The sequence below is a fragment of the Lentibacter sp. XHP0401 genome, from assembly GCF_025751535.1.
Taxonomy (GTDB): domain Bacteria; phylum Pseudomonadota; class Alphaproteobacteria; order Rhodobacterales; family Rhodobacteraceae; genus Lentibacter.
Window position 1 is genome coordinate 1 of sequence record NZ_JAOWLC010000002.1, and the last position, 54926, is coordinate 54926.

At 58.9% G+C, this 54926-nt stretch carries 56 protein-coding genes and 3 riboswitches (1 of these 59 running past the window's edge); of the genes, 43 read left to right on the forward strand and 13 right to left on the reverse strand.

All coding sequences use genetic code 11. The features are described 5' to 3' along the window. Positions 1 to 298 precede the first annotated feature (298 nt). The 3 genes from OE750_RS02875 to cobO all read right to left on the reverse strand — a co-directional run bounded on the left by OE750_RS02875 (position 299) and on the right by cobO (position 4239). A complete protein-coding gene (locus OE750_RS02875; RefSeq protein WP_263761216.1) occupies positions 299 to 1687 on the reverse strand; it encodes a site-specific integrase in 1389 nt (462 codons plus the stop codon). 482 nt (positions 1688 to 2169) lie between these two features. Further along, complete coding sequence (locus OE750_RS02880; RefSeq protein ID WP_263761217.1) at positions 2170 to 3609, reverse strand: cobyric acid synthase; 1440 nt, start codon at positions 3607 to 3609, stop codon at positions 2170 to 2172. An 18-nt stretch (positions 3610 to 3627) separates the two neighbouring features. Next, positions 3628 to 4239: a cob(I)yrinic acid a,c-diamide adenosyltransferase gene (gene cobO / locus OE750_RS02885; RefSeq protein WP_263761218.1), complete on the reverse strand. Its 612-nt coding sequence runs from the start codon at positions 4237 to 4239 to the stop codon at positions 3628 to 3630. 37 nt (positions 4240 to 4276) lie between these two features. After that, a riboswitch (cobalamin riboswitch) is annotated at positions 4277 to 4489 on the forward strand. A 92-nt stretch (positions 4490 to 4581) separates the two neighbouring features. Between cobO and OE750_RS02890 the strand changes: the two genes are divergently transcribed. Genes OE750_RS02890 through cobJ form a run of 7 tightly spaced genes read left to right on the forward strand, consistent with a single transcriptional unit; the run spans position 4582 to position 12604 of the window. Next, a complete protein-coding gene (locus OE750_RS02890) occupies positions 4582 to 5004 on the forward strand; it encodes a DUF1636 domain-containing protein (protein WP_263761219.1) in 423 nt (140 codons plus the stop codon). Further along, positions 4997 to 6055 (forward strand): cobalamin biosynthesis protein CobW, encoded by a 1059-nt coding sequence (gene cobW, locus OE750_RS02895; RefSeq protein WP_263761220.1) that lies wholly within the window; start codon positions 4997 to 4999, stop codon positions 6053 to 6055. Before OE750_RS02890 ends, cobW begins: the two co-directional genes overlap by 8 nt. A 6-nt stretch (positions 6056 to 6061) precedes the next feature. Continuing rightward, positions 6062 to 9370, forward strand: a complete 3309-nt coding sequence (gene cobN, locus OE750_RS02900; RefSeq protein WP_263761221.1) for a cobaltochelatase subunit CobN — start codon at positions 6062 to 6064, stop codon at positions 9368 to 9370. After that, positions 9367 to 10494 carry a cobalamin biosynthesis protein CobG gene (locus OE750_RS02905; protein WP_263761222.1) on the forward strand — a complete coding sequence of 376 codons (1128 nt, stop codon included), beginning with the start codon at positions 9367 to 9369 and terminating at the stop codon, positions 10492 to 10494. The genes cobN and OE750_RS02905 overlap by 4 nt, the downstream gene beginning before the upstream one ends. A 6-nt stretch (positions 10495 to 10500) precedes the next feature. Then, the gene (locus OE750_RS02910; RefSeq protein ID WP_263761223.1) at positions 10501 to 11130 is read left to right on the forward strand and encodes a precorrin-8X methylmutase; all 630 of its coding nucleotides are present in this window, start codon (positions 10501 to 10503) and stop codon (positions 11128 to 11130) included. Continuing rightward, positions 11127 to 11855, forward strand: a complete 729-nt coding sequence (gene cobI, locus OE750_RS02915; RefSeq protein WP_263761224.1) for a precorrin-2 C(20)-methyltransferase — start codon at positions 11127 to 11129, stop codon at positions 11853 to 11855. The genes OE750_RS02910 and cobI overlap by 4 nt, the downstream gene beginning before the upstream one ends. Continuing rightward, positions 11852 to 12604 carry a precorrin-3B C(17)-methyltransferase gene (cobJ, locus tag OE750_RS02920; RefSeq protein WP_263761225.1) on the forward strand — a complete coding sequence of 251 codons (753 nt, stop codon included), beginning with the start codon at positions 11852 to 11854 and terminating at the stop codon, positions 12602 to 12604. The genes cobI and cobJ overlap by 4 nt, the downstream gene beginning before the upstream one ends. Here cobJ and OE750_RS02925 read toward each other — a convergent pair. Continuing rightward, positions 12577 to 13332, reverse strand: coding sequence for a cobalt-precorrin-6A reductase (locus tag OE750_RS02925; protein WP_263761226.1), 756 nt, complete (start codon positions 13330 to 13332; stop codon positions 12577 to 12579). The genes cobJ and OE750_RS02925 overlap by 28 nt on opposite strands. Between OE750_RS02925 and cbiE the strand changes: the two genes are divergently transcribed. The 11 genes from cbiE (at position 13331) to OE750_RS02980 (ending at position 22325) form a co-directional block, all read left to right on the forward strand. After that, positions 13331 to 14530 carry a precorrin-6y C5,15-methyltransferase (decarboxylating) subunit CbiE gene (gene cbiE, locus OE750_RS02930; protein ID WP_263761227.1) on the forward strand — a complete coding sequence of 400 codons (1200 nt, stop codon included), beginning with the start codon at positions 13331 to 13333 and terminating at the stop codon, positions 14528 to 14530. The two genes, OE750_RS02925 and cbiE, sit on opposite strands and share 2 nt — an antisense overlap. Further along, positions 14527 to 14877, forward strand: a complete 351-nt coding sequence (locus OE750_RS02935; RefSeq protein ID WP_263761228.1) for a cobalamin biosynthesis protein — start codon at positions 14527 to 14529, stop codon at positions 14875 to 14877. Before cbiE ends, OE750_RS02935 begins: the two co-directional genes overlap by 4 nt. Next, complete coding sequence (cobM, locus tag OE750_RS02940) at positions 14874 to 15668, forward strand: precorrin-4 C(11)-methyltransferase (RefSeq protein ID WP_263761229.1); 795 nt, start codon at positions 14874 to 14876, stop codon at positions 15666 to 15668. Before OE750_RS02935 ends, cobM begins: the two co-directional genes overlap by 4 nt. Further along, positions 15661 to 17007, forward strand: coding sequence for a cobyrinate a,c-diamide synthase (locus OE750_RS02945; RefSeq protein ID WP_263761230.1), 1347 nt, complete (start codon positions 15661 to 15663; stop codon positions 17005 to 17007). Before cobM ends, OE750_RS02945 begins: the two co-directional genes overlap by 8 nt. Further along, entirely contained in the window at positions 17004 to 17750 is a 747-nt protein-coding gene (cobA, locus tag OE750_RS02950; RefSeq protein ID WP_263761232.1) for a uroporphyrinogen-III C-methyltransferase, read from the forward strand. Before OE750_RS02945 ends, cobA begins: the two co-directional genes overlap by 4 nt. Beyond that, the gene (gene cobF, locus OE750_RS02955; protein ID WP_263761234.1) at positions 17740 to 18507 is read left to right on the forward strand and encodes a precorrin-6A synthase (deacetylating); all 768 of its coding nucleotides are present in this window, start codon (positions 17740 to 17742) and stop codon (positions 18505 to 18507) included. Before cobA ends, cobF begins: the two co-directional genes overlap by 11 nt. 52 nt (positions 18508 to 18559) lie before the next feature. Beyond that, a riboswitch (cobalamin riboswitch) is annotated at positions 18560 to 18755 on the forward strand. A gap of 142 nt (positions 18756 to 18897) precedes the next feature. Further along, positions 18898 to 19683 (forward strand): DUF4198 domain-containing protein, encoded by a 786-nt coding sequence (locus tag OE750_RS02960; RefSeq protein WP_263761236.1) that lies wholly within the window; start codon positions 18898 to 18900, stop codon positions 19681 to 19683. 7 nt (positions 19684 to 19690) lie between these two features. Beyond that, positions 19691 to 20308, forward strand: a complete 618-nt coding sequence (gene cbiM / locus OE750_RS02965) for a cobalt transporter CbiM (RefSeq protein WP_263761238.1) — start codon at positions 19691 to 19693, stop codon at positions 20306 to 20308. After that, on the forward strand, positions 20305 to 20883 hold the full coding sequence (locus OE750_RS02970; protein WP_263761240.1) for a cobalt ABC transporter permease: 579 nt from the start codon (positions 20305 to 20307) through the stop codon (positions 20881 to 20883). Before cbiM ends, OE750_RS02970 begins: the two co-directional genes overlap by 4 nt. A 3-nt stretch (positions 20884 to 20886) precedes the next feature. Next, positions 20887 to 21675 (forward strand): cobalt ECF transporter T component CbiQ, encoded by a 789-nt coding sequence (cbiQ, locus tag OE750_RS02975; RefSeq protein ID WP_263761242.1) that lies wholly within the window; start codon positions 20887 to 20889, stop codon positions 21673 to 21675. Beyond that, entirely contained in the window at positions 21666 to 22325 is a 660-nt protein-coding gene (locus OE750_RS02980; protein ID WP_263761244.1) for an energy-coupling factor ABC transporter ATP-binding protein, read from the forward strand. Before cbiQ ends, OE750_RS02980 begins: the two co-directional genes overlap by 10 nt. A 19-nt stretch (positions 22326 to 22344) precedes the next feature. On the opposite strand, the gene cobS is transcribed toward OE750_RS02980, so the two are convergent. Genes cobS through cobU form a run of 3 tightly spaced genes read right to left on the reverse strand, consistent with a single transcriptional unit; the run spans position 22345 to position 24603 of the window. Further along, a complete protein-coding gene (gene cobS / locus OE750_RS02985; protein ID WP_318527966.1) occupies positions 22345 to 23136 on the reverse strand; it encodes an adenosylcobinamide-GDP ribazoletransferase in 792 nt (263 codons plus the stop codon). Beyond that, positions 23085 to 24095 carry a nicotinate-nucleotide--dimethylbenzimidazole phosphoribosyltransferase gene (gene cobT, locus OE750_RS02990; protein ID WP_263761248.1) on the reverse strand — a complete coding sequence of 337 codons (1011 nt, stop codon included), beginning with the start codon at positions 24093 to 24095 and terminating at the stop codon, positions 23085 to 23087. The genes cobS and cobT overlap by 52 nt, the downstream gene beginning before the upstream one ends. Next, positions 24064 to 24603, reverse strand: coding sequence for a bifunctional adenosylcobinamide kinase/adenosylcobinamide-phosphate guanylyltransferase (gene cobU, locus OE750_RS02995; RefSeq protein WP_263761250.1), 540 nt, complete (start codon positions 24601 to 24603; stop codon positions 24064 to 24066). The genes cobT and cobU overlap by 32 nt, the downstream gene beginning before the upstream one ends. A gap of 51 nt (positions 24604 to 24654) precedes the next feature. Here cobU and OE750_RS03000 point away from each other — a divergent pair, with 51 nt between their 5' ends. The 8 genes from OE750_RS03000 (at position 24655) to OE750_RS03035 (ending at position 31569) form a co-directional block, all read left to right on the forward strand. Then, entirely contained in the window at positions 24655 to 25251 is a 597-nt protein-coding gene (locus OE750_RS03000; RefSeq protein ID WP_263761252.1) for a histidine phosphatase family protein, read from the forward strand. A gap of 311 nt (positions 25252 to 25562) precedes the next feature. Further along, complete coding sequence (locus tag OE750_RS03005) at positions 25563 to 26048, forward strand: hypothetical protein (protein ID WP_263761254.1); 486 nt, start codon at positions 25563 to 25565, stop codon at positions 26046 to 26048. Next, the gene (cbiB, locus tag OE750_RS03010) at positions 26045 to 26983 is read left to right on the forward strand and encodes an adenosylcobinamide-phosphate synthase CbiB (RefSeq protein ID WP_263761257.1); all 939 of its coding nucleotides are present in this window, start codon (positions 26045 to 26047) and stop codon (positions 26981 to 26983) included. Before OE750_RS03005 ends, cbiB begins: the two co-directional genes overlap by 4 nt. 7 nt (positions 26984 to 26990) lie before the next feature. After that, entirely contained in the window at positions 26991 to 27992 is a 1002-nt protein-coding gene (gene cobD, locus OE750_RS03015) for a threonine-phosphate decarboxylase CobD (RefSeq protein ID WP_263761259.1), read from the forward strand. Between the two features lie 80 nt (positions 27993 to 28072). Further along, positions 28073 to 28270: riboswitch (cobalamin riboswitch) on the forward strand. Positions 28271 to 28451: 181 nt separating this feature from the next. Continuing rightward, positions 28452 to 29462, forward strand: coding sequence for an ABC transporter substrate-binding protein (locus OE750_RS03020; protein WP_263761261.1), 1011 nt, complete (start codon positions 28452 to 28454; stop codon positions 29460 to 29462). A 41-nt stretch (positions 29463 to 29503) separates the two neighbouring features. Beyond that, positions 29504 to 30526 carry a FecCD family ABC transporter permease gene (locus tag OE750_RS03025; RefSeq protein ID WP_263761998.1) on the forward strand — a complete coding sequence of 341 codons (1023 nt, stop codon included), beginning with the start codon at positions 29504 to 29506 and terminating at the stop codon, positions 30524 to 30526. Next, positions 30523 to 31290 (forward strand): ABC transporter ATP-binding protein, encoded by a 768-nt coding sequence (locus tag OE750_RS03030; RefSeq protein ID WP_263761263.1) that lies wholly within the window; start codon positions 30523 to 30525, stop codon positions 31288 to 31290. Before OE750_RS03025 ends, OE750_RS03030 begins: the two co-directional genes overlap by 4 nt. Positions 31291 to 31293: 3 nt before the next feature. After that, positions 31294 to 31569, forward strand: coding sequence for a plastocyanin/azurin family copper-binding protein (locus tag OE750_RS03035; RefSeq protein ID WP_263761265.1), 276 nt, complete (start codon positions 31294 to 31296; stop codon positions 31567 to 31569). A 1010-nt stretch (positions 31570 to 32579) separates the two neighbouring features. On the opposite strand, the gene OE750_RS03040 is transcribed toward OE750_RS03035, so the two are convergent. The 5 genes from OE750_RS03040 to OE750_RS03060 form a co-directional block, all read right to left on the reverse strand. Continuing rightward, complete coding sequence (locus OE750_RS03040; RefSeq protein WP_263761266.1) at positions 32580 to 33188, reverse strand: GNAT family N-acetyltransferase; 609 nt, start codon at positions 33186 to 33188, stop codon at positions 32580 to 32582. A 161-nt stretch (positions 33189 to 33349) separates the two neighbouring features. Further along, entirely contained in the window at positions 33350 to 33505 is a 156-nt protein-coding gene (locus OE750_RS03045) for a hypothetical protein (RefSeq protein ID WP_263761268.1), read from the reverse strand. A gap of 108 nt (positions 33506 to 33613) precedes the next feature. Beyond that, positions 33614 to 34741, reverse strand: a complete 1128-nt coding sequence (locus OE750_RS03050; RefSeq protein ID WP_263761270.1) for an ABC transporter permease — start codon at positions 34739 to 34741, stop codon at positions 33614 to 33616. Between the two features lies 1 nt (position 34742). After that, complete coding sequence (rbbA, locus tag OE750_RS03055; protein ID WP_263761272.1) at positions 34743 to 37469, reverse strand: ribosome-associated ATPase/putative transporter RbbA; 2727 nt, start codon at positions 37467 to 37469, stop codon at positions 34743 to 34745. Further along, positions 37466 to 38449, reverse strand: coding sequence for an HlyD family secretion protein (locus OE750_RS03060; RefSeq protein WP_263761275.1), 984 nt, complete (start codon positions 38447 to 38449; stop codon positions 37466 to 37468). The genes rbbA and OE750_RS03060 overlap by 4 nt, the downstream gene beginning before the upstream one ends. Before the next feature lie 226 nt (positions 38450 to 38675). Between OE750_RS03060 and OE750_RS03065 the strand changes: the two genes are divergently transcribed. The 8 genes from OE750_RS03065 (at position 38676) to OE750_RS03100 (ending at position 46343) form a co-directional block, all read left to right on the forward strand. Next, a complete protein-coding gene (locus OE750_RS03065; protein WP_263761277.1) occupies positions 38676 to 40553 on the forward strand; it encodes a PHA/PHB synthase family protein in 1878 nt (625 codons plus the stop codon). 29 nt (positions 40554 to 40582) lie between these two features. Continuing rightward, a complete protein-coding gene (gene fabI / locus OE750_RS03070) occupies positions 40583 to 41347 on the forward strand; it encodes an enoyl-ACP reductase FabI (protein ID WP_318527967.1) in 765 nt (254 codons plus the stop codon). 16 nt (positions 41348 to 41363) lie between these two features. Further along, a complete protein-coding gene (locus OE750_RS03075) occupies positions 41364 to 41630 on the forward strand; it encodes a hypothetical protein (RefSeq protein WP_263761279.1) in 267 nt (88 codons plus the stop codon). A 40-nt stretch (positions 41631 to 41670) separates the two neighbouring features. Next, positions 41671 to 43065 (forward strand): bifunctional enoyl-CoA hydratase/phosphate acetyltransferase, encoded by a 1395-nt coding sequence (locus OE750_RS03080; protein WP_263761281.1) that lies wholly within the window; start codon positions 41671 to 41673, stop codon positions 43063 to 43065. Further along, positions 43062 to 44240: an acetate/propionate family kinase gene (locus tag OE750_RS03085; RefSeq protein WP_263761283.1), complete on the forward strand. Its 1179-nt coding sequence runs from the start codon at positions 43062 to 43064 to the stop codon at positions 44238 to 44240. Before OE750_RS03080 ends, OE750_RS03085 begins: the two co-directional genes overlap by 4 nt. A gap of 113 nt (positions 44241 to 44353) precedes the next feature. Next, on the forward strand, positions 44354 to 44923 hold the full coding sequence (locus tag OE750_RS03090; RefSeq protein WP_263761285.1) for a hypothetical protein: 570 nt from the start codon (positions 44354 to 44356) through the stop codon (positions 44921 to 44923). 31 nt (positions 44924 to 44954) lie between these two features. Beyond that, positions 44955 to 45437: a bacterioferritin gene (locus OE750_RS03095; RefSeq protein WP_263761287.1), complete on the forward strand. Its 483-nt coding sequence runs from the start codon at positions 44955 to 44957 to the stop codon at positions 45435 to 45437. A gap of 510 nt (positions 45438 to 45947) precedes the next feature. Then, positions 45948 to 46343 carry a CBS domain-containing protein gene (locus tag OE750_RS03100; protein ID WP_263761289.1) on the forward strand — a complete coding sequence of 132 codons (396 nt, stop codon included), beginning with the start codon at positions 45948 to 45950 and terminating at the stop codon, positions 46341 to 46343. A gap of 2 nt (positions 46344 to 46345) precedes the next feature. On the opposite strand, the gene OE750_RS03105 is transcribed toward OE750_RS03100, so the two are convergent. Next, positions 46346 to 47095 (reverse strand): Crp/Fnr family transcriptional regulator, encoded by a 750-nt coding sequence (locus OE750_RS03105; RefSeq protein ID WP_263761291.1) that lies wholly within the window; start codon positions 47093 to 47095, stop codon positions 46346 to 46348. A 273-nt stretch (positions 47096 to 47368) separates the two neighbouring features. On the opposite strand from OE750_RS03105, the gene OE750_RS03110 reads away from it, so the two are divergent. The 9 genes from OE750_RS03110 to atpD all read left to right on the forward strand — a co-directional run. After that, positions 47369 to 47800, forward strand: coding sequence for a hypothetical protein (locus OE750_RS03110; protein WP_263761293.1), 432 nt, complete (start codon positions 47369 to 47371; stop codon positions 47798 to 47800). Between the two features lie 47 nt (positions 47801 to 47847). Beyond that, on the forward strand, positions 47848 to 47988 hold the full coding sequence (locus tag OE750_RS03115) for a hypothetical protein (protein ID WP_263761295.1): 141 nt from the start codon (positions 47848 to 47850) through the stop codon (positions 47986 to 47988). Further along, complete coding sequence (locus OE750_RS03120; protein WP_263761297.1) at positions 47981 to 48910, forward strand: DnaJ C-terminal domain-containing protein; 930 nt, start codon at positions 47981 to 47983, stop codon at positions 48908 to 48910. The genes OE750_RS03115 and OE750_RS03120 overlap by 8 nt, the downstream gene beginning before the upstream one ends. Next, positions 48907 to 49368 carry a chaperone modulator CbpM gene (locus OE750_RS03125; RefSeq protein ID WP_263761299.1) on the forward strand — a complete coding sequence of 154 codons (462 nt, stop codon included), beginning with the start codon at positions 48907 to 48909 and terminating at the stop codon, positions 49366 to 49368. Before OE750_RS03120 ends, OE750_RS03125 begins: the two co-directional genes overlap by 4 nt. Before the next feature lie 125 nt (positions 49369 to 49493). Further along, the gene (locus tag OE750_RS03130) at positions 49494 to 50948 is read left to right on the forward strand and encodes a YfcC family protein (protein ID WP_263761301.1); all 1455 of its coding nucleotides are present in this window, start codon (positions 49494 to 49496) and stop codon (positions 50946 to 50948) included. A gap of 20 nt (positions 50949 to 50968) precedes the next feature. After that, positions 50969 to 52198: an arginine deiminase gene (locus OE750_RS03135; protein ID WP_263761303.1), complete on the forward strand. Its 1230-nt coding sequence runs from the start codon at positions 50969 to 50971 to the stop codon at positions 52196 to 52198. A gap of 18 nt (positions 52199 to 52216) precedes the next feature. Next, entirely contained in the window at positions 52217 to 53218 is a 1002-nt protein-coding gene (locus OE750_RS03140; RefSeq protein WP_263761305.1) for an ornithine carbamoyltransferase, read from the forward strand. Between the two features lies 1 nt (position 53219). Next, on the forward strand, positions 53220 to 54131 hold the full coding sequence (gene arcC / locus OE750_RS03145; protein WP_263761308.1) for a carbamate kinase: 912 nt from the start codon (positions 53220 to 53222) through the stop codon (positions 54129 to 54131). Positions 54132 to 54140: 9 nt separating this feature from the next. Further along, positions 54141 to 54926, forward strand: the 5' portion of a protein-coding gene (gene atpD / locus OE750_RS03150; protein ID WP_263761310.1) for a F0F1 ATP synthase subunit beta. The gene runs 609 nt beyond the window's last position; 786 of the gene's 1395 nt are visible here — the first part of the coding sequence; it begins with the start codon at positions 54141 to 54143; its stop codon lies beyond the right edge, outside the window.

Here is a 54926-nt window from a genome sequence, read left to right on the forward strand (position 1 = left end):
CTCAAGCCGATCCAAAGGCCGGATACATATCAGCGACTTCCTGAAGACGTGCAATTGAACACTTGCGAACAGCAGCCGGTACATACATCTGGGCTCTAACATTTCCCCGGATTTTCAGCTGGGAAAGCTACCCACAACAACAGACTGTAGGTAGCTAAAGCTACCCCATCTGCCCCTTACGCCGGGGAGGCGCTCCGTCGGACAGATAAAAATTATCTGTCCGACTGCGCGGCTGGCTACGCCAGCCTTGCATGGCCTCCGCCAAGGCGGAGAGGAAAGGCCGGCCCGGAAGCCCGGACTAGTCGACTGTCCGGGCCGGCACCCATGGCAGCTTCCGGATCCCTTGGAGCTTCACTGCGAGTGGGGTTGTCTCGCTGTAACGCTCTGCTGTGATGGTGCCCCCGGAATGGCCGAGAATGTCCTTCCGGACGGCCTCCGGAATGTCGGTCATCCGGCCCAGCTGGGTGGCCACGTAATGCCGGAAACTGTGGAACACCTTGCCGCCCGGATTGCCGTTCAATTGGGTCCGGATCAACTTCCGGAAGCGGTAATCCAGTTGATCGCCAAACCCGGTGCCCTTGCGAGGGCGCAAGTCCGGGAACAGGTCCGCCTCTGGCCCGTGGTGGGCAATCTGGCGGGCGGCGTGCTCACGCAGTCCGAGGGCGATCAGTTGCGGATGCAGCGGCAGATCGCGTTCTGCTGCTAGCGTTTTGAGGCCCCGGTTTGCATTGGGCGCGATGATGAGAGCGGGCAGGGCGTCGATCAGGGTGATCTCTGCCGCTTTCAGGCCTGCGATCTCTTCCCGCCGCGCGCCGGTCAGAGCCGCGATCAGCGGCACCCAGTAGAGCCCGTCCTGAACCAGCGTCGTGCCTGCTTCCTGCCAATGTCTCTTGCTCTGCCAACCGTGCCAGACGGGATGGCTGAACACCGCTTGGAGATCGTCAACAGTGAAGGCGGGGCGCTCGTCGCGTTCGCGCACCGCCTTGCGCTGGCGCAGCGCGCCGAGGTCCAGGTTGTTCACCGAGGACACACCCTCAGCCCGCGCCTTGGTAAACAGCTGGCCCAGATAGTCGAGGTTGCGGTTGATCGTTGTCGACGACAAACTTTTGACCTCACGTCCTCTATTCTCCGCAATGATCTGCCGGATCGGCTTGGCCCGATCCTTTGGAGATTTGCGATAACTCTGTGGCAATTGTTCCAAAGCCTCAACAAATGCGGCTAAATGGGGCTGGCGTAGCAGGCGCATGTCCTGCACACCCGTGATTTCGCGGAATAGATCATACACTTTGGTCATTTGCGAAATCATCGCTTCCGACATGCCCGCCTTGCGCTTTTGGGCCATCAGGCGGGCGGCGATAGCCTTGGTCGAGGTTGAATAAGCCTCGACGCTTGGCTGAGTTGTTGTTTTACGCTGTGGCGGTTTCCGGACGGGTAGGGCGTCGCCCAACTCGTCCTGGATGACACCACGCAATCGCGTGACGACCCCGGCATAATCGGTGCGGCCATCAGCCATCTCCTGGAACGCCCGTGCGCTCTCTGCCGTGACAAGCGCAGCGAGGTGGCGGGCCTCGTTCGGATTCGGGGTTTGCAAGCTGATGAGAAGGGTTTTACCGCCAAGGGCGGTGGGAAGTCGTCTGCGCCAGTAGTAAATTGCGGTTCGGCGCACGGTGTGGGCAGCAAGGGCCATGGGTCACTCCTGTAAGAGTGCCTGTATAGTCGTGCAAAAACAATCGCTTGTGCATCATGCATGTGTATCAACCGTGGTTGATATGCCATTTTCATATGCATGTCAGATACTTGCTGGAAAATGGCTCCGGCGGTAGGGATCGGAGTTAAACTTTGTTAAGTCATTGATATCGCTTTCGTTCTCGTTGAAGCGGCTCGGCGATCAAAACTTGCGATATGCCTCAAATGTATGACGCGTGTTGTCGGAGACCGCAAGAGGTGTTGCCAGTCATCCTATTTTACGTGTCAAATCGCTGACCTCTGTCCGTCGTCAAATACAGTTGGACTTCAGATCGTTTTGCGCACTGTAGGCTCTGGCTAGTTTGTGCATTCTGTCTTCAATGTCGGATACATCTTAGCACGCTGTCCAGTTTTGCCGGACCACTTCACTAATGCGCGACAGGTCCAATTCCACGAGATATCGAAAAACTCTCTGACACTTACTCATGAAGTGAGAGAGTGTGAGAGAAGACCGGCTACGTCGAGGTGTGTTTCAAGATGTGCCGCAAGCGCATCGAGGGTGCTTTCTACAGACCCTTGATATGAGTGCGCGCCACCTGCGGCCCCTGACTTGCCCAGCCATGCTTTACGAAAGATGTCATCGCTGAACATGCCGTGCAGATAGCTGCCACAGACACGCCCATCGGGGGAAATCGCGCCCTCTGTGCGTCCATTGACGTGGGCAAAAGGGCGCGATCTGTCTGCGCCGTCGCTGGTGCCAATGTGGATTTCATAACCCGAGAAGGGCAGGTTCAGCCCGGCGTGATGGGCTGTCACTTCAGTCAGGTGTTTGTCACCGCCCATTGTTGTTTTGATGTCCAGAAGGCCGAGGCCCGGTGTTGTGCCGGGCGCTCCTTCAATGCCGTGCGGGTCGGCGACACTATGCCCAAGCATCTGATATCCGCCGCAAATCCCCAAGATGCGCCCGCCGCGCCGGTGGTGTGCCAGAATATCGATATCCCAGCCTTGAGCCCGCAGAAAAGCCAGCTCGCCGCGTGTTGATTTCGTGCCGGGCAGAATGACCAGATCAGCGTCGCAGGGGATCGGCCGGCCGGGCGGCAGTATGGTCACGCGACAGCCGGGTTCGGCAACGAGCGGGTCAAGGTCGTCAAAATTTGCGATGCGTGAAAACTGCAGGCAAACGATATGAAAACCATCAGTCTGAGGGGCCTCCGCGATGTCCAGCGCATCTTCGGCGGGCAGGCGCCATGCCTCGGCGAACCACGGTGCGACGCCGAAACCGCGCCAGCCGGTCTGGTTTTCTATCAACGCATAGCCGTCATCAAACAACCTTGGATCACCGCGAAACTTGTTGATGATGAACCCCGCTATGCGCGCGCCATCAGCGGGGGAAAGCACCGCTTGCGTGCCGACGATCTGCGCGATGACGCCGCCACGGTCGATGTCCCCACACAGGATGACGGGCACATCGGCCGCCTCGGCAAAGCCCATGTTGGCGATATCGCCATGACGGAGATTGATTTCGGCCGGACTGCCCGCACCTTCGACGATCACCAGATCATGGGCGTTGCGCAACCGCTCGAAGCTTTCGAGCACTGCGGGCATCAACGTTGGTTTGAGCTTGTAGTATTCTCCCGCTTTGGCGGTCGCAAAACGCCGCCCTTGCACGATGACTTGCGCGCCAATATCGCTCTCGGGTTTGAGCAGGACAGGGTTCATGTCGGTATGAAGCGGCACACCGCAAGCCAGGGCCTGAAGCGCTTGTGCGCGGCCTATTTCTCCACCATCAGATGTAACAGCGGCGTTGTTTGACATGTTCTGCGGCTTGAAGGGCGCCACAGAAAACCCGCGAAGGCGTGCGGCGCGGCACAGCCCAGCCACCAACATCGATTTCCCGACGTTGGAGCCCGTGCCCTGAAGCATCAGCGCATTGGTCAAAGCTTACATTTCCACGCCATTCTGGGCTTTGATGCCATCGCGGAACGGGTGTTTGACAAGTGTCATTTCTGTAACAAGATCAGCGGCTTCGATAAGCTCGGGCTTGGCGTTTCGCCCGGTCAGGCAGACATGCGTCATCTCAGGCTTCTCGTGCAGGAGGAAGTCAACAACCTCATCTATATCAAGATAGTCGTTGCGCAGGGCAATGTTTATTTCGTCCAGTAAAACGAACTGAATTTCAGGATCAAGGATTTGTTCCTTGGCTATCTTCCAACCGTTTTGTGCGGCGGCAATATCGCGCTCACGATCCTGGGTTTCCCAAGTGAAGCCCTCGCCCGATACGAAGAATCGGCACTCATCCTGAAAGTGTTCGCGCAGCAATATCTTCTCGCCAGTGGCCCAGTCGCCTTTGATAAACTGCACCACAGCGCAGGGCATTTTATGGGCGATACAGCGCATGATCATGCCGAAACCGGAGGAAGATTTGCCCTTGCCTTTGCCAGTATGCACTATGATCAGGCCCTTTTCTTCGGTCTTTGACTGCATCATCTTGTCGCGCGCTTGTTTGATTTTGCGCATTTTCTCGGCGTGGCGCGCATTAATGTCTTCGATCATGGGGTTTCCTCGTTCTTGACAAGTTTCATACTTTGGGGCTTTGTGCCCGAGTGTTGGTGCCTGTGTAAACAGGTGAAAAGGGAATGTGCATCCGGAAGTCTTCCGGTCAAGCACAGCCGCCCCCGCGACCGTGAACGGAAAACAAGGTGTCTCATCGCCACTGGCCAAAAGCTGGGAAGGCAGAGACATCGTAGGGTATCCGCCCTAGTTTCCGTGAGCCGGGAGACCTGCCAGCGCAAATGCTAAGACCGGACGGGGTGTTCCGGTGTCGAGGTATGTGCTGGCTTCCAGTCGCGACCCCGTCATCAGACCCACGTCTCATTGAAAATGGGACCGAGGACAATGACCACCGAAATACAAAACGAAAACGTAAGCCCGAAGGGAGCAACACAGCTTTTAGTCTGTGTTAAATGCCGTCGCGGCCAGGACATGCCCGAGGATGAACGCCGCCCGGGACAGACCTTGTTTGATCAGATCAGCACTTTGGATTTGCCAACCGGCGTCGAGGTGTCTCCTGTCGAATGCCTGCAAAACTGCGATCACGGCTGCACCGTAGCATTGCGCGGCGGCGACAATCGGTGGACGTATGTGTTCGCCAATGTCGATCAAACGGATCATCCCGAGATGATCCTCGATGGTGCGGCGCGCTATCACGCAACTGATGACGGGTTGATCCCCTGGCGCACCCGCCCCGAGCATTTCAAGCGCAACTGTGTCGCGCGTATCCCCCCTGTAAACATGCCTCTGGAGGTCAAAAATGTCTGATCTTGCAAAACTGCCTGTAACCGTGATTACCGGATTTCTGGGCTCCGGCAAAACAACGCTCATCCGCAGTTTGATGCAAAACCCCGGAGGCAAGCGCCTTGCGGTGATCGTCAACGAATTTGGCGATGTTGGTGTCGACGGCGAAATCCTGAAAAGCTGCGCAATTCCTGATTGTCCGGCTGAAAACATTCTTGAGCTGGCCAATGGGTGCATTTGCTGCACCGTGGCTGATGACTTCATTCCAACCATCGAAGCGCTCATGGCATTGGATCCCCGGCCTGATCATATCCTGATTGAAACCTCTGGTCTGGCACTGCCCAAACCACTGCTCAAGGCGTTTGATTGGCCTGATATCCGCTCGAAGATCACGGTTGACGGGGTGATCGCTCTGGCAGATGCCGAGGCTGTAGCTGCGGGGCGTTTCGCGCCGAATGTGGCCGCAGTTGATGCGCAGCGTCTGGCCGATGACAGCATTGATCACGAAACGCCGCTGTCCGAGGTATTCGAAGACCAGATCGCTTGCGCGGATATCATCCTGCTGACCAAGCCTGATCTGGCTGGCCCTGACGGCGTTGCCAAAGCCAAGGCCATGATCGAAGCTGAAACACCACGCCCGTTGCCGGTAATCGAAGTGGCCGAGGGTGCGATTGATCCGCGTATTATTCTGGGCCTTGAGGCCGCCGCAGAGGATGACATCGATGCGCGTCCCAGTCATCACGACGATCACGACGACCATGAGCATGAAGATTTTGAATCCATCGTGGTCGACATCCCCGAGCTGGACGATCCTGCTGCCCTTGTCGCGGCTATCGAGGGGCTGGCGCGCGATCACAATATCTTGCGCATCAAGGGCTATGCAGCAGTCACAGGCAAGCCCATGCGCCTGTTGGTGCAGGCCGTCGGTGCGCGCGTGCGTCACCAATATGACCGCCCTTGGAGCGCGTCCGAACCCCGCCAGGGGCGCTTGGTGGTTATTGCCGAGCATGACGACATCAACCCTGATGTTATTCGCGCGGCCTTGGGCAATGCCCAAAGCCAAGCAGCCGAGTAAGCGCGCATGCATGTCATCTTTCGTGAAAGCCACGGGTTGGACGAGGCCGAGACGCCGACAGATCTGGGGCAGGATGCCGCCGATCTGGTTGTGCTGTCCTTGTCTGACTCCGACTTGGGAGCTTTTGCGGAAGGCTGGCATCGCGGCGGCGGACAAGAGGGGCTTTTGCCATCCTTGCGGTTGGCGAATATTGCTGCGCTGAAACATCCGCTGTCGGTTGATACCTATGTGGAGCAAACGCTCTCCGGTGCGCGTGGTATATTGATCCGGCTCATCGGTGGCGTCCCTTATTGGCCCTATGGTTTGCAACAAATCCGTGCGCTGGCTGAGGCGCACGGTATTGCGCTGGCCGTGTTGCCTGCGGATGGCCGCGCTGACAGCAGGCTTGACGAGATATCGACCTTGCCGGTGTCGACTTTGCGCCGGCTGACACATCTTTGCGATACCGGTGGCGTAGTTGCAGCGCAGGCCGTTTTGGCCCAATTGGCATTGGCGGCGGGGCTTTATGCAGGGCCGGTTCCGGGTGACAAGGGCTTGCCGCCAGTGGGTGCATGGACGCCCGAGTCCGGCCCTGTTCGCGCGCTTTGCGCGCTTGAGGGTTCTTCTGCGGCTCAGGCGGGAGTGCCGCGCATTGTGATCGTGTTTTACAGATCGTATCTTGTTGCTGCCGATCTTGCACCGATCACAGCCTTGTTCACAGAGTTTCGAGCGCGCGATTGCGCCGTTGTCGCCTTGTTCGCGCCTTCGCTCAAAGCGCCGGACGCGGCCAGCTGGCTGCGCGAGCAGATCGCTAACTATCGCCCTGACGCGATCGTGAATGCGACGGCGTTTTCGGGGATAGGAGCGAATGGCAGTTCTCCCCTAGATGCTGCAGACGTTCCGGTTTTTCAGGTGGCATTGGCCACATCGACCCGTGAGGCTTGGGCGAGTTCCGAGCGCGGCCTGTCTCCTGCTGACCTCGCCATGCATGTTGTTTTGCCCGAGGTGGACGGGCGCATTCTGGCGGGTGTTGCCTCTTTCAAAGCCATGGCTGCGCGGGATGATTACCTGCAATTCTCGCGTTCAATCCATGCGTCCGATGACGAGCGGATCAGCGCGATTTGCGGGCGGGTTCTGGGCTGGTTGGATTTGGCGGCGTGCCCCCGCGAAACGCGTCGTGTCATGCTGGTGTTGTCGACCTATCCCGGCAAGAACTGGAATATGGGCCATGCTGTGGGGCTGGATGCGCTGCAATCCACCGCCGCGATTCTGGAGGACCTTGCCGGAGCGGGTTATGACACTGGCTGGGCAGGTGCGTGCGATCCCAGCACTTTTGCGATGCAGCATATCAGCTGGCCTTTGGCCGCGTATACAGCGGCGCTGACAAAGCTGCCCTTGGCCCTGCGCGAAGAAATCAGTGCGGCGTGGGGCGCGCCGGAAGATGACCCCGACCTGCGCGATGGAGCGTTCCATTTTGCGGCAACGACGCATGGCAAGGTGACTGTGGCCCTACAGCCCGAACGTGGCACGCCTGAGGGGCGGGAGGATAGCTATCACGATCTGTCCCGAACCCCGCGCCATGCCTATGTGGCGTTTTACCTTTGGACGCAGGAGCGCAGTGATGCTCTGGTTCACATCGGGGCCCATGGCACGCTTGAATGGTTGCCGGGCAAATCGGTCGCCCTGTCGGGAGCATGCTGGCCCGAAGCGCTGAGCGGCAGCTTGCCGGTGATCTACCCGTTTATCGTCAACGATCCGGGAGAGGCGGCACAGGCCAAACGGCGCATCGGTGCTGTGACTTTGGGCCATATCCCCCCGCCGATGCGTCAAAGCGAAACGCCTGACAGGCTGGGGCATCTTGAGGCTTTGCTGGACGAGTTCTCCAACGCTGACGGGCTGGATCCGCGCCGCCGCGACAGGCTGCAGGGCGATATCCGCACCGAGGCGCAGGCGCAGGGTGTTGAGCATGATCTGGGTCTGGATGATGCCAGTTGCAGTGCCGAAGCGATCGCAAGCATCGACCGTTTTGTCTGCGACATCAAGGAAAGCCGCTTTGGCGAAGGCCTGCACATCTGGGGCAGAGCACCTGCCGCAGGCGCGCCTTTTGCAACCGCCGCCTCTGTGCAAAGCGAGCAGCGCGCGCTGTTGGATGCGCTTGACGGGCGGCGCATTGCGGCGGGGCCATCGGGCTCTCCTTATCGGGGGCGCTCGGATGTGCTGCCAACTGGGCGCAATCTTTTCACAACAGACCCTCGGGGCGTGCCGACCCGCGCGGCCTATGCGCAGGGGGTGGTGCTGGCCCAAGAGCTGCTGCGCCGTCATTTGCAAGACGAGGGCGACTGGCCGCGCAACGTGATTGTTGACTTATGGGGGTCGGCCACCATGCGCACGGCGGGCGAAGAATTCGCGATGGCGCTATGCCTGCTGGGCGTGCGCCCGGTCTGGGATGCTGCGTCCGAGCGGGTCTCGGGCATCGAGGTGTTGCCGATTGCCGAGCTGGAGCACCCGCGCATTGATGTGACATTGCGGGTGTCGGGCCTGTTTCGCGATGTGTTCCCGACGCTGTCTGCGCTTTATGCGCGAGCTATTCGTGCTTTGGCAGATCGTCAAGAAGCGCCAGACTGGAACCCCTTCGTTGGCCGCGAGGGCCTTGCGCGGGTCTATGGCCCAGCACCGGGGCAGTTTGGCCTTGGTATGGGGGCAGCATTGGACAGCTACGACGAAGACAGCAGGCACGCGGCGGGCGAAGCTTGGCTGAAAGCCAGCAGTTGGGCGTTGGACGGGGACAATGCCGCGCAAGACAGCGCAGGGATCGCGGCGCGCGTGGCCGCAGCAGACAGCTTTGTCCATTTGCAGGATTTGCCGGAAACCGATCTGTTGCTGGCGAGTGACTATGCTGCACATGAAGGCGGGTTTGCTGCCGCCCAGCAGGTCACTGGCGGCAAGGCGAAGCTCTTTCATGTCGACAATACCGACCCCACGCGCCCGCGCGCCCGTGCGCTTAACGAAGAGATCGGGCGCGTTGTTCATGCGCGCGCGGCACAACCCACGTGGATTGCTGGGATGAAGCAGCACGGGTTTCGCGGCGCCGCCGAAATTGCCGCTACGCTGGACCATATGGCAAGTTTTGCGCATCTGGCCGGGGCGGTGTCGCCGCATCTGTTCGATCTCTACCACGAGGCGACTTTGGGCGACCCTGAAACAGACGTTTTTTTGCGCGACGCTAACCCTGAGGCCCATGCGGCGATGCAGGCGCGCTTTGAAGCTCTGTTGAAAGCAGGGTTGTGGCAGACGCGGCGCAATTCGGTTTTTGCAAATCTGGAGCGGTCAGAATGACGCGCGCGCCAGTTGTCAAAGGGTGGTGTCCCGGCGCCTATCGGCCAATGATGGCAGAGGACGGGTTCGTGGTGCGCATACGTCCGCGTATGGGGCGCGTGAGTGCTGCGGAGGCGGCGGGACTTTGCACTGCCTCGCTGGAGTATGGGTCGGGTTGCATTGATCTGACCAACCGCGCCAATCTGCAAATACGCGGCATAAGCGAGTCAGATCACGAGGCCGTTCTGGCGCGTTTAGGCGAGCTTGATCTGTTGGATAAAGACCCCGCAATGGAAAGCCGCCGCAACCTGTTGGTCGCCCCGTTTTGGACGCAGGGGGATACTGTAAGCACACTGAGCGAAAGGCTCTTGGCGCATCTTGGTGATTTGCCGGCGCTGCCTGCAAAGGTGGGTTTTGCCCTTGATTGCAGTGATGCGGGGCCACTTTTGACGCAAGACCCTGCCGACATCCGGATTGAGAAAGGCGAGGCCGGTCTGATCTTGCGGGCGGATGGCTGCACCAAGGGGCGGGCCGTGACGCAGGAGACAGCAATTCCCGCCTTGATCGAAATGGCGCACTGGCTGGCGGATCATATCACTCCGCAGGCCCGTCGCATGGCCGCGGTTGTTGCGCAGGAGCATTTGCCAGACCAATGGGCCACGGAAAAGATGCGCGCACCGGCCCGCCGCCCGACTGTGGGTATGGTGCCGCTTGGGGCGCTGGTCGGTTTGCCATTCGGGCAGATTGACGCGAAAGCGCTTCTGGAAAGTCTTTCCGACGGAGTTCAGAGTTTGCGGCTGACGCCTTGGCGCGCCTTGGTGCTGGAAGGGGGGGCGATGTCCGGTGATGCATCCTTTATCACAGACCCGCATGACCCATTGCTGCGGGTTGATGCCTGTGTCGGTGCGCCTTTGTGCGCCTCGGCTACTTCAGAAACTCGCGCGTTGGCGCGGCAACTAGCGCCCTTGATGCGCGGCAGTTTGCATGTGTCGGGCTGTGCCAAAGGCTGCGCCCGAGCACGGCCTGCCGATGTTGTGCTTATCGCGCAAGAAGGGACTTTTTCACTCGTGAAAGACGGCTGTGCAAACGACACGCCCGTTAGAACTGGGCTAAGCCCGACAGACCTTTTGACCGGAGAATTCTAGAGCCTGATGCCTTATAGTTATGTCATGGATGGTGCGGCCATCTACAAGCAATCTTTCTCGATCATCCGCAGCGAAGCGGCGCTGGACGGTTTCACAGCCGAGGAGGAGCCGATTGTCGTGCGGATGATCCACGCCGCAGGTATGGTCGGGCTTGAGAAACATGTTCGAATGTCGCCTGATTTTGCGCCAGCTGCGCGTGCTGCATTAGCGGCTGGCGCGCCGATACTATGTGATGCGCATATGGTGTCCGAAGGTGTTACGCGCACACGCCTGCCTGCCGATAACGACGTCATCTGCACGCTGCGGGATGACGCCGTGCGCAAACTGGCCGCGCAGACGGGCAACACACGCTCGGCCGCCGCGCTGGAGCTGTGGCGTCCGAATTTGGATGGGGCGCTCGTGGCCATTGGCAATGCGCCGACAGCCTTGTTTCATCTGCTCAACATGCTGGAAGACCCCGACTGCCCGCGTCCTGCAGCGATCATCGGCTGCCCTGTCGGCTTTGTCGGCGCGCGTGAGAGCAAAGACGCGCTTTGGGCGGACCAACCGGTGCCATGCTGCATCGTCGAGGGGCGGCTTGGTGGTAGTGCAATAACGGTCGCGGCGGTAAATGCCATCGCGAGTTACGCAGAATGAGCGTGGGCACGATCCATGGCGTTGGCCTTGGCCCGGGGGACCCTGATCTGATGACCGTGCGCGCCCACCGCCTGCTGAGAGAGGCGCGGTATGTGGCCTATTTCCGCAAGGCCGGACGCACGGGCCAAGCGCGCAAAATCATCAAAGGGCTGCTGCGCGATGACGTTGTCGAATACCCGATGGAGTATCCTGTGACCACCGAGATCGCGCTGACGGACCCCGAGTATAACCGGCGATTGTCAGGGTTTTACGCTGACTGTGCCGCGCATTTGCTCAAGCTGGCCCAAAGCGGCAAGGATGTTGTTGTTGTCAGTGAGGGCGATCCGTTTTTTTACGGCTCTTTCATGCATATCTACGAGCGGGTGCGCGACCAAGTGCCTGTGCAGGTGGTGCCTGCGGTGACAGGGATGTCGGCGGCGTGGAGTGCAACGGGCGAGCCCATAACATGGGGGGATGACATCCTCACCGTGCTGATGGCGACATTGAGTGAAGCAGAGCTGAGCAAACGGATGAAAAGCACGGATGCGCTTGTGGTTATGAAGATCGGCCGCAACATCGGCAAGGTTTGCGCGGCCCTTAAGGCAGCTGGCAAGTTTGACGATGCGTGGTTGGTCGAATATGCCAGCATGCCCGAGCAAACCGTGCAAAAGCTGTCGGCAGCTCAGGGCCGCGCGGTGCCGTATTTCTCGATCATTATTGTTCATGGACAGGGGCGCAGGCCATGACGGGGTGGGTTCGCATTGTTGGTCTTGGGCCGGGTGCGCAGGACATGGTCACAGCACAGGTGCAGGATGCGCTGGCGCAGGCGAGTGACGTGATTGGCTACATTCCCTATGTTGCGCGTGTTGCGCCCCGCGCGGGGCTTACATTGCACCCCAGCGACAACCGGGTTGAGCTTGACCGCGCGCGCCACGCGCTTGCACTGGCGGCGCAAGGGCGGCAGGTTGTGGTTGTCTCCTCCGGTGATCCGGGCGTTTTTGCAATGGCCTCGGCCGTGTTCGAGGCGCTTGAGGCAGGGCCGGAAAGCTGGCTTGCTCTGGATATCGAAGTGCAGCCGGGGATCACGGCTATGCTTGCGGCGGCGGCGCGGGCCGGTGCGCCGCTGGGCCATGATTTCTGCGCCATCAACCTCAGTGACAATCTCAAACCGTGGAGTCTGATCGAAAAGCGGTTGCGGCTTGCTGTCGAGGCTGATTTCGCCATGGCCTTTTACAACCCGCGCTCGCGTTCACGCCCCGAGGGGTTCGTGCGGACATTGGAGATATTGCAACAGGCCTGTAATGATGAACGGCCGGTTATATTTGCCCGCGCGGTGTCAACGCCTGACGAAGACATTCAGGTTGTGCCCTTGCCGCATGCAACCCCTGAAATGGCTGACATGCGCACGGTTGTCATCGTCGGCGCGTCCAACACGCGGGTTATCCCGCGCGCGCTCGGGCCGATCGTCTATACGCCCCGCTCGGTGCTGTCATGACCCAGCCACTCCAGAACAGCGGCAACATCGAAAACCTCATGGCGCGGGGGCATGGCGGGCCTGTCGATCATCACAACAGGCAAACGCAGTTTGCGCGCCGCAAGCAGCTTGGCTTGCGCGCCCGTGCCGCCGGAGTTTTTGGAAACGACGCGAGTGATCTCATGCGTGCGCATCAACTCCAGATCGCCATCAACGGTAAAAGGCCCACGGTCTGTCACCACGGCATAATCCGCGAATGGCAAGGCGGCAGCCGGAGCATCAACAAGGCGCAGCAGATAGAAATGCTGGGGGTTCGGTGCGAACTCCTGAAGGTGCATGCGCCCGACAGCCAGCATGATCCGCTCGGCCGGGCCATCCAGCGCGCTGACGGCCGAGGCAATGTCTCGCACGGTTATCCAGTTATCGCCTGCGTTGGCACGCCAGGGCGCGCGCGTCAGGGCGATCAGCGGAATATTGGCCGCCTTGCTCGCCTGCGTTGCGTTCAAGCTCATTTGGGCGGCAAAGGGGTGCGTGGCGTCGATCAGATGTGTGATCTTGTGCTCGGTGATGTATCGGGCAAGCCCTTTGGCACCGCCAAAACCGCCGATGCGCCTGGCAAGCGGTTGCCTGATCGGGCGTGCCACGCGGCCCGCCAGCGAAAGCGTGCCTTCAAGGCCTGCCGCATCAAGCGCTTTGCACAAGGCCGTGGCCTCGGTTGTACCACCAAGGATCAAGGGGTTCGGGCGCATGGATAAATCTCCTTGGTTGAGCATCGTCGGTCTGAGCGAAAATGGCGCGGATGGATTGTGCTCTGCAAGCCTTAAAGCCTTGGAGCGCGCACAAATCGTTATGGGGGCTGCGCGCCATCTGGCTTTGTTGCCAAAGGTGGATGCCGAGAAAGTCGCGTGGCCTGTTCCGTTTTCCGATGGGATAGAGCAGCTACTGTCGTTTCGCGGCCAGCGCGTTGTCATGCTGGCCTCGGGGGATCCCTTCTGGTTTGGTGCGGGCACCAGCGTGTCGCGCCACCTGTCGCGCCATGAGTGGGTCGCGCTGCCAAATGTCTCAACCTTTGCGATGGCGGCCAACGCGATGGGCTGGCCTCTTGAAAAGACGCATTGTTTTGGCCTGCATGCTGCGCCTTTCACACGGCTGCGGCCGGTTTTGGCACGTGGTGCCCGCTTGATCGTGCTGTTGCGGGACGGGGCGGCGGTTGCCGGTATTGCGCAGTATCTGGCAGAGCAGGGCTGGGGCCAATCACATATTTCGGTTCTAGAGGCCTTGGGTGGCCCCCGGGCGCGGCGCAGTAACTTGCTTGCCGGCGATGACATCACCCAAGAGTTTACACACCCTGTTTGTGTTGCGATTGAAGTGGCGGGGCAGGGCGATGCAGTGCCACTCGCCGCAGGCCGACCAGACGCATTGTTTACCAGTGATGGCACCATGACAAAACGCCCGGTGCGCGCACTTACCCTTTCGGCACTGGCCCCGCGCCCGTTTCAACACCTTTGGGATATCGGCGGCGGCTCGGGTTCTATCGCGATCGAATGGCTGCTGAGTGATCCGAGCCTGAGCGCCACGACGATTGAGCCAAACCCCGAACGAGCGGCGCGGATTGTCGCGAATGCGGCGGACCTCGGGGTTGATCGGCTGAAACTGGTGCAAGGCCATGCGCCGCAAGCGCTGGAGCAACTGGCTTTGCCTGACACTGTGTTTATTGGTGGCGGCTTGTCGGCAGACCTGCTCGCCTGGCTTGAAGACGCCCTGCCAAAAGGCACGCGGCTGGTGGCCAATGCGGTGACATTGGAAAGCGAAGTTCTGCTGGTTCAGGCACAAGCGCGCTGCGGCGGCGATCTGATGCGCATTGAATTGTCGAGCGCATCCCCGCTGGGCTCGAAACACGGCTGGAAGGCGGGCTACCCGATCGTGCAATGGAGTGTGACGTTATGATTGTTGCAGGCTTCGGATTTCGCAAGGACGCGGCTGTTGATAGCCTGCGAGACGCGCTCGCCCGGTTTGATGTGACGCCCGACAAGGTGGCGACGGTGGCCGCCAAAGCGGATGCCACCCCGTTTGTTGAACTGGGCCTGCCTATTGTTTCGGTATCAGCTTGCGCGTTGAAAGCCGCTGCTGTGCTGACGGGTTCGCCGGCCTCACTCAAACAATACGGAACCGGCAGTGTTGCGGAGGCTGCGGCCCTTGCCGCCGCTGGCCCCGGTGCGCGGCTCTTGGGCGCGCGCCAGATTTCCCACGACAGAATGGCAACATGCGCCATCGCAATTGGAGAGAAAAAATGACCATCCATTTTATTGGTGCGGGCCCCGGTGCCGCGGACCTTCTGACATTGCGCGGGCGCGATATTATCGCAGCTTGCCCTGTTTGCCTTTATGCGGGGTCACTGGTTCCCGAGGCTATTCTGGAGCATTGCCCTAAGGGCGCGCAGGTGATCAACACCGCCGCACTGAGCCTTGATGGCATCATCGGCCATATGCAGAACGCGCATGAGGCAGGGCAGGATGTCGCGCGGCTTCATTCGGGTGATCTCTCTGTCTGGTCGGCGATGGGGGAACAGATGCGCCGCCTGCGGGGGCTAGATATTCCTGTATCGGTCACGCCGGGGGTGCCGTCCTTTGCTGCTGCCGCCGCCGCCTTGGGAGCCGAGCTGACGCTGCCGGGCTTGGCGCAATCGGTCGTGCTGACGCGCACGCCGGGGCGCGCGTCAAGCATGCCCGAGGGGGAAACGCTGGCAAACTTTGCCGCCACGGGTGCCACCCTCGCCATTCATTTGTCGGTGCAAAATATTTCGACTGTCACGGCGGCTCTGATGCCCGCCTACGGGGTGGAGTGTCCGGTGGCTGTCGTCTATCGCGCCAGCTGGCCTGATCAACAGATCATTCGCGGCACGCTGTCAGATATCGAGGCGCGTGTGGGCGCTGATATCACCCGAACTGCGCTGATCCTTGTAGGCCCGGCACTTGCAGGCGAGGGGTTTGACGAAAGCTGCCTCTATTCAGAAAACTACGACCGGCGCTATCGTCCGCAAAGCGCCGATAGCCCTTGGGCAGGATGGAGCCATAACGATGATTGACTTCAAGCATACACCGCCGGGCTTGCTGGTTTCGGCACCGTCCTCGGGCACGGGCAAAACCACGGTTATGCTGGGTTTGCTTCGAGCGCTATCCGAAGACGGCCTGGCAGTTCAGCCCTACAAATCAGGGCCGGACTATATTGATCCGGCCTTTCACCGCGCCGCCTGCGGGCGATCTTCGTTCAACCTCGATACATGGGCGATGGGGCCAAAACTGCTTGGTGAAGTTGCCGCAAAGTCTCAGGGTGCTGATATCTGTATCGCTGAAGGCTCGATGGGGCTTTATGACGGGGTGGCAACGGCCGGACAAAGCGGTTTCGGCAGCAGTGCCGAGGCTGCGATGCGGATGGGCTGGCCTGTCGTGCTTGTCGTAGATGTGAGCGGGCAGGCGCAATCTGCCGCCGCGGCGGCGCTAGGGTTCCGGATGTATAACCCCGACGTGCCTTTTGCGGGAGTGATCCTCAATCGCGTCGCGTCACCGCGCCATGAGCGGCTTGCGAGCCTTGGAATGGAAAAGGCTGGCCTGACCGTCTTGGGGGTGTTGCCCCGGCGGGGTGATCTGACCCTGCCCGAGCGTCATCTGGGTTTAATTCAGGCAGTAGAACACCCTGATCTGGAGGCGGCGATTGTCGGTTATGCCGAGTTTCTACGCGCGCATGTCGATCTCGACGCCATCCGCGCTGCCGCGGCGTCCAAGCCGCAAGGGCCGCCTTCGGCAGCCGCAGCACCCCATCTGCCCAAACCACCAGCCCAGCGTATTGCCCTTGCGCAGGATGCGGCGTTTTCTTTTGCCTATCCGCATGTGGTGGAAGGCTGGCGCGCTGCCGGTGCTGAAATTATGCCGTTTTCCCCCCTTGGAGATGAAGCGCCTGATGAGCGCGCTGATCTTGTCTGGTTGCCGGGGGGGTACCCTGAATTGCACGCAGGCCGGATAGCATCCGCCGAGAGGTTTCGCGCGGGCCTTCTGAAACATGCGCAAACCCGCCCTGTGCATGGGGAGTGCGGCGGCTATATGGCGCTTGGCGCGGCACTGATTGACAAGGAAGGTAAATCGCACCGCATGGCGGGGCTGCTGGGCCTTGTGACCAGTTATGAAAAGCGCAAACTGCACTTGGGCTATCGCCGTGTCAGCCTGACGGCAGGCATGCCCGGTTTTGATGCAGGTGCGCGTCTGTTCGGGCACGAGTTTCATTACTCGACCATCCTTGAGCAGCCCGACGCGCCGCTGGCAGAAGTGACTGACGCTGATGGCAATCCTGTTGTCGAAACCGGCTCTCGTCGGGGCAAGACAACTGGCACGTTCTTTCACTTGATCACCGCAGAAGAAGCCAGCGCATGACCGGATTTGTCAGTTTTGTCGGCTCCGGCCCCGGTGATCCGGAGCTTTTGACGCTAAAGGCGGTTGACCGACTGAAACACGCCGATGCCGTCTTGTTTGACGACCTCAGCGCAGGGCCGATTTTGGAATATGCGCGCGAGGGGGCAGACCTGATTGGCGTTGGCAAGCGGGCAGGGCGGGCCTCGCCGCGTCAGGATCATGTCAGCCGGCTATTGGTGGATTACGCAAAAATCGACCAGCGCGTTGTCAGGCTGAAATCGGGCGACAGCGGCATGTTTGGCCGGCTTGAGGAGGAGCTAGGCGCGCTGCGTGATGCGGGGATTCCTTATGAGATCATCCCCGGTGTTCCGTCTGCCGTTGCGGCCGCCGCGGCCATTGGTATTCCGCTGACCCGCCGCAATACGGCGCGACGGGTGCAGTTTGTCACCGGGCATGACGTGACAGGCAAATTGCCCGGAGATGTGAACTTGATTGCACTCTCTGACCCGACGGCCTCGACTGCGATCTTCATGGGCAAACGCACATTCCCCGAGCTGCTGGGCAAATTGCTGGCGCATGGATTGCCGGGCGATACACCCGCCATTCTGGCCGAGGATGTCAGCCGCCCCGAACAAAAGATCACCCGAGCGACTGTCAGCGTTCTGGCCGATAAGTTGTCTCGGGAGGTTGGCAATAGTGCCGGTCTTATCCTGTATGGCCCACTCGCAGAGGCGGAGGGGAGGCTTGAGCCTGATGCCAACTGACACGAGTGCCATCTCAGATCTCTGGCTTGTGGGGATCGGAACAGGCAGCCCCGCCCATGTGACGCTGGAGGGCAGGCAGGCCCTGCGGGACGCGGCTGTGATTTTGGTGCCAAACAAGGGCGCAGGCAAGGATGATCTGGCGGCAATGCGCCATCGCATTCTCGCGGAGAGCGGCACAAAAGCGCAAGCTATCAGCTTTGATTACCCCCTGCGTGATGCGCGCCTGCCATATCAGGAGCGTGTCATGCTTTGGCACGACGAAATTGCCGCGCGCTGGCAAGCGGCTCTGGCAAGGGCGCACCGGAAAGGCCCTGTTGCGCTGCTGGTCTGGGGTGACCCGTCGCTCTATGACAGCACCCTGCGCATCGCCAAGCGGTTGATGCCCGCGCCGCAGCTTCGTGTGGTGCCGGGGATCACAGCGATTCAGGCTTTGACGGCGGCACATGCGCTGCCGCTCAACACCATCAACGGCGCGGTGACAATCACCACGGGGCGGCGATTGCGGGATCACGGCTGGCCGGATGGGGCTGAAACACTGATTGTCATGCTGGATGCGAACAGTGAATTTCAGAGCATGCCAGCGAACACGCAAATATGGTGGGGCGCTTTTCTCGGAATGCCCGAACAGATTTTGGCCAAGGGCCGTGTTGGGGATGTCGCCGCGCAGATCGTCTCGATGCGCGAGAGCGCGCGCGCACGACACGGCTGGATCATGGACAGCTATCTGATGCGCGCGCCATTTATTGACAATTCATGACAGGCCGCCCCGTGAACAGCGATTTTGCTATTGACGATTTGCGAGGCACTCTGTCAAACAGGCCTCACTTGGTCCCGATCTATCGGGTGAAAAAGGGAATGTAGTGAGGCGCATATCGCGCCAAATCTGTAGCTGCCCCCGCAACTGTAAGCGACGAGCAAAGCCGATATGCCACTGGAGAAATCTGGGAAGGCAGGCCACGCAAAGACACGCAAGCCAGGAGACCTGCCAAGCAAGCGCCCCGCGGAAACGGGGTGTATCCACTGGACGCCGGGGTGCGCGTTTGGCCGTGGTATTGCGCACCTCGCTCTGGTGTAACTCCCCGGTCTGATCTGTTCCCCGTCGTTCGAACGAAACGGCACGGGTGTTGTGCCTGAATAGGAACGATCAATGAAAAAGACTCTTCTCGCGAGCGCGATTGCACTGACTTTGCCTGCCATGGCATCGGCCCATTTTTTGCTTGAATACACAACGGAAACGATGATCGAACAGCCCGGTGACGTGCCGGTAAAGCTGATCTTCTGGCATCCGATGGACAACGGCCACGTGATGGATATGGACGTGCCGCTAGAATTCTACATGGTTCACAAAGGCGAAAAAACCGACTTGAAAGGCACGCTTGAGCCTGTGCAGTTCACAGGCGGAGAAAACACCGGAGCGGCCTTTAAGGGGACCGTTCCCGTCAAGCGCTCGGGCGACTATGTTTTGGTGACGGTGCCAACGCCCTATTATGAAGAGTCTGAAGATATCTATATCCAGCAGATCACCAAGGCGTTCTTGAACCGAAATGAGCTGCCAACCGACTGGATGGAGCCCGTCGGCCTGCCGACGGAAATTCTGCCGCTCAATAAGCCTTATAACATCCTCGCCGGGTCTACCTTTACAGGTCAGGTTCTGGCCGAAGGACAGCCGGTTGCCGGTGCCGAGATCGAAATCGAATATATGGCAGCCATGCCTGACATGGAAAGCGCGGCATCGACCACGCCTGTTGTCAGCCCGATGCCGGGCGGTGCGATTGTCGCGATTTCTGACGCAAACGGATATTTCTCGTTTGGCGTGCCAAAGGCGGGCTACTGGGGGTTTGCGGCACTCGGGTCTGGCTCCGCTACAGAGCATGAGGGCAAGGAACTCAGCCAGGATGCGGTTATCTGGATACGCGCCTGGGATATGGAGTAACCCTGACATGCATATCGTAGATGGCGCATTGTCAAACCCGGTGGTGATAGCCGGGGCGGTTGCGGCCGCTGGTGGCATTGCCTTTGGCCTTCGCAGCCTGACGCTTGAGCGGATCCCCGCGGCTGGCGTCTTGTCGGCAAGCTTTTTTGTGGCATCGCTGGTTCATGTGCCAATCGGGCCGTCTTCGGTGCATTTGATCATGAATGGTCTTGCCGGGCTTTTGCTCGGCTGGGCCGCCTTTCCGGCGCTGTTTGTCGGCCTGTTGTTACAGGCGGTTTTCTTCGGCTTTGGCGGGCTGACCGTGCTTGGCATCAACACGCTCAACATTGCGTTGCCGGCGGTGATCGCATGGCTGCTCTTCGGGCGGCTTGTAGCGTCGGGCACGCCTTTGACGGGGGCAATATGGGCCGGGATCGGCGGCGCCTTTGCTATAGCCGCGACCACAGCCGCAGTTGCGGTCTCGCTGGCAGCATCGGGCGACGAATTCCTGCCGGCGGCCAAGCTCGTGTTTTTTGCGCATATCCCTGTCATGGTGATCGAGGGGATATTGACCGGCTTTGCTGTCTTGCTTGCCCGCAAGGTGAAGCCGGATTTGTTCTTGGCCGTGAAAGGCGCGGGCGTATGAAGAACCTTGCCCTGATTATCATGTTGTGCGCAGCACCTTTGCCGGCCTTGGCGCACAAGGTTCTGGCGTCTGTGTTCCCGTCCGGCGAGGCAATCGAAGGTGAAGTCGGCTTCTCCAACGGTGACATGGCGGTTGGTCTGATCATTCTGGTATTCGGCCCTGATGGCGAGGCCCTAGGCCAAACGAAAACCGACGCTGACGGGTTCTTCATTTTCAAACCAGAGCAACCGGTCGCCCATACGTTTCACGGAGATCTGGGGGCCGGCCATGTTGCCGAAGTGACAATGCCGGCGGAGGAGATCGCCGCGATACTGGGGAAGGCAGCGCCTGCTGCAACGACCGCCGAAACACCGGCGGAGCCTGCATTCGGTGTTGTCGCGATCGCCTCTCTCTCGGACGAGGAGCGCAACGCAATCGCCGTTCTCGTGCGCGACGAAATCCGCCCGCTGCGCCGCGAAATGGCGGCAACGCGAGAACACCAGAATATGCAGTCTATTCTGGGTGGCATCGGCTACATTCTGGGCTTGTTCGGGCTCGGGTTCTATCTGGCAGCGCGCCGCAACCTGGCTGCCTGAGCTGTGGGGCATACGCTTGGTCCTAACGAAAAAACGCTGACCGAAAGCGGCGCAATACAGGTTGCCACGCTGATTGGGGGGCTGGACGCGCGTGTGCGGATCATCGCGGCGGTCTGTTTCGGCGTTGTTGTGGTCGGGCTTTCCTCATTGCCTGCCTTGTTGGCCGCGCTCATCGTATCGTTAGGGTTACTTGCTGCGTCAGGGCTGCGGTTGAGGCCAACGTTGAAACGCATGGCAATGATGGACAGCTTTATCATTTTCATGCTGGTGTTGCTGCCGTTCACTATGCCGGGTGATGCGATGTTTAGCGTCTGGGGGTTCCCTGTCAGTTGGCAAGGGTTTTGGCGCGCGGTCGAAATCGCCCTTACCGCCAATGCTGTTATTCTTGCTCTAATGACACTTGTCGGCACGCTGGAGCCGGTAACGCTTGGCCACGCCCTTCACAAACTGAGGGTGCCTGAAACGCTGGTGCATTTGCTGATGTTCACGATTCGCTACATCGAAGTGCTGCGGGAGGAATCCCTGCGTCTGCGCGCGGCGATGAAAGTGCGCGGGTTTCGCCCCGCCACTAATTTTCACACCTACCGAAGCTTTGGTTATCTGGTTGGGATGATGCTGGTGCGTGCGGTTGAACGTTCCGAACGTATCTTGGGCGCCATGAAATGCCGCGGTTTTTCGGGTCGCATTTATCTGTTGCAAGAGTTTGCGCTGTCAGGGGCGGATCGCCGCTTTGCCGTCCTGCTCAGCGCATTGGTATTCATGCTCATTTGTCTGGAGTTGCAATGCCGCTGATTGAACTGGACGATATTCACATATCTTATCCCGGCCAGCCTCCGGTTCTGACTGGCGCAAACCTGCGTTTGATGCCGGGCCAGCGCCTGTCGCTGACGGGGCCTAACGGGTCGGGGAAGTCTTCGCTTTTGCGGGTCGTTCTGGGGCTGCAAAAACCACAGGCTGGCACTGTTCGCGCCTTTGGTGAGGCGCGCAGCCAAGAGGCGGATTTTCACGAGGTGCGGCGGCGTGTCGGGCTGGTCTTTCAGGATCCCGACGATCAGCTGTTCTGCCCGACTGTGGCGGAAGACATCGCTTTCGGGCCGCTCAATCTGGGAAAATCCAAATGTGAAGCGCTCGAGATCGTCGACGGTTTGCTGGCTGATTTGCGCCTCTCGCACCTTCGCGACAGAATCACCCATAAGTTGTCGGGCGGTGAAAAGCGGCTTGTCACCCTTGCAACCGTTCTCGCAATGACCCCCGAGGTATTGCTGCTGGACGAGCCTACAAATGCGCTTGACGCCGATAATGAAGCGCGCCTCGTCGAGATCCTTCAGAGCCTGCCCCAAACGATTTTGCTGGTCAGCCATTCCGCAGAGTTTCGAAAGCAGATTACCTCTCGCGAATTGCGCATCGTTGACGGCAAAATTGAAGACATGGCCCAGACTTGATCGCGCATTGGCAACCTGCCTAAACCAGTAGCGCGAGAATCGTCCAAGCCGCTGTCTCGGAGATAAACTGGACGGCCCCTAACACATCGCCCGTTTGGCCACCAATGCGGCGGCGCGCAATTTGCCCGACGATCAACGTGACAATCCCAACCGTTGCCACAACGGGTAACCCGTTTGAGCCAAGCGCGAACAGTGTTCCAAGACCAAAGAGCAAATATAGCGCCCAGACAGGTTTGCCTTTTGCCGCCGCGCCAAGGCCGTCGTCTCTGGCCGCAGGCATCGTTGCCAAGCAACCAGTCATGGCAAGGCGGCTCAAAACACCGACTGCGAGAAAGCCGACAACTCCGATGGAGCCGGCAAGTTGTGCCAGTGCGGCAATCCACAGCGCGCAGCACAAAATCAGGGCGAGCACCCCATAGCTCCCAATTTGGCTGTCGCGCATGATCTCAAGGCGGCGCGCTTTGTCATGGCCGCCCCACATCCCGTCGGCAAAGTCGGCCAGACCGTCCTGATGCAACGCTCCGGTTGTCAGAACTATGGCACCGAGCGACAGAACAGCCGCCATGCCCGAGCCTGCGCCGATATGCAGGGATATGCCATGTGTAGCGCCTGCGATGGCTCCGACAATTAACCCGACCAAGGGAAAAGCCCATTGCGCATCAGGCAAGCTCGGCGCGGGGTCTTGCAACCGCCCGACTGGCAGGCGTGTCAGCATCATGACCGCGAGGCGCAGTTCATTTGCCCGTTGCGCCAGAGGGCTCATCCGCCGGACACTCCGGCTTCTGCAAAGGTGGACATTCCGTTGTGGCATTCCAAAGCCGCACGCAGCACGCCAAGGGCCAAGGCCGCGCCAGAGCCTTCGCCGAGCGCCATGTTCATGGACAGGATCGGTGCCTTGTCAAGGGCTTCCAGAAGCCGGATATGGCCCGGCTCGGCACTGGCGTGTCCGACGAGGCAATGGTCAAGCAGGTCGGGGTCTGCGTCAAACAGCGGCACAACGGCGGCAGTGCAGATGTAGCCATCCAGAATGACGGGAATAGACTGCGCGCGCGCCTCCAGAACGGCCCCGCAAATGGCCGCCTGTTCCCGCCCGCCAAGAGCCGAGAGCATCGCCATGCCGCGTGCGGATTTATGCAGCGCAACACCGTCTTCAATCACACGTGCCTTGAGCTGTTGTCCGGCACTGTCAGATCCTGTCCCGCGACCGACCCACTGGTCGGCTGTGCCGCCAAAGCTGGCATATGCGAGTGCAGCAGCGATGGTTGAGTTTCCGATCCCCATTTCACCCAGTATCAAGATTGATGCTTCAGGATCGACAGCCGCAGCACCGCGTTGCATCGCCACAAGTGTATCCTCGGGCTGCATGGCAAGCCCTTTGGTGAAGTCCTGTGTCGGTTTGTCCAGATCAAGCGCAACAACCGACAAGTCTGCTCCGCTGGACCTACACAGCTGGTTGATCGCGGCGCCGCCTGCTTCAAAGTTGGCGACCATTTGCGCCGTCACTTCCTGAGGGAAGGGGTTTACCCCTTGCTCGCAAATTCCGTGATTGCCAGCAAAGACCAGAGCCTGCGCTTGGGTGATCACGGGCTTCTCGCAGCGCTGCCAGCCGGCCATGAAAACCGCCAGCTCCTCAAGCCGCCCAAGCGCGCCGGGCGGTTTGGTGAGGCTGTTCTGGCGGGCCGTTGCTGCGTCTGCCGCAGCGCTGTCGAAGGCAGGAAATGTCAGCGCCGAAATTTCGTCAAGCGAGGTCAGGTTGATACGGGTGCTCATTGGGTTTTACTTTCACAGGGTAGCCCGCCACGCAGAACACGACGGTGTCGCAAGCTTGTGCGATGGTTTGGTTGAGCCAGCCCGCCGCATCGCGGAAATCACGGGCCAGTTTGTTTTCAGGAACAATCCCGGCGCCAACCTCGTTGGTTACAAAAATCACCGGCGTGGTTTGGGTTTGCAAGGCCGTCACAAGCCTGTCAGCCTCTGTGCGCCAGTCGTTATCTGCAAGCATGTGGTTTGTTAACCAAAGCGTCAGGCAATCGACCAATCTAGGGTCGCCGCCGTCTGTTTTATGTAAGGCATCTGCGATATCGAACGGACAATGTATGTCTGTCCATTCCGGCCCGCGTCTGGCTTTATGAGCTGCGATACGTTCGGCCATTTCACTGTCGCGCACTTCGGCGGTGGCGATATAGATCGCCTTGCCAGTGGGCGCTAATGCATAGCGCTCCGCCAAGCCGGATTTGCCGGATCGTGCTCCGCCAGTTATCAGTATCGACTTTTCCATCACGGCATGAAAAGCATCTTTCAATATCGAAGGAAAGTGGAAAGGGGCGTCATGCCTGCGGCCGATGCTCAAAACGCAATGCTCATCCTGATCCGGCATGCGCCGATAGCCACTACCGGCCACCTTTTCGGGCGCACCGATGTTCCAGCGCGCGTTGACCCCGCTGACATTGAACGTGTCAGAGCACGCTTGTCTGGTGACGTGGATGTGGTGCGAAGCCCCGCGTTGCGCTGTCGCCAAACCACCGAGGCGCTTTGGCCCGAGCGTTCTGATTTCAGTGAGGATGACCGGCTCTGGGAGCAGAACTTCGGCGATCACGAAGCTATTTCGATTCTCGATCTTCCTGACTTGGGCCCAATGCACTCTGATGCGCTGGCCGCTTACACGCCGCCAAACGGTGAGAGCTTTGAAGCTGTTTGCGCGCGCGCCTGGCCCGCTCTGCAAGAGGCCTCAGAGCGTGCGCTAAAGCTAAACCGGCCCGTAGCGCTCGTCGTGCATGCAGGGATTGTGAGGGCCGCAATCGGGCTGACGCTTGGCCAGATGGGGGTAGCGATGTCATTTGAAGTTGCTCCGCTGTCTGTCACGCGCTTGCGGGTCGGTCCGGATGGGCCGGTTTCTGTTATGAATGTAAACGAGACACCGCAATGATATCCTGCGAGAAAGGTGTCTGCGGCCATTTCGGAGAGTGGGTGCAGGGCCGCTTGGGGTCTGCGGGTGAAATCGTCTTGGTGACGCTTTATTGCCGCGCCTTGAGTATTGAGTTTCATACTGACGCCAGTTTGCAAGGCTGCTGTCAGCTCTTCAGCGAAGAACAGTTGGCAGGTTTCCGGCAGGAGCTGCGCATTGGAGATACGCCTTGGCCGCTGTTAAAGTCCAACATTCCAGTCGGATGCGGGGCAGGGGCTTCGACGGCGACCTTAATCGCTTTGGCCAGAGGGGCCGGGTTTACGGGCTCGCCCATGCAGCTAGCGCAAGCCTGCCGACGTGTCGAGGGAGCGACCGACCCGTTGATGTGGCCCGAGCCTGACGGGTTGGTTTGGGCGTCCCGGGCTTGCCGTGTTCAATCGACCATTCCGCCACCACCACGGTGCTCCGTTCTCGGAGGCTACTGGGGCGCGCCGCAGCCGACCGACCCGTCTGATACGCGGTTTCCCGACGTGTCGGACTTGATCGAGCAATGGCACATAGCCTCACTGGCGCGAGACTTGCCAGAGCTTGCAGCGCTGGCAACGCTTTCTGCCATACGCTGCGCCGCGATGCGTGGCCCAGATGATCCGATGCAATCGCTCGCGCAAGAGTTGGGCGCGCTTGGCATGACCCGCGCTCATACAGGCTCGGCCCGAGGGCTTATATTTCGTGCCGGCGAGGTTCCCAAAGGCGCGAGTGCAGCGCTCCAAGCTGCGGGTTTAGCAAGTGTTTTCGAATTCGAAACAGGTGCCGCATGAGCTTCGCCGGTATGATGCTTGTCGGGATGATCGTTGATGTCATCATCGGGTGGCCGAAAGCGTTTTACACCCGCATCAGCCACCCTGTGGTTTGGTTGGGCAAGCTCATTAGCATGAGCGAGACGCGGCTGAACCGTGGCAGCCGCTCGCATCGGCTTTTCGGTGGTTTCATTGTTGTGGTTCTGTGCCTGTTGGTTGTGATCATCCCTGCTGCTGGTCTCCAGTCGATGCTTCCAAACAGCATTTCGGGCTTGCTCATAGGCGGCATTCTCGCCTGGCCGCTGATTGCTGTGCGCTCAATGCATGACCATGTGTGCGCAGTCGCGTTGCCGCTTGTGGCGGGTGATATTGTCACGGCGCGCGAAGCTGTTTCGATGATCGTCGGGAGAGACCCGAAGCAGCTGAACGAAGAAGGGATTGCGAGAGCTGCTATCGAAAGCCTCGCGGAAAACACAGGCGACGGTATCGTCGCACCATTGTTTTGGGGACTCGTCGCCGGCTTGCCGGGAATTGCCGCTTACAAGGCTATCAACACGCTGGATTCCATGATCGGGCACCGCTCGGAGCGCCATGAAGCTTTTGGGAAAGCTGCGGCCAGACTTGATGATGTCGTGAACTGGATACCGGCGAGACTTACAGGTTTGGCCTTCGCGATCGCGTCGGGCTCGGGTTGCATGCGGGCGCTTAACTGCATGAACCGCGACGCAAAAGCCCACCGCTCGCCCAATGCGGGCTGGCCGGAAGGGGCGATGGCTGGGGCTTTAGGCGTGCGCCTTTCAGGCCCGAGGGCCTACGGCGACACTCTGGTAAATGAGCCTTGGCTCAATGGTGGAGCCGCAGATCCTTCAGCAAAAGACCTCCAGCGCGCGCTTTTGCTATATCGGCGCACGATGGCAGGAATTGCGCTTGCGCTTGCTGCCCTGACACTGCTCTAATCCGTTTATGAGACAGCAGGATGATCTGAGCAAACGAGACCATGGCGGCAACCTTGATGCCGCGATGCGCACCTATGGCGGAAGGTTGGAGCAATGGGCCGATCTGTCTACAGGGATCAATCCGGTCCCTTATCCTGTGCCACAAATATCAGCGGATGCCTGGGCCGCGTTGCCTCGCAAATCCGACATGCAGCACCTTCTGGGTATTGCCGCGAAGGCATACAATACCAAAGCCTCTCTCGCAGCCTTTGCCGGAGCGCAGGGTGCTATACAGGCGATGGGTTTTATTCAACAGGCTGGAAACGCGCGGGTTCTGTCTCCGACCTACAATGAACACGCTGCCGCCTTGCGAACTTGTGGCTGGAGTGTAACCGAAGTTACACTGCTGGAGGAACTCTACGGGGCAGGGCTGGCTGTTGTTGTAAACCCCAACAACCCTGACGGCGCATGTTATGCTCCTGAAACCCTGCGCGAGCTTGCGCGCAAAGTTGGCTTGCTCGTCGTTGACGAGAGCTTTGTCGATGTGCAGGAAGAGCTGTCGTTGGCCCCCGTCTTGGATCAGTTGAAAAACGTAATCGTGCTAAGATCGTTCGGGAAGTTCTATGGGCTTGCCGGTGTCCGCCTTGGGTTCGCCCTTGGCGATGAGGCGCTCATCGAGCGTTTGCGGGACCTGAGCGGCCCTTGGCCCGTTTCAGGCCCGGCTGTCGAAATCGCCTGTGTAGCGCTTGCTGACCGCGTTTGGAAAGCCCGAACGATCGAAAGGCTCACGCGGGATGCAAAGCACTTGGATGCGCTCGCCTTGAAAGCCGGCTGGTCCTTTGTGGGCGGAGCAGCTCTCTTTCGCACTTATGAAACACCTGATGCGGCTTTGGCGAAGAAGACCTTGGCGCAACAGCGCATTTGGAGCCGGATCTTCCCTTATAATACTCGTTGGATCAGGCTCGGACTGGCGCGGGATGCAGCGCAATGGAAGGTGCTTGAAATTGCGCTAGGCGCTTCACGCCCGTAGCCTTCGCTCCCCATTGATCCGCTTGCATTCGCTGCTTCAATAGAGCGTTACAAAATGTGCCTTGTGAAATTCAAACATTGCATTATTTAGACTGTGTCGGTTTCCGCAAGGAATTCAAAGGGAATCCGGCGTCCGAATGATCGGGCGAACCGGAACTGCCCCCGCAACTGTAGGCGACGAGAGATTTGTTATTGTGTCACTGTGGTCAATACCATGGGAAGGCTGCAAATCTTGATGACCCGTTAGTCAGGAAACCTGCCGACAAGCAACTGAAACGCGTTCCGGGCGGGGTTGTCCGGAGAGGTATCGTATGAAACTTGTCCAGCAGAGCCGTTTGGCCATTGCGCCAGCCAGCAACCGCGCAACAGCGCGAGTCAGCCAATGGACCTGCACTGGAGCTTGCTCCGGATCGGCCCTCTCTCTTCCTTCTTCGTTCGCTTTATATTCCGGAGAGAGACTATGCAGACCGATACCTTGACAGCAGCCATTTTGAGCGTAGCGGCCTTTGCACTGCCTGCCCATGCTGATACCGCTTACCCCCTAGAGCTCAACAATTGCGGCGTTGATCTCACCTTTGAGAAAGCACCCGAAAGCGTTGTGTCGGTCGGTCAGGCCGCAACCGAAATTCTATATTCCCTAGGACTTGGCAGCAAGGTTGCAGGCACGGCGGTTTGGTTCACCTCTGTTCTGCCTGAATTTGCCAATCTGAACGCGGGCGTTGTACGCCTGGCCGACAATGACCCGAGCTTTGAAACCGTGGTGGCAAAGCGTCCGGAAATGGTCACCGTGCAATATGAATGGCACATTGGGCCGCAGGGAATTGTCGCAACACGCGAACAATTCACGGATGTTGGCATCCCAACGTATGTGTTGCCTGCTGATTGCTGGCAAAAAGCCAATACCACCGGATCAGATGGCACACGTTCAGCCTTATTCGAGATGGAAAGCGTTCATGCGGGCGTAACCGAACTGTCGCAAATCTTCAACGTTCCGGAAAAAGGTGCTGCGCTGGTTGCTGACCTGAAGGCGCGTGAGGCGGCAGCGATTGAGAAATCTACAGCGCTTGATCTAGCTGATGCCTCTGCAGTGTTCTGGTTTTCGTCCGCCGAAATGGACATTGACCCCTATGTCGCCGGTGCCAAAGGTGCGCCGGGCTACATGATGCAAAAACTCGGCCTGCGAAACGTCGTGCAAAGCGATGAGGAGTGGCCAACCGTCAGCTGGGAAAGCATTGCCCGTGCCAATCCTTCCATCATCGTGCTCGCCCGGATGGAGCGGCGCCGCTTTCCTGCCGATGATGTGGTAAAGAAGCTGGAGTTCCTGAAGTCTGATCCGGTGGCCAGCCAGATGGATGCGGTTAAGAACGACCGGATTGTCATTATTGATGGCCATTCCATGGATCCGTCGATCCGCAATGTAGATGCTTTGGAAGCCCTGGCCGAGGCGCTGCAAGCGTTTGACTTGAAGTGAACACTCCGGTGACCTCTGGCGCGTTGCCGCGCGCGACTGGGCTGGGCGTCTTGTTGCGGCCCGTCGCGCTGTGGGGCGTGCCGGGGGCCATTGTTCTGTTAGCGGCGATCCTCGCAGGGGTTGTCATTGGTGAAACGCCGTTGCCGTTTTCGATGGTGGTGGCGGTAATTGCCAACAATCTTTGGGGTGCCGGATATGAGGTCGATTTGATCGATGCCGGAATAATATGGAGCTATCGCTTGCCGCGCACCTTGGTTGCGGCGGCTTGCGGCGCGGGGTTAGCTCTGTCCGGGGTGGTGTTGCAGGCGTTGGTGCGTAACGCGCTGGCCGATCCGTATCTGCTAGGTGTTTCGGCAGGTGCCTCGACGGGGGCTGTCGTGGTGACGATCCTTGGAGTGGGTGGCGGCATGATAGGCATTTCGGGCGGAGCGTTCATTGGCGCGGCGCTTGCGTTCGTGTTGGTGGCCGCGTTGGCCCGCGCGGCAGGAGGAGGCTCGGCTCAACTGGTCTTGGCAGGGGTCGCAGGATCTCAGCTGTTCAATGCAATGACTTCGTTCCTGATTGCCAAGTCCGCTAATGCCGAGCAAGCCCGTGGCATCATGTTCTGGCTTTTGGGCAATTTGTCGGGCGTGCGCTGGCCCGATGTCTGGCTCGCGGTGCCTATCGCGGGGGTCGGCCTTTTCGCCTGTTTGGCATTCGTGCGTTCAATGGACGCGTTCTCCTTTGGCGCATCTGCTGCTGCCTCGCTCGGCGTATCTGTGCGGCGTGTGCAGGTAGTGCTGATCGGCATGGCGACCATGATAACCGCCACGATGGTGAGCCTTGTGGGCTCCATCGGGTTTGTCGGGCTGGTGATTCCGCACGCAATGCGTTTTGTCGTTGGGCCACGTCATGCGCGGCTCATACCTGCGTCGGCGCTGGCAGGGGCGGTCTTTCTGATCGCTGCCGATATCGTGTCTCGCATACTGATACATGGACAGGTAATCCCGATCGGTGTGGTCACAGCTCTTGTCGGCGCGCCAGGTTTCGCGCTGATCTTGATCTATAACCGGAGGCGGCTATGAGGCTTTCGGCAAACCGGCTTGGATGGGCGGCAGGCCAACGACAAATCGTATCGGACGTATCGTTGCAGATTGAGTCGGGTGAGACCTTTGGCCTGATCGGGCCCAACGGCTCGGGCAAATCCACACTGCTGCGGCTGATGGCCGGCCTCATGCCACGCGCGCAAGGCGCGGTTATGCTGGATGATGATCCCATAACAAAGCTGCCTCGCCCTGAAATAGCGCGGCGCATCGCTTTTGTTGAGCAGCAAGTCGAGACTTCCGATGCCCTCAGCGTGCGCGATGTAGTTGAACTCGGGCGCACGCCTTGGCTGTCCGCGCTTGCGCCCTTTGGCTCTCAAGACGTCGAAATCGTGCGGGATGCACTTAGCGTTGTCGGGATGGCAGAAAAGGTGGAGCAGGGCTGGTCCACGCTTTCTGGCGGAGAACGTCAGCGCGTGCAGATCGCCCGTGCCCTTGCGCAGCGCCCGCGACTTTTGCTGTTAGATGAGCCAACGACCCATCTCGATATCCATCACCAGCTTGCTCTGCTAAGGCTGATAAGCCGCTTGTCGGTCACGGTGATTTTCGCGCTGCATGACCTAAATCAAGCGATGAATTGCGACCGTCTGGGCGTAATGGAGGGGGGCAGGCTGGTTGCGTGCGGTACGCCTCCCGAGGTGCTGACCCCTGAACGCCTTGCCAGCATCTTTCAGGTTCGCGCGACGCCTCTGCGTGATCCTGCTGACAATTCCACGCTGTTTCGTTTCCACTGTCTTGAGGAGTAAACCATGAAAACGTCACTTTTAGTCCTGTACCTTCTGAGTGCCACTCCGGCCCTTGCCGAAATACACGAAGTGCGGATGTTTAGCCGGAACGAGCGCGGCCCGATGATTTATGAACCCGACTTTCTGCGTATCGAACCGGGAGATCAGGTTCGCTTCATTCCCGAACAACCAAGCCATAACGCTGCCACGATCGAGGGGATGATCCCCGAGGGAGCAGAGCCTTTCAAGAGCAAGGTTAACGAAGATTTCACAACAACCCTGACTGTGCCCGGAACCTAGGGCATCAAATGTAGCCCGCATTTTCCATGGGTATGGTCATGTTTATTAAAGTGGGCGAGAATGCTGAGGGGTTTCCGAAACGGGCAGTTGGCCGGTTTGAGGCAATTATAGCAGCAAACGCCTCATGACTGCGAATTGCCATCTGCTTGACGATATTCGGGAATACTGGTCGCGCCGCTCGGAATCATTCGATCAGTTCTTTTGCCATGGCGTAGCAACAGCGGCAGAGGCGGCCGCGGGGGCAAAGCCAATGCGCAATCATCTCGGCACGTCACCACACAGGTGCTGGAGCTCGCATGCGGCACTGGCGAGATTAAACAGCTGGTGCATGATCTTGGGATGAGGTGACGGCGCTCGATTTCTCCGAAGCGATGTTGAATGTGACACGACGCAAACATGCGGATATTTGCGGGCCCGCGAACGGACGAATCACCCTCTATTTCCTGGCGTTCGCGCCTCGCGCAGAGTATTTTCGCTTCCGCCCATTGTGTTGACCGTAGAGAGCGGCCCGGAGCTGCCGTTCGAGCAGTTCGCGGCGAAGGTCGGCTTCGAGCCCAAACCGGAAGTGTCAAATCTTTGCTGCACGCGCGCGCAGCGCCGCATTCGCTGCGTCGGCGAAAGTTTCTGTGTCGCGATGCAGCGTGAAGACCTGCCGTTCGAGCTAATCGCAGCGAAGACTTCTGATTCAATGATCAGGTCGCGGATGGGGTGGATGACGTCTGCACCTGTCTGTCGCACGATGCGACATAGTGCAGAAGTTACCTTCTGTTAGGAAAGGAGCCCCATAATGGAAGTTACGACAGTAGGATTGGATCTCGGCAATGATGTAGATGCAGAATGTCGAAACGAACGCTCGTAGTTGCTGCGACGAAGATTCTGTATCGGTCATTCATGCCACGCCGACGTGCGAATCTCACCTCGACCCTTCGCCGCCTCTTCCGTATTCGGCTCCATAGCTCTGTGGAATTGAGCACCGTATCTGCGCATTTTGACCGTCCATGGCCAAATCCTTATCCAGGATATTTGCCGAAATCACGCGCGGCAAGGCGATAGACGTCGCGGAAGGCGTCACCGGTCTTCGTGTCCGGGTACGCGGCGGGATCACAGTGAAGGGGGATCCTCATTTCCACTTCTCCGCCCAGATCGGACTCCACCTGCGCGTCAAGCTCATCGAACAGATGCCGCATCTTCCGATTGTCCTCGTGAACAAGGGCAACGAAATGCATAATCCCATCTGACGCCGCATGACAAGCAAGCGCGCCGATCAGGATGCAACCGAGGCCAAGACCCTGATAGTCGTCGACCACCGTAACGGCGATCTCCGCCGCATCGCGCCGATCCGACAGCCGTATATAGCGTGCGATTCCTACCGGCTGTGGCGGTTCGGCGTCGATGTCCAGCGCGCCAATGGCGACGTGATCGTCGCCATGGCTGGTCGTGAAGAAGTCCAGATCGCGGTCGCTGAGCCGGCTCTTGGGAGCAAGAAACCGGAAATAGCGCGAGGCCTCCGACACATGCGCGAAACCGATCTCCAGCAGATGCCTGTCTTCGGGCACAACAGGGCGGACAAGAACCCGTCCGCTGTTCCGCAACGTTGTCTCGAATGCACATTTGATCATGGCACCCTCATGCAGCCTTTTCCGGTAGCGCGAGCGTCCGGCGAACCGAGTGGACGAAGACGGCTTTCTCATCGGTACCAATGCGATAGCGGCTGACCCGATTGTCGGGCGTATCGAAGGCCGTTTGCCACGTGCGTTGGCATCGCCGGGCTACGACCACTCTATATGCCCGGCACACCACAGTCATTCGCATCCAGATCAAGAACCGGATCATTCGGGCCGCATTCCTGACCGCTGACAGGGTAATGTCCGGGTTCGGTGCATCCGGCGGCGGCGAGTGCCAAAGCAACAAGTGTTATCTGGGTCAGTCTTTTCATGGTTTTACCTTTCTTTGGGTAGTGCAGTGTTTTGGGTTGTCTACCCCACCTTCATTCAGCCGACTCATCGGATTGCTGGTTACTGTTCTCCGGATCAATCGGCTGGAATTAGTGAACTGTGGCCATCGTCACCCTGAATCGTTTGAGCGCGACGAAGAAAAAGACTGCGTTGAGCGCAACCATGACCACCATGTCAGGCCAAACGATCTCCAGTCCGGCACCGCGATAGAGAATGGCTTGCGAAAACGCAACAAAATGCGTCGAAGGTGACAGCTGCATCACGTTCTGAAGCCAGACGGGCATGCTTTCCATCGGGGTCGTGCTGCCCGACAAGAGGTTCATGATCACGAGAACCGGGAGCGACAACAGGCCGAACTGCGGCATCGACGTCGTGAACGTGGCCAGCAGAATGCCAAGTCCCGTCACCGAAACGAGATAAAGCACAGCGCCGAACACGAAGAGCGGGATTGAACCTGCTATCGGGACCGCAAGCACGGTCTGCACGACGAGCCAGAGCGACAGGATGGCGGCGACAACGATCGCAAGGCCATTAGCCCAGATCTTGGCGACCATGATCTCTGACGGGGTGACCGGCATCACCAGCAAATGCTCGATCGTACCGTGTTCGCGTTCGCGGATCAGAGCGGCACCGGTCAGTAGCACCGACAAGATGGTGATGTTGTTGATGATCTGCATCACCGAAGAAAACCAGACGGAATTCAGGTTCGGGTTGAACTTTGTCCTGACGACCAGATCGATCGGCAGCGTCGTTGCTGCGTCGTCGCCGGAAACGAACTTGGCGACTTCGGCGCGGATGATCTGCTGAAGAAACACCGAGCCGTTGCCGGCCTGCGCCATCGCCGTGGCATCGACGTTAAGCTGCACCTGCGGCTTCCGGCCGTTCAGCACGTCGGCCTCGAATGCGGGCGGAAACGACAGGACGAACACGAACTTACCGCTGTCCATCACGCTGTCGATCTCGTCGGCGGCGATTTCCTGCGGTGGATTGAATTCAGGCGGCAGGATCGCACCCAGAATGCGCCCGGTCAGCGCCGAACGGTCGTGATCCACATAGGCGACGGATGCGTTGGACACCTCAAGCTTGGCACCGGTCGCCACCGAATAGACGGCAAAGCTGAACACGTAGACGATCAGCAGAATCAGGACCGGATCGGCACGCAGACTGCTAAGCTCCTTGAGGCCGAGCCGGAAGACATTCACAAACCACTGCCTCATGTCATTTCTCCTGCTTGTTCAAGGCCAAGACCGATACCGCGATGAACAACGCCGCAAAGCCTGCCAGTGCGGCGTGATTGTGCCAAAGCTCTGGGAATCCAAGGCTTTTGGTGAATGTGCCGACGCTGATTTGCTGATACCAGGACGATGGGAATGCCAGCCCGATCAGCCGTCCACCGCCCGACAGCGAGGACACCGGAACCAGAAGGCCGGAGAAGTTGACGGCCGGAATGATGGAGATAACGGCGGCGGCAAAGGTTGCCGCAACCTGCGTGCGGGTGAATGTCGAGATCAGCACACCAAAGCCAGTCGTCGCCAGAACATAAAGCAGCGTGCCGACAAGGAGAGTCGCGACCGAGCCTTTGACCGGCACTCCGAAGACGCCATAGGACACGATGATCAGCGTGACAAAGCTGAGCATGGCAATCACGACATACGGCAGTTGCTTGCCCAGAATGAACTCGGTCCGTGTCACAGGCGTCGAGCGGAAGTTGGCGATCGAACCGGTTTCCTTTTCCCGCACGACCCCCATCGCGGCCATCATCGCCGGGATCAGGACGAGCATCAGCATGATCACCGAAGGGATCATGGCGAAGACACTTTGGAAGGATTGATTGTAGCGAAGCCGGGTTTCGACCGAGGCTGCGGACGGGTCGAAGGCATGGCCATAAAGCCGCTCGATCTGATCGGACATGTAGGATGCTGCGAGCCCTTGCAGATAGCCGCGTGTCGTTTCCGCCCGGAACGGCATGGCTCCGTCAACGGCCATGCGGACTTCGGGTTGGTCCCCGCGCAGCAGGGATTTTCCGAACCCCGGCGGCACCTCGATGGTCACGACAAGTTCGGAGCTTTTCATGCGGGCTTCAAGCTCGGTGACGCTGCCCGCGGCCGGTCTTTCGGCGAAGTAGCGCGAGCCCGAAAAGCTCTCCATGAGTTCCCGGCTTTCCGCGCTCTGATCACGATCGAAAACCGCATATGGAAGGTCTTGCACGTCGAATGAGATGCCATAGCCGAAAGTGAGCATCAGGATGATCGGGCCGAGAAACGCGAAAGTTAACCGCATTGGGTCCCGCAATATCTCGATCGACTCGCGGCGTGCGAAGGCCCAAAGCCGAGCAATGTCGAACGGGCGATGTGGTTCTTGCTGCCTTTCCGGAAATGCCGTGGCCGGTGTCTGGGATCGCACGTTTTCCGCGCCGCCTGCCGCATCGCGCAAATATCCAACAAACGCTTCTTCGAGGTCATCAGTGCCCTTGCTCCTGGCCAGTTCGACAGGTGTTCCAATCGCCAGAACCTTTCCCGCGTGCATCAGCGAAATGCGATCACAGCGTTCCGCTTCGTTCATGAAATGGGTCGAAACGAAAATAGTCACGCCGTCGTTGCGCGACAGTTTGACCAGATGCTGCCAGAACCCGTCCCGTGCGACCGGATCGACGCCGGACGTCGGCTCGTCCAGGATCAGAACCTCCGGTGCGTGGATCACTGCGACGGCAAGCTGAAGGCGCTGACGGATCCCCAGCGGCAGGCCATCCGGCCGCTTGTCGGCATCCTCGGTCAGATCGAAATCGCGAAGCATTTGCGCAACCCGCTCGGCGCGAGTCTCGATCGGCAATTGATAAAGCTGCGCGTGCAGTTCTAGGTTCTGACGAACGGTCAGTTCACCATAGAGCGAAAAGGCCTGCGACATGTAACCGACCCGCTGCCGGGTCGCCATGTCGTCCGGGTCCAGCGCCTCACCGAACAGCAACGCCTTGCCTTCGCTGGCCTTCTGCAATCCGGTCAGCATCTTCATCGTCGTGGTCTTGCCGCAGCCGTTGGAGCCGAGAAATCCAAAGATCTCGCCGGGCTCGATCTGAAACTCGACCTGATCGACGGCGGTAAAATCGCCGAAGCGGCAGGTCAGCCCCTGTGCCTCGATGGCAGGCGGGCCGCTTGCGGGCTGGCGCGGCGGCACAACGACTGCACGGTGGCCCTGCCGTTCGGCCTCGGGCAGCATCGCGATGAAGGCCTTTTCCAGCGTTGGCTGTTCGGCAGCGTCCCGGATCTCGGCCGGCGATCCCGTCGAGATGACCTTTCCCGCATTCATCGCCGCAAGCCAATCGAAGCGCTCCGCCTCTTCCATATAGGCAGTGGCGACGATCACGCTCATCGTCGGGCGATCTGTGCGGATGTGGTCGATCAGATCCCAGAACTGCTGGCGCGATAGTGGGTCGACGCCGGTGGTCGGTTCGTCAAGGATCACCAGGTCGGGGTCATGGATCAGCGCCGAACACAGCGAAAGCTTCTGTTTCATTCCGCCGGACAGCTTGCCTGCTGGCCGGTCCGAGAACGGATCAAGACTGGTGGCTTTCAGCAGTTCGTTGATGCGCGCGCACCGTTCGGCCTCCGATTGGCCGAAGAGTCGGCCGAAGAAATCGAGGTTCTCAAAAACCGAGAGCGTCGGATAGAGGTTCCGGCCCAACCCCTGAGGCATGTAGGCAATACGATGATTGCAGACTTTGAGATGTTCGCGGGCGGTGATGTCGCCGCCCAGCACATTCACGCCGCCGGTTTGCAGTTTGCGCACTCCGGCGATCAGTGCCAGAAGCGTAGACTTCCCAACGCCATCCGGGCCGATCAGGCCCGCCATGCAACCCGCCGGGATATCCAGCGAGATGTCGGCCAAGGCCGACACCGTACCGTATCGGTGCGTGACCGAAGACAGACTGGCGACCGGCGCAGAAGTCATTGTGGCAGCTTCACCGAAAGCGTATCGGGCCAGGCAATAGTGTCGTCAGTGCGAACATAGCCTACACCGGCAACGCCCGCTTTGGCCTGCTCCTGATATTCTTCCAGCAACTCTTCCGGAATGGTCAGCTTGACCCGGAACATCAGCTGATCACGTTCGTTTGCGGTTTCTACGGATTTCGGCGTGAACTGGGCCGTGCTGGCCACGAAGGTGACGGTCGCCGGGATCACGTAATCCGGGATCGGGTCGAGGATTATGCGTGCCTCAGATCCGATCGCAAGCAACCCGGCATCGTGCGCAGGAAGGAAGATGGTCATGTAAATGTCCGTCAGATCGGTCAGGGTCACAACCCTGCCACCGGCACCCACCACCTCACCAGACTTCGCGAGGATATATTGAACGCGGCCATCGCGTGGGGCGACCAGATCGGCGTCGGAACGAACGCTCTGAAGCCGTTCGACCGTCGCTTCAGCCGACGCAATCGTGGCAATCGCAAGATCAATACCTGCACGGGCGGCGGCGACACCAGCATCTGCAGTGGTCAGGACGGACTTTCTTTGATCGACCAGTTCCTGTGGCGCATGCCCTCTGGCCGCGAGTTGCTCGGCACGGGCAAATTCTGCCTGCGCGAACTCCTGTTCGGAACTGCGCTGGTTCAACAGTGCCTCGGCCTGAAGTTTTTGTTGCTTGGCTTGCGAGACGGCGGCTTCGGTCTGACGCAACTGGGCATCAATCTCGGCCGTGTCCATTTGCGCGACCAGATCACCCGCATTTACCCACTGGCCCTCGGAAACACGAACCTCGGCAATGCGCCCCGGCAGCTTGGCCGCAACATCAATACGCTCGGCCTCGATCCGCCCATTGCTGCTGGCAATGCCCACCGGCAGATCGGACTTCGTGCTATTGAGCCAGACACCATAGGTGCCTGCCGATATCGCGATAAGGGTGGCTGCGATCAATCCATTCCGCTTCCAGGACATTACGTCATCTCCAATTTCTAGAGGCGGCAACCCCGACTCACTTCCTCGAACATAGCATTGCTGCAATGCAGCGTAAACGTATGCTGCATTGCAGAATTCGCATATCCGACATGCCGCTTTGGCGGTTGGACAGCGGCGGTCGCAACTTTATGTCACTCGAACACGGCAGTGTTTACGTCGCTATGGGAATCAATGAATTGATCCAAGTTAAAGAACCGAGCGCTGTATGCCGTATATCGGCGCAAGCCTTGCAGATGGAGTTGAACCGATGGGCCGCCCCAAGCCAAAAGCAACTAACATAGCCGACGCGCTCGGCAAGAAATCGGACCGGGTTGTGGAAATCACGGCCCAGCCATTGTCACCGAATACCCCGGCACCTGAAGTCGTCCCTAACCCGAAAAATGCGGCTACAGAGTTCCTGGATCGCGCGACACATGCGGCGATGTCCAAAGTGACCAAGGGATTGTCACCAGCAGCCCTTGCCGAAGCCTATCTGGATTGGCTGGTACATTTGGCGACATCGCCGGGCAAACAGATGGAGCTTTCGGAAAAGGCGTTTCGGAAATGGCTGCGTTTGTCGCGCTACGCCATGACCTGCGCCGCGCCGGGCAACGATGCCGCTTCGTGTATCGAGCCGCTGCCGCAGGACCGTCGGTTCCAGGGCGATGCCTGGCAGAAATGGCCCTATAACCTGATCTACCAGTCCTTTCTGCTGAACCAGCAGTGGTGGCACAACGCGACCTCTGGCGTGCGCGGTGTCACCAAGCAGCATGAAAATGTCATGGATTTTGCCACGCGGCAACTTCTCGACGTGTTCTCGCCGTCCAATTACCTGCTGACCAATCCCGAAGTGCAGGCCAAAACCCGTGAAGAAGGCGGGCAGAACCTTGTGCGCGGCTTTAAAACGTGGCTGGACGATCTGGAGCGTCAGCAAAACGGCAAGCCCGCTGCTGGCGCCGAGGCATTTCGCCCTGGCCACGAGGTCGCAGCAACTCCGGGAAAGGTGGTTTTTCGCAACAAACTGATCGAGCTGATCCAATATAGCCCCACAACCGACAAGGTGCGGCCCGAACCGATCCTGATCGTGCCATCATGGATCATGAAATACTATATTCTCGATCTGTCCCAGAGAAATTCAATGGTGAAGTATCTGGTCGACCAGGGCTACACGGTTTTCATGATCTCGTGGCACAATCCAGATGCCAAGGATCGCGATCTGGGCATGGACGACTACCGCAAACTGGGCGTCATGGACGCCATTTGCGCGGTGCAGGCGGCTGTTCCTGGCAATAAGATTCACGGCGTCGGCTACTGCTTGGGCGGGACGCTGCTGGCAATTGCGGCGGCCGCGATTGGCCGTGACGGTGATGATCCGTTCGCATCGCTCAGCTATTTCGCCTCGCAGATCGATTTCACCGAGCCCGGCGAATTGCAGCTTTTCATCAATGACAGCCAGCTTACGTTCCTCGAAGACATGATGTGGGAACAGGGATATCTGGATACCAACCAAATGTCGGGGGCATTCCAAATGATCGGATCCGCCGACCTGATCTGGTCAAAAATCTTCCATAGCTATCTTATGGGCGAGCCGTCCAACATGTTTGATCTGATGGCATGGAACGCAGATGGCACGCGGCTGCCTTTCCGGATGCACTCGGAATATCTTCGGTCGCTCTACCTCAACAACGAACTGACCGAAGGGCACTTCAAGGTAGACGGGCGACCGATTTCCGTGACCGATATTCACGTGCCCGTGTTTTCGGTCGGCACGGTCAAGGACCACGTCGCGCCGTGGCCTTCGGTCTACAAGATGCATCTCTATCTGGACACCGATCTGACCTTTGTTCTGGCCAGCGGAGGGCACAATGCCGGCATCGTGTCCGAACCGGGCCATAAGCACCGCAGCTATCAGATTGCCAATGCCAAGCATGATGATCGCTATGTCGATCCCGAAAGCTGGGCTGCGCAGACGCCGACAAAAGACGGCTCTTGGTGGGTTGAGTGGGCGTCATGGCTTGGCGAGCGCTCAGGTGCTTCCGTTGCGCCTCCATCTATGGGTAAATCTCTGGCTGATGCGCCGGGGACGTACATTTTTCAGAAATAGGCGCAAGCTGCGCAAGGAGGGATAGGCCTATGGGCTTGCTTGACGGAAAACGCGGTCTTGTTATCGGGATCGCCAATGAACATTCCATCGCCACCGGTTGCGCACAGGCTTTCGTGCGCGAAGGCGCAGAGCTTGCCGTAACATATGGCCACGCAAAGGCGCGGCCGTTCGTTGAACCAGTCGCAGAGGCGCTGAACGTAAAGCTGTTCAAGCCACTGGACGTAACGTCTGACGCGGAAATGGACGCGGTGTTCGAAGCCATTGTTTCTAAATGGGGGAAGCTCGATTTCCTTCTGCATTCAGTCGCATTCTGTCCACAGGAAGATCTGCATGGCCCCGTTGTTGATTGTTCGCGTGAGGGTTTCGGTGTGGCAATGGACATCTCGGTGCATTCCTTCATCCGGCTGGCGCACAAAGCGCGGCCGCTGATGAAAGACGGCGGCTGTCTACTGACGGTCAGCTATTACGGGGCTGAGAAGGTCGTCGACCAGTACAACGTGATGGGGCCTGTCAAAGCCGCGCTGGAATCCACTGTCAAATACATGGCGGCAGAGCTTGGACCGGAGGGCATTCGCGTCAACGCGCTCTCGCCGGGGCCGCTGATGACCCGTGCTGCTTCTGGTATCGCGCATTTCGATACGCTGATTGATGAGGCGCGTTCGCGTGCACCACAACAGCGGCTAGTGACGATCGAGGATGTCGGCAACATGGCTGCACACTTGGCCAGCGCAAGCGCGCGAAATGTGACCGGCAATATCTCTTACGTCGATGCCGGCTACCACGTCATGTCCTGAACCCAAGGAGAGAGTTATGACCAAAAAGACAATCAAATGGACGCCGGACACCACTTATCCGGTTGGCAAAGGTGCCACCGAACAGCGGTTTACCGCAACAGTCGGTGACGATGAACTTGAGATCGACACCCACCCATGGGGCGACGCTGAGTTAAAAATTGACGGCAAGACCGTGGCCCATGTTGAAGGCGACAAGTCAGCGGGTGATGCTTTCCGCGACATCGAGGAAGCCGCTGAAAAGTTCGAGGCCGAAAAGGATAAAATAAGCACTCCCGAAGATTAGCGGTGAGCAAACTCCGGCATAAACAAAGATCAGGCAGATCATGCAATATATCGAAAACAAGACATTCGACGAAATCGCACTAGGCGACAGCGCCGAATTGACCCGCAAGCTGAAAACCGAAGACATCGAGCTTTTCGCGGTGATGTCGGGCGATGTGAACCCCGCCCATGTTGACGTGGATTATGCAAAGTCCGACATGTTTCACGAGGTCATCGCGCACGGAATGTGGGGCGGCGCGTTGATCTCGGCGGTTCTGGGCACCGAACTTCCCGGACCCGGAACGATCTACCTGAACCAGAACTTCAGCTTTCGCAGGCCCGTAGGCTTAGGCGATACGGTTACGGTTTGTGTGACGGTGGCGTCAAAAGACAACAAAACCAAGCGCGTGGTGCTTAACTGTCTTTGCACAAATCAGGATGGCGAGACCGTGATCAAGGGACAGGCCGAAGTCATCGCCCCGACTGAGAAGGTTCGCCGCCCCCGCGTGGTCTTGCCTGAGGTCCATCTGCATGAACGCGGTGCCCGCTACGCTGACCTGATTGACGCGGCACATGTGCTGGTGCCCGTTCGCACGGCGGTTGTCCACCCTTGCGACGCGCTTTCGCTTAGGGGCGCTTTGGAGGCGGCCAGCCAAGGTCTGATCGTCCCGATCCTCATTGCGCCCAAGGCGAAACTCGAAAGCGTGGCCAAGGAATTCGGCTGTGATCTCGGTGGGGCCGAGATCGTCGACGTCCCGCACAGCCATGCTGCCGCGGAACGTGCCGTCGAGCTGGTCCGAAACGGCAAGGTCGAGGCTTTGATGAAAGGCAAGTTGCACACTGATGAGTTGATGGAGCCGGTGGTCGACAGCAACACAGGTCTGCGCACCGAACGCCGGATGAGCCACATCTTTGCGCTGGATGTTCCGCATTACCCCAAGCCTCTGTTCATCACCGATGCGGCGATCAATATCTTCCCTGATCTCGATACCAAGCGCGACATCGTCCAGAATGCAATCGACCTTGCCCAGGCCCTTGGGGTCGAGCAGCCAAAGGTGGCGATCCTCTCAGCGGTCGAAACCGTCTATCCGAAAATCCCGTCGACGCTCGACGCCGCCGCACTCTGCAAGATGTGGGACCGGGGCCAGATCACCGGCGGCGTGCTCGATGGGCCGTTGGCCTTTGACAATGCGGTGTCGAAATCGGCGGCGAAGGCCAAAGGCATTGTGTCCGAGGTGGCTGGTGACGCTGACATTCTGGTCGTTCCCGACCTTGAGGCCGGCAACATGATCGCCAAACAGCTGATCCATCTTGCAGGTGCCGAAGCCGCTGGGATCGTCTTGGGCGCGCGCGTGCCGATCATCCTGACCAGCCGGGCCGATGGCGTAATGTCCCGGCTCGCCTCGTCGGCGATGGCCCAGCTTTTCATCCACCACGCGCGAGAAACCGTATCATGAGCGACGTGATACTTGTACTCAATGCTGGATCATCCAGCATCAAGTTTGCCGTCTATCCCATTGACGCGGACGCCACGCCCGTGATCCGCGGAAAGATCGCCGGCATTGGGCGCGCGCCGGTTTTCTCGCCCTTCGACGGCAAGGATGTGGCGCTCGACAAAGGTGAGCTTAGTAATCTCGACGGCGCGGTGAACCATGAGGCGATCGTGGCAATGCTGCTGACCTGGCTACAACACCACGAAGGCGACACGACACTTGTTGCTGTTGGCCACAGGGTTGTTCACGGCGGGCGGAACTTCACTGCCCCCGCCTTGATTGACGACGCGGCTCTGAGGGAATTGGAACAGTTGGCGCCGCTCGCACCGCTGCATCAGCCGCACAACCTTGCAGCCATCCGCGCGGTTGCCGCGTGGCAAGCGAACCTGCCGCAAGTCGCCTGTTTCGACACCAGCTTTCACCGGACGCAAAGTCGCCTTGCCCAGCTCTTTGCCCTGCCGCGCGACCTGAGCGACGAAGGGATCATCCGCTACGGCTTTCACGGGCTGTCTTATGATTACATCGCAAGCATATTGCCCCAGCATCTGGGTGAGCGCGCCGACGGCCGCGTGATTGTTGCTCATCTTGGAAATGGCGCCAGCATGTGCGCGATGAAAAATCGTAAAAGCGTTGCCACCAGCATGGGGTTCACCGCACTTGACGGGCTGATGATGGGACGCCGTTGCGGCGCATTGGACGCGGGTGTTGTGCTCTATCTGATGCAACACAAGGGAATGTCGGCAGCCGAAGTCGAACATCTTCTCTACCGCAAATCCGGTCTGTTGGGTGTTTCCGAAATCAGCAACAACATGCATGTGTTGGAAGAAAGCGACACTCCCCAAGCCCGCGAAGCGATAGATCTTTTCTGTTACCGCGCCGCGTCCGTCCTTTGTGGCCTCGTTAGCGCGATCGGGGGGTTAGACGCGCTCGTGTTCACGGCTGGTATCGGCGAAAACTCGGACCATATTCGCAGCCTGATATGCCAGCGTCTTGCTTGGCTTGGCGTTGATCTGGACGAAAGCGCCAACTGCGCCAACGCCACGCGCATAAGCCGCGCCGCATCACAGGTTGACGTGCTGGTCGTGCCGACCGACGAAGAAGTGGTGATCGCCACCGCGACGCGTGCACTTGTCGGGTAATGCAAGATGAGACCTCACGCGTTCGCCGGTGATTGCGGATTGATTCAAGTTAATTCCAGACGCATCGAGATCACGTAGAAAACCAGCGAACAGTATGGGATTTCATCATGCCGATGCCTGAAGCCAAAACAAAAACCACCTATATCAATATTCCCGAGGCCGTCGGTGTCTTCGACAGTTTCGAAAGTCTTCAGGCCGCGATTTATGATCTGCGCATGGCGGGTTTCAACCGCTATGACATCAGCCTCTTGGGCGGCGCTGACGAGTTGAAAGAAAAGCTCGGCTCGGCCTATTGGCAAGCCTCCGAACTGGAAGACAACCCCGACGCTCCGCGCGCAGCATTCGTTTCCGAAGAAGCAATTGGTGAATTGCAAGGGGCGGTTGCAGGCGGTTTCTTCTTCCTGGGTTCCTATATCGCGATGGCGGCGATGCTGACTCCAGTCAGCACGCTGGCGGCCTCAATTGCCGCGATTGCGATTGGTGGCAGCCCGGCTGCGGTGGTCGGCGCTTTGCTGGCCCGCCGGATCGGTCGGCATCACCAGGATTACTATGCCGACCAGATCCGAAACGGCGGAATTCTCGTCTGGGTGCGAACGGCGGATAAGGCAAAAGAGAAACTTGCCACGAAAATCCTGAAAGGTCATTCCGGCAGAGACGTCCATGTCCACGGCTGGAGCGAGTAGCTCTAAATCCAAATTCGAGAAGGGAAAACATATGTCCGACAACGCCCAAACGCTTGAAAATCTTCAAAAAGCCATTTCCATGGAGCTCGCCGCCGTGAATCAGTACATGTTGCATGTGCTGACAACCGAAGATTGGGGTCTGGATAAACTGGCAACCAAGATGCGCGCTGAAATGCTGGAAGAGCTTGGCCACGCCGAAGAATACTCACGACGGTTAGTCTTTCTTGGAGGTACTCCCAAACTTCAGGCCGCGAAGGTGCCGGCTCGCGCGCAATCGCTGGAGGAAATGTTCAACAGCGATCTTGTTGATGAGAAGGAAGCGATCACTTTTTACACAATGGCCGCGCGGCAGGCCGGTGAGGCCGGTGATATCGGTACCCGGAATTTGTTCGAGCGCACCGCTCTTGATGAAGAAGGCCATATGTCATGGCTTGAATTGCAACTGTCGCTCCTCAAGCGCATGGGCGAGTCGGCCTTTACGGCAATGCAGATCGGACAGCCGGTACCCGAATAGCACTTAGTTGTAATCGACGGTTTCAGTCCTTGCAGCAACCGGGGCCCCGAGAAAGACCCTAGTCCGGCAATTCGCCAAAGGTCAGGTTTTCCGCGCAGCCGCTACGTGAAAGTATCGTTTCACGGCGCAAAACAAAGAGGTCAGATTGCCTCAGGTTAACTCGGCGACGCTGGGGATGTGGCATTCAAAGTTTTGAGAATCGTCCAAACCAAGAAAATGAAGGAGACCCAAATGTTCAGAACCTCGCAAATAGCACTCTTCGCAATGACCTTGGCGTTGCTTGGGTGTACAGAACCCGGGCAATACCCGATCAGTCACCAGGAATGCTCGGCCACTGATCCCGTGCATGAATTAGATGCAAATGACTGCACAGTACCTGGTGTTTAGCAACATGGCCTGATCCAGCTGCATGCTTTCCGATAGCACACCGCTGGATCAGCGCTTTCCGGGTCAATGCCAAGAGAATGTCAGGGATATGACGGACATTGTGCCATGAAAACAAGTCAGATCATGAGTAAGCCGGTCATCCATGTCAGCCCCGGGTCCTCAATCCTTTATGCAGCCGAACTGATGCGTGATGCGAATATCGGCCTTCTGCCGGTGGTTGAGAGCGGTCATGCGGTTGGGGTTCTGACTGATCGCGACATTATCGTCCGAATGCCGTCGGACCATTGTTGCGCCGATCTGCCGGTTCGCGCCGTCATGACCAAACACGCCTTTACTTGCCGCGACACCGATCCGGTCGAAACCGCAGCCGCTATCATGGGGGATTTGCAGATCAGGCGGCTTCTGGTTCTGGACGTTGATGGCCAGATTGTCGGGGTGCTGTCGGTCGGCGACATTGCAAACGACGCTTCCGAGAGGATCGCTGGCGAAGTGTTGGGCGAGGTTGTGGAGGCGCGCTGAAATTATTGTCTCGTGACGATCTCTGAGCGAAGCTGTTCCAGATCGACATCGGCGATTTCAGCCAAGCCTTCCAGGTTGTTGATTGTAATGTGTGAATGCGCATCGGTGGTGATCAGGCCGTCGCGAGTGAACCGCCGCAACGTACGGCATACGTGCACGTTGGTAAGACCCGTCAGCTCCCCCAATTGCTGTTGGTTCAACTTGGGGCCACGATTTGCACCGTCGCCTCTGGGCCAAGCATCAAGCCGCATCGACAGCTCGATCAAGAAACAGGCCAGACGCGTCGCCGCGCTGCCCTTTCCAAGCCTCAGCATGTGTTCAACCATTCTGGCCTGAGCCGCGCCCATACGATCGAGAAAATAGAACCTCAGGTCGTGCAGATGCTGCTCGGAAAGTTCCTTTGGCAACTCTTTGAACCTGGCAAAGCTCGATGCTTCCAGTGCCTCTATGGAAAATGGAGCGGTTAACCCGTCGCTCGCCGTGACATGGACCAGATCGTCGGGCAGCATCAGGTCTATGACCTGTGTTTCGCCATCGGTCATCGATTTCGACACGATCAGCGCCCCTTGGATCAGGTAAATGAAGTAGCCCGCGTCGTCGCCTTCCTGCACGATCTGGCTGCCTGCCCGGGCATGGCCTGCGTATTTCGTGGCGAGAATCGGGGCAAGGTCGACACTTTTGCGATGCGGCGTGGGATTGGCATTAAGCCCGACAGCCTTTGCCTTGTCGAATGCGTGAGTAGCAAGTTCCATGACTGGTCTCCAATACAGGCGCCCGTAACAAATAGGGCCAATTTTCAATTACCCGCCCGGGGTTTGAGATTGGGCGGCGATATCAAAACGCTCAAAGTCAACATAGGGATCAGCGGGTGAATGAAAATGACCCAAATCAATCTCTGGTTCCGTGTCGGCGAACCCCTGCCGGACCGACGCGGCAGGCATCTCATGTTATTGATCCGGATTAAAGCGGTGTGCGTTCATGCCTGTCATGCTTGGCGGACATAGTTCACCTCAGAGGATGAAGACATGGCAAGAACGAAAAAGACTCCCGCAACTCAAACAGATGGTATTGCGGCTTTTCAGGCACCTTTCCTTGCCGCCCCAGCGGGCGAGCATCTCGCGTTACATTTCTGGCAGGCGCAGGAAGGTATTCTGAAAGAGACTGAAGAGTTCATGACTAAATGGTTCAAACGTCGGCACAATGCGACGCGTTCAGCGTTGGAAACCTGCGCTGATGCCGAGGCCGCCACATCCCAAAATTCGGCTTCCGTAGCGCAGGCGATTGCAACCTGGCAGTCACATTCCATGCAGCGGATCGCCGAGGATGCACAGGATTGCGCCGACATGATGTCGCGCTGTACCGCCCTGCTGTTGAACAATGAGGCCGAAGCCGCCGGAGAACTCATGGAAGATACTGTGAAATCGGCAGGCAAGGCCGCCGATGCAATGCCGGTGTGACCCCGAGTTCACTGGGTCGAAAATAACGCTCCGCGCGCGGCATAGTCATGACCTGCCGCGCCATTCTTGACAGCGCCGCGGAGTGGTCGCTGGAGGTCGAAACGCTGGACGCGGCCGCGCTGCGCGAGGTTGCGAAGGGTCTGCGCCGTCCGGACGAGGGCATGCAGAAGGAGGCGGTGAATGAATGATGATCCCTACAAGGTGCTCGGGGTGGCGCGCGACGCGACGCAGGACGAGATCAAGAAAGCCTACCGCAAGCTGGCCAAGAAACTGCACCCCGATCTGCACCCCGGCGATAAGACAAAAGAAGCCGAGTTCCAGAAGGTCGGTGCTGCCAACGACATTCTGGGCGATGTTGAAAAACGCCGCCGCTTCGACGCGGGTGAGCTCGGCGCGAGCGGGCAGGAACGGCCGGAGCGGCAGTACTACCGCCAGTATGCCGGGGCCGATCCGCAGCGCCGCTACGGTTCAACCGCCGGATATGGCGACTTTGAGGATGTCTCTGACATCTTTTCCGATCTCTTCGGTCAACGCGCACGGGGCGGAGCTGCGGGCCATGGCTATGCCACGCGCGGGGCGGATTTGCACTATCATCTCAATGTGGATTTCATGCACGCCGCGACGGGCGCAAGACGCGCTGTGCCGCTGCCCGGCGGAAACACGATTGAGTTGACCATTCCCGCGGGTGTTAACGACGGCCAGATCCTACGCATTCGCGGCAAGGGTCAGCCGGGGTTTGGCGGCGGGCCCGCCGGTGACGCCTATGTGAATATTGGCGTGCGCCCGCATCCGTTCTTTACCCGCGACGGCAGCGATATCGAGAACGAACTGCCGATCACCATCGACGAAGCAGTGCTGGGCGCCAAAGTCGAGGTGCCGACAATTTCGGGTCGCGTTTCGGTGACAGTTCCAAAGGGTGCCTCGTCCGGGCGGCGGCTGCGACTGATGGGTAGGGGAATCAAAACCGCAAATGGGGCGACGGGCGATCAGTATGTGCGCCCGAAAATCGTGCTGCCTGACGGCATCGATGCCGAAATGGAGAAACTGGCACAAGGCTGGCGCGACACCGCGTCCCATGATCCGCGCGAGAATCTGTGGAGGTCGACATGAGACAGAACGAAAAACAGGTCGTGGCGACAGTGCATCGCTTGCAGTTGCGGGAATTACGTCTTTGGGTGCGCGAGGGGTGGATCAGGCCCGCCGCCGACGAGCGCGGCCCGATCTTCGATGAACTGGACGTGGCCCGCATCCGGTTGGTTTGCGACCTTAAAAAAGATTTGGCTCTACCCCAACACGCGATGCCGGTGGTTCTGTCGCTGCTTGATCAGGTGCATGGGCTTCGCCGTGAGTTGCGCGACCTGGCCGAAGCGGTTGACCGGCAACCAGACGCCACCCGCAAGGCGATTATCAACACCTATCGAAGGCGCACCCCGCCACAGGGTTTAACAGCCTTCCGACGACAATGGACACATCATCACAAGCCACCCCCCGTTCGACGAAGCGGGGGGTGGCTTGTGTTTCTGCCATCGGTAGTTTCACGGCCCTCAGGCCCTGTTGACCGAGGTTAATGCTTTGGGTTGAGCGAGTCTCTATCCCAACTTCCATAACAATGTGGACGACGTGCCGTTTGGCAGCAATCCGGGTTTATTATCTGCCGCAGACCTGAACTCGCGGCCATCAATGGAGTTTCCTCATGTCTTCCGAAAACACCAACGCGCCCGTGAGCGACTCTGAACAGGGCCTGACTTCGCGATTCCCAACCGCTTACACGATCCTGTTTTTTCTGATCATTTTCGTCGCGGCGCTGACCTGGATCATCCCCGCTGGCAGCTATGACCGCACCATGAGCGAAAGCGTGGGTCGCGAGATCGCCGTAGCTGGCACCTACCACTTAGTTGAGTCGAACCCGCAGGGCTTTGTCGAAATCATGCTGGCACCCATCGCCGGGTTCTATGACCCCGACAGCTATGTTGCGAACGCTATCGACGTTGCACTTTTCGTTCTGTTTCTCGGTGGGTTCCTTGGTGTCGTCAACGCCACCGGTTCGATTGATACCGGCGTCCGCACGGCGATGCGCAAACTCGAAGGGCGAGAGATCTGGATGATCCCGATCATGATGTCCCTTTTTGCAATAGGTGGCACGACATACGGCATGGCCGAGGAAACGCTGGCCTTTTATGCCATCTTGGTGCCGGTCATGATCGCCGCAGGCTATGACGCGGTCACTGGGGTTGCGATCATCCTGATTGGCGCGGGTATCGGTGTGCTTGGGTCAACCATCAATCCCTTCGCGACCGTCATCGCCGCGAATTCGGCGGATATTCCGTTTACAGACGGTATGGCGCTGCGGCTGGTCGTATTGCTAGGCGGACTGGCAATATGTGCTGCCTATGTCATGCGTTATGCCGCACGGGTCAAAGCCGACCCTTCGCGCTCTGTTGTGGCCAAACAGGCCGCAGCCCATCGCGAGTTTTTCCTGAAGGATAGCGATGCAGAACAAGAAGATGCCACGCTTAGCGGCACCCAGAAAATTGTTTTGATTGTCTTTGCGCTGACCTTTGGCGTGATGATCTGGGGCGTATCCTCGCAAGGCTGGTGGATGGCGCGTATGGGCGCCCTGTTCTTTGGGTCAGCGATCATCATCGGTCTGATTGCCCGCATGGGCGAAAAGAAGCTAACCGGAAGTTTCGTCGACGGCGCCCGGGAATTGCTGGGCGTGGCGCTGATCATCGGTCTTGCCCGCGCGATCGTTGTGATCATGGATAACGGCCTGATTGCCGACACAATCCTGCACAGTGCCGAGCAATCACTTGGCGGCCTGCCCGAACTCGCGTTTATCAACCTGATGTTCTGGATCGAAGTCGGGATGAGCTTTTTCGTGCCATCCTCGTCCGGTCTTGCCGTCCTGTCGATGCCGATCCTCGCTCCGCTTGGCGATTTCGCAGGTGTAGGACGGGATCTTGTGGTCACGGCCTATCAATCGGCGAACGGGCTGGTGAATCTCATCAACCCGACCTTTGCTGTGGTGATTGGAGGGCTGGCCGTCGGGCGCGTGTCTTATGACCGCTGGCTCGCCTTCATCTGGCCGCTGCTGCTGATCTTGATCGTGTTCATAAGTGCGGCACTCAGCATCGCGGCAATTCTCTAACAAGTAGTAGGAAAAATACCATGACTGAACATACTCTCGGCGTCCATTCCGAAACCGGTAAACTTCGGCAGGTCATCGTCTGTCGCCCCGGTCTGGCGCATCGCCGCCTTACCCCTGCCAACTGTCAGGATCTGCTGTTTGACGACGTGTTCTGGGTCAAACAGGCGCAAAAGGACCATGACGTATTCTCAGGCCTGATGCGTGACGACGGTGTCGAAGTTCTGGATGTGAACGACCTGCTGGCCGAAACGCTGGAACTTGCGGAGGGCCGCGCATGGGTGCTGGATCAACTGATTACGCGCGATCAGATCGGCGTCGGCATGAGGGCCGAACTGCGCGCTTGGATGGACGAGTTGGCAAGCGCGGCGCTCGCGGACTATCTGTTGGGGGGTTTGGCGGTCGATGAGCTGCCTTTCAAACCAACAGGCCTGTTTGGCGGCTATCTCGGGCATCACGGCTTTATCCTGCCGCCGCTGCCGAATGCGCTGTTTACCCGTGACAATTCTGCCTGGATTTACGGCGGTGTATCGGTCAACCCGATGCATTGGGCGGCCCGTCGTCCGGAGACGCTGTTGAATACCGCGATTTACAAGTTTCATCCGAAATTTGCTGGCAAGGCCACGATCCACTGGGGCGATCCGACCGTGGATCACGGGCTGGCGACGCTCGAAGGCGGTGACATCATGCCGGTTGGCGATGGCACGGTTCTGGTTGGCATGGGCGAACGCTCATCGCCGCAGGGTATCGCCCAATTGGCGGTCGCCTTGTTTGATACCGGCTCGGCGCAGCGGGTTCTGGCGTTCCAAATTCCGAAGTCCCGCGCCGCAATGCATCTTGATACGGTGTTCACGCTTTGCGGTGGCGATGTGGTGACGACCTTCAAGGAGGTCGCGGAAGAGCTGGTGTGTTACGACATTCGCCCCGGCGAGGGCGCGGCACCGCTCGACTTCCGACACGACCCGCGTCCGATCTTCGACATCGTGGCCGAGGTACTTGGCTACAAGAAGCTCCAGATCGTCCCTACCGGCGGTAACACTGGCGAAGAACGCGCCCGCGAACAATGGAACGACGGCAACAACGTGCTGGCCCTGCGCCCCGGCGTGGTCATTGGCTATGACCGCAACGATGACACTAACGCGGCGCTGAAAGCCGCTGGCATCGAAGTGCTGGCGATGCCCGGTGCCGAGCTTGGCCGTGGTCGTGGCGGCGGCCACTGCATGAGTTGCCCGACAATCCGTGACGCTGTTTAATTTGAAAGGAGAGCCGACATGGCTTTCAATCTGAAGAACCGACATTTCCTTACCCTACGTGACTACACGCCGCGTGAAATCGGGTTCCTGTTGAAGCTCGCCGCTGATCTGAAAACGGCGAAATATGCCGGGACCGAAGTTCCGCGCCTTCAGGGCAAGGATATAGCACTGATCTTTGAAAAGAACTCCACCCGCACGCGGGTCGGGTTTGAGGTCGCCGCCTACGATCAAGGCGCGCGCGTTACTTATCTTGGACCAACTGGAAGCCATATCGGCCATAAGGAATCGGTGAAAGACACGGCACGGGTTCTGGGCCGGATCTATGACGCGATCGAATATCGCGGCTTTGGTCAGAAGGTCGTCCAACAGCTCGCTGACTACTCTGGCGTTCCGGTTTACAATGGGCTGACGGATGAATTCCATCCGACTCAGATACTCGCCGACTTCCTAACTATGCAGGAACACGTGGAGAAACCGCTGCACGAAGTTGCCTATGCCTTCCTTGGCGATGCGGGCAACAACATGGGCGACAGTCTGCTGATTGGTGGAGCCAAGATGGGCATGGATGTGCGGCTTTGCGCTCCAAAAGCGTGCTGGCCGGACGCGGCGATCCGGGAGGAAGCGCAGGCGATTGCGGATCAGACCGGCGCGCGGATCATGATCACCGAAGACGTGGACGCTGCTGTGAAGGGCGTCGATTTCGTCTATACCGATGTCTGGGTGTCGATGGGTGAGCCCAAGGAAAAATGGTCTGAGCGGATTAAGCTGCTGATGCCCTATCAGGTCAATGCCGACCTTATGGCAAAGACCAGCAACCCGCGCGCAAAGTTCATGCACTGCCTGCCAGCCTTCCACAACACCGAAACCAGCGTCGGGGCAGAGATGAAAGAGCACTTCGGTATTGACTCGATGGAGGTTACCGAAGACGTGTTCGAAAGCGAAGCATCCATCGTCTTTGATCAGGCAGAAAACCGAATGCACACGATTAAGGCGGTTCTTGTCGCCACATTGGGGGCATAGGATGCTTGTTGTTGCGGCACTGGGCGGGAACGCTCTGCTGAAACGGGGCGAGCCGCTGACCGCCACTGCGCAGCGCGACAACGTCAGGCTGGCCACTCGCGCGTTGGCGGACATCGTGCGGGCGGGTCACAATCTGGTCGTGACCCACGGCAATGGCCCACAGGTCGGCCTGCTGGCGCTGCAGGGCGCGGCTTACAGACCGGATGAGGCCTATCCGCTTGACGTGCTGGGGGCAGAAACCGAAGGCATGATCGGCTATATGATCGAACAAGAGCTTGAGAATGCGCTTTCGCATGATCGGCCAGTTGCCACGCTGCTGACGCAGGTTGTTGTGGACAGGGCTGACCCGGCCTTTGGCAAGCCGACAAAGTTCGTCGGCCCCGTCTATGACCGGGAAGAGGCCGAGACGCGGGCAAAGGCTGCCGGCTGGACCATTGCAGTGGATGGTGACAATTGGCGTCGCGTTGTGCCATCGCCCAAACCGGTCGAAATTCCGGATATACGCGTGCTGCAACTGTTGCTGGATCAAGGGGTCATCATCGTCTGCGCCGGCGGTGGTGGTATCCCCGTGATGCGCCGTGACGATGGCAGCATGATCGGTGTCGAAGCCGTGATCGACAAGGACGCGGCCAGTGCATTGCTCGCGCGCGAGTTGGGCGCCGATGCCTTGTTGTTGCTGACTGACGTCGATGCGGTTTATCGATACTTCGGAACCGAAAGCGCCGCCCCGATTACTGATCTGAGTCCAACCGAAGCGCGGGTACTTGACCTTCCGGACGGCTCGATGCGGCCGAAGGTGAGTGCCGCCAGCGACTTTGCCGAGGCGGTTGGATTTGCCGGAATTGGGCGGCTGCAAGATGCCGTGGCCATTCTGGACGGCAGCGCCGGCACTCGCGTGGCGCAGGCAAGGTAAGGTGAAGCAATGACAGAAACCGCATCCCGAAATCGGGCCACCACGACCGGAGGAACGATTGTTGCCATTCGCGGTGGGGTTGTGGACGTTTTCTTTCCCGATCCCGTGCCGCGCATCCATGACCTGCTTTACGCAAGTGACGTCGGCCTTGAAGTGTCGGCGCTCGTTGGGGAGGGCGTGGTGCGCTGCATGGCGCTTGCTCCAGTGCGGGGTCTCGGTCTGGGCATGGCTGTGGACTCGACCCAGGGCCCGATCGAGGTGCCAGTTGGTGACGCGGTTCTTGGCCGGATGCTGAATGTCTTTGGTGCTCCGATCGACGGGAAACCTGCCCCGACCGCGACTGCCCGCCGGTCGATCCACCAGAAGCCACCCGCGTTGGAAGACCGGGTAGTGCGTAGCGAAATTCTGGAAACCGGGATCAAGGCCATTGATCTATTGTCCCCGATTGAACGTGGCGGCAAGACCGGGCTTTTCGGGGGGGCCGGGGTTGGCAAGACGGTGTTGATTACTGAACTGATCAATAACACCGTTCAGCACCATCAAGGCGTCAGTCTGTTTTGCGGCATAGGCGAACGGTCGCGCGAGGCTGAAGAGCTTTATCGCGAAATGGGCGAAGCCGGGGTTCGCGACAAGACCGTGATGCTGTTTGGCCAGATGAACGAAGCGCCGGGCGTGCGGTTTCTGGTGGGAAACGCTGCCCTGACGATGGCCGAATATTTTCGTGATGATAAACAACAGGATGTGCTGCTGCTGATCGACAATATCTTCCGCTTTGTTCAGGCGGGGTCCGAAGTG

Excerpts from the sequence above, each read along its gene's own strand:
- OE750_RS03035 (WP_263761265.1), top strand. The coding sequence starts at position 31,294 with ATGAAAACGTCACTTTTAGTCCTGTACCTTCTGAGTGCCACTCCGGCC.
- OE750_RS03120 (WP_263761297.1), top strand. The coding sequence starts at position 47,981 with ATGAATGATGATCCCTACAAGGTGCTCGGGGTGGCGCGCGACGCGACG.
- cobW (WP_263761220.1), top strand. The coding sequence starts at position 4,997 with ATGTCTGATCTTGCAAAACTGCCTGTAACCGTGATTACCGGATTTCTG.
- OE750_RS03105 (WP_263761291.1), bottom strand. The coding sequence starts at position 47,095 with ATGGAACTTGCTACTCACGCATTCGACAAGGCAAAGGCTGTCGGGCTT.
- OE750_RS02945 (WP_263761230.1), top strand. The coding sequence starts at position 15,661 with ATGATTGACTTCAAGCATACACCGCCGGGCTTGCTGGTTTCGGCACCG.
- OE750_RS03110 (WP_263761293.1), top strand. The coding sequence starts at position 47,369 with ATGGCAAGAACGAAAAAGACTCCCGCAACTCAAACAGATGGTATTGCG.
- OE750_RS03095 (WP_263761287.1), top strand. The coding sequence starts at position 44,955 with ATGTCCGACAACGCCCAAACGCTTGAAAATCTTCAAAAAGCCATTTCC.
- fabI (WP_318527967.1), top strand. The coding sequence starts at position 40,583 with ATGGGCTTGCTTGACGGAAAACGCGGTCTTGTTATCGGGATCGCCAAT.
- OE750_RS03140 (WP_263761305.1), top strand. The coding sequence starts at position 52,217 with ATGGCTTTCAATCTGAAGAACCGACATTTCCTTACCCTACGTGACTAC.
- OE750_RS02880 (WP_263761217.1), bottom strand. The coding sequence starts at position 3,609 with ATGCTTCAGGGCACGGGCTCCAACGTCGGGAAATCGATGTTGGTGGCT.
- OE750_RS02970 (WP_263761240.1), top strand. The coding sequence starts at position 20,305 with ATGAAGAACCTTGCCCTGATTATCATGTTGTGCGCAGCACCTTTGCCG.
- OE750_RS03040 (WP_263761266.1), bottom strand. The coding sequence starts at position 33,188 with ATGATCAAATGTGCATTCGAGACAACGTTGCGGAACAGCGGACGGGTT.
- OE750_RS03030 (WP_263761263.1), top strand. The coding sequence starts at position 30,523 with ATGAGGCTTTCGGCAAACCGGCTTGGATGGGCGGCAGGCCAACGACAA.
- cbiM (WP_263761238.1), top strand. The coding sequence starts at position 19,691 with ATGCATATCGTAGATGGCGCATTGTCAAACCCGGTGGTGATAGCCGGG.
- cobI (WP_263761224.1), top strand. The coding sequence starts at position 11,127 with ATGAGCGTGGGCACGATCCATGGCGTTGGCCTTGGCCCGGGGGACCCT.
- OE750_RS03005 (WP_263761254.1), top strand. The coding sequence starts at position 25,563 with ATGCAGCTAGCGCAAGCCTGCCGACGTGTCGAGGGAGCGACCGACCCG.
- OE750_RS03135 (WP_263761303.1), top strand. The coding sequence starts at position 50,969 with ATGACTGAACATACTCTCGGCGTCCATTCCGAAACCGGTAAACTTCGG.
- cobJ (WP_263761225.1), top strand. The coding sequence starts at position 11,852 with ATGACGGGGTGGGTTCGCATTGTTGGTCTTGGGCCGGGTGCGCAGGAC.
- OE750_RS02875 (WP_263761216.1), bottom strand. The coding sequence starts at position 1,687 with ATGGCCCTTGCTGCCCACACCGTGCGCCGAACCGCAATTTACTACTGG.
- OE750_RS02935 (WP_263761228.1), top strand. The coding sequence starts at position 14,527 with ATGATTGTTGCAGGCTTCGGATTTCGCAAGGACGCGGCTGTTGATAGC.
- rbbA (WP_263761272.1), bottom strand. The coding sequence starts at position 37,469 with ATGACTTCTGCGCCGGTCGCCAGTCTGTCTTCGGTCACGCACCGATAC.
- cobF (WP_263761234.1), top strand. The coding sequence starts at position 17,740 with ATGCCAACTGACACGAGTGCCATCTCAGATCTCTGGCTTGTGGGGATC.
- OE750_RS03065 (WP_263761277.1), top strand. The coding sequence starts at position 38,676 with ATGCCGTATATCGGCGCAAGCCTTGCAGATGGAGTTGAACCGATGGGC.
- cobS (WP_318527966.1), bottom strand. The coding sequence starts at position 23,136 with ATGCCACAACGGAATGTCCACCTTTGCAGAAGCCGGAGTGTCCGGCGG.
- cobU (WP_263761250.1), bottom strand. The coding sequence starts at position 24,603 with ATGGAAAAGTCGATACTGATAACTGGCGGAGCACGATCCGGCAAATCC.
- OE750_RS03100 (WP_263761289.1), top strand. The coding sequence starts at position 45,948 with ATGAGTAAGCCGGTCATCCATGTCAGCCCCGGGTCCTCAATCCTTTAT.
- OE750_RS02890 (WP_263761219.1), top strand. The coding sequence starts at position 4,582 with ATGACCACCGAAATACAAAACGAAAACGTAAGCCCGAAGGGAGCAACA.
- OE750_RS03085 (WP_263761283.1), top strand. The coding sequence starts at position 43,062 with ATGAGCGACGTGATACTTGTACTCAATGCTGGATCATCCAGCATCAAG.
- OE750_RS03075 (WP_263761279.1), top strand. The coding sequence starts at position 41,364 with ATGACCAAAAAGACAATCAAATGGACGCCGGACACCACTTATCCGGTT.
- OE750_RS03080 (WP_263761281.1), top strand. The coding sequence starts at position 41,671 with ATGCAATATATCGAAAACAAGACATTCGACGAAATCGCACTAGGCGAC.
- OE750_RS02925 (WP_263761226.1), bottom strand. The coding sequence starts at position 13,332 with ATGCGCCCGAACCCCTTGATCCTTGGTGGTACAACCGAGGCCACGGCC.
- cbiE (WP_263761227.1), top strand. The coding sequence starts at position 13,331 with ATGGATAAATCTCCTTGGTTGAGCATCGTCGGTCTGAGCGAAAATGGC.
- OE750_RS02960 (WP_263761236.1), top strand. The coding sequence starts at position 18,898 with ATGAAAAAGACTCTTCTCGCGAGCGCGATTGCACTGACTTTGCCTGCC.
- OE750_RS03060 (WP_263761275.1), bottom strand. The coding sequence starts at position 38,449 with ATGTCCTGGAAGCGGAATGGATTGATCGCAGCCACCCTTATCGCGATA.
- OE750_RS03125 (WP_263761299.1), top strand. The coding sequence starts at position 48,907 with ATGAGACAGAACGAAAAACAGGTCGTGGCGACAGTGCATCGCTTGCAG.
- cobD (WP_263761259.1), top strand. The coding sequence starts at position 26,991 with ATGAGACAGCAGGATGATCTGAGCAAACGAGACCATGGCGGCAACCTT.
- OE750_RS02910 (WP_263761223.1), top strand. The coding sequence starts at position 10,501 with ATGCCTTATAGTTATGTCATGGATGGTGCGGCCATCTACAAGCAATCT.
- arcC (WP_263761308.1), top strand. The coding sequence starts at position 53,220 with ATGCTTGTTGTTGCGGCACTGGGCGGGAACGCTCTGCTGAAACGGGGC.
- cbiB (WP_263761257.1), top strand. The coding sequence starts at position 26,045 with ATGAGCTTCGCCGGTATGATGCTTGTCGGGATGATCGTTGATGTCATC.
- OE750_RS03090 (WP_263761285.1), top strand. The coding sequence starts at position 44,354 with ATGCCTGAAGCCAAAACAAAAACCACCTATATCAATATTCCCGAGGCC.
- cobM (WP_263761229.1), top strand. The coding sequence starts at position 14,874 with ATGACCATCCATTTTATTGGTGCGGGCCCCGGTGCCGCGGACCTTCTG.
- OE750_RS02905 (WP_263761222.1), top strand. The coding sequence starts at position 9,367 with ATGACGCGCGCGCCAGTTGTCAAAGGGTGGTGTCCCGGCGCCTATCGG.
- OE750_RS03130 (WP_263761301.1), top strand. The coding sequence starts at position 49,494 with ATGTCTTCCGAAAACACCAACGCGCCCGTGAGCGACTCTGAACAGGGC.
- OE750_RS02980 (WP_263761244.1), top strand. The coding sequence starts at position 21,666 with ATGCCGCTGATTGAACTGGACGATATTCACATATCTTATCCCGGCCAG.
- cobA (WP_263761232.1), top strand. The coding sequence starts at position 17,004 with ATGACCGGATTTGTCAGTTTTGTCGGCTCCGGCCCCGGTGATCCGGAG.
- OE750_RS03050 (WP_263761270.1), bottom strand. The coding sequence starts at position 34,741 with ATGAGGCAGTGGTTTGTGAATGTCTTCCGGCTCGGCCTCAAGGAGCTT.
- OE750_RS03045 (WP_263761268.1), bottom strand. The coding sequence starts at position 33,505 with ATGAAAAGACTGACCCAGATAACACTTGTTGCTTTGGCACTCGCCGCC.
- OE750_RS03020 (WP_263761261.1), top strand. The coding sequence starts at position 28,452 with ATGCAGACCGATACCTTGACAGCAGCCATTTTGAGCGTAGCGGCCTTT.
- cobO (WP_263761218.1), bottom strand. The coding sequence starts at position 4,239 with ATGATCGAAGACATTAATGCGCGCCACGCCGAGAAAATGCGCAAAATC.
- OE750_RS03115 (WP_263761295.1), top strand. The coding sequence starts at position 47,848 with ATGACCTGCCGCGCCATTCTTGACAGCGCCGCGGAGTGGTCGCTGGAG.
- cobT (WP_263761248.1), bottom strand. The coding sequence starts at position 24,095 with ATGAGCACCCGTATCAACCTGACCTCGCTTGACGAAATTTCGGCGCTG.
- OE750_RS03000 (WP_263761252.1), top strand. The coding sequence starts at position 24,655 with ATGCCTGCGGCCGATGCTCAAAACGCAATGCTCATCCTGATCCGGCAT.
- cobN (WP_263761221.1), top strand. The coding sequence starts at position 6,062 with ATGCATGTCATCTTTCGTGAAAGCCACGGGTTGGACGAGGCCGAGACG.